Origin of the sequence: Hymenobacter polaris, assembly GCF_012927305.1 — a bacterium.
Lineage (GTDB): Bacteria > Bacteroidota > Bacteroidia > Cytophagales > Hymenobacteraceae > Hymenobacter > Hymenobacter polaris.
Window position 1 is genome coordinate 510,804 of record NZ_JABBGH010000003.1, and the last position, 57,049, is coordinate 567,852.

Genomic DNA, 57,049 nt, shown 5'->3' on the forward strand with positions numbered 1-57,049 from the left:
CTACACCCAGGCCGTGAACGCCGGCCCCATCACCTGGCAGCGCCTGCCCGACCTGGGCCGCACCGGCGGCGCCGTGGAGGCCGTGCCCGTCACGGCTGCGCCCACCGCGGCGCCTGGCGGCAGCAGCCCGCACCTGGAGTACGCCTTCACGCAGGCGCAGGCCGGCCCGCTAGTGGTGCAGGCCTACCTGGCGCCCACCCTCGACTTCACCAACACCACCGGCCTGCGCTACGCCATCTCGGTCGATGACGCCGCCCCGCAACTCGTGAACCTGAACGCCGACCTGGAGCCCGAAAAAGGCAGCCGCCGCTGGGGCCAAGCCGTGGCCGACAACATCGTGCTGAAAACCACCCCCCTAGGCCCAGTGGCCGCCGGCAAGCACACCCTCAAGTTCTGGCGCGTCGACCCCGGCGTGGTGCTCGAGAAGCTGGTGCTGAGCGACGGCACCCTGCCCGCTACCTACCTCGGCCCGCCCGAGAATACCGCCGCTAAGCCTGCCCGCGCCCTAGGCAGCCGCTAGCCGCTTCGGCAGCAACACTAAGCTCCAGCTTGGTTGGTTGTTGCGCGACTCGACCCAGCCGAGTTACTAAGCTGGAGCTTGGTGTTATTCTCCCTCAGCCCTCCGCATGAAAAAGCTGTACTACTGGCTGTTGCTCGGCGCGGTGGCCCTAGGGCACCCGGCCGCTGCCCAGGCCCCCGACGTGACCAAGATGAGCGCCGAGGAGCGCACGGCCTACTTCGCCAAGCTGAATGCGGCAGCCTACGCCGACTGGCAGCAGACCCTGCAGCGCCTGCACCTGACGCCGCCGCCGCTCGGCCCCGAGGCCACCGACCCCCACCGGCCGGCCGGTACCACCCGCAAGGGTACTAGCGGCCCCTGGCTTGACTCGCTGGGCCAGAACTACTTCCGCTCGGCCTGGGGCAACTGGACAAACTACCGCGAGGACCGGGCCGGCGGCCTGCCGCCCACCCCTGACCTGCTGACGCTGGCCAACGGCCAGCCCGTGCGCACCGCCGCCGACTGGATGCGCAAGCGCCGCCCCGAGCTGCTGCGCCTGTACCAGCAGAATATTTACGGCCAACTGCCGGCCCGCCTGCCGGCCGTGCGCTTTGAGGTGGCCGCTACCGAAGTGGGGGCGCTGCAAGGCAAGGCGCTGCGGCGCAACGTGGTGGGCCACATCGACAACAGCCGCTACCCGGCCGCCAACCCGAGGGTGGCATTTTCCATCTTCACGCCACCCGGCGCCACCCAGCCGGTGCCGCTGCTGGTGATTGTGTGGGGCAGCGTGTTTCCGACGCCCACGGCCACCATCGAGCAGGTACTGGCCAAGGGCTGGGGCGTGGCCGTGTTCGACACCGGCGCGGTGCAGCAAGACAGCGGCGCGGGCTTGGGGCAGGGCATCATCGGGCTGGTGGGCCAGGGCCAGCCGCGCCAGCCCACCGACTGGGGCGTGCTGGCGGCCTGGAGCTGGGGCCTGAGCCGGGCGCTCGACTTTCTGGAGAAGGACCCCGCCATCGACGGCAGGCACATCGGCATCGAGGGGCACTCGCGCTGGGGCAAGACCGCCCTGCTGGCCGGCGCCCTCGACCCGCGCTGGGCCATCGTGTGGGCTAGCAGCGCCGGCTGCATGGGCACCTCGCTCGAAAAGCGCAACTTCGCCGAAACCATCGACATCGTGGCCGGCTCGGGCGAGTATCACTGGATGGCGCCCAACTTCCTGCGCTACGGCGGCCACTGGCCGGATATGCCCGTCGATGCCCACGCCCTGCTGGCCCTCGTGGCCCCTAGGCCCCTGTTCGTAACCGGCGGCACCAAGGGCGACACCTGGGTTGACCCGCACGGCGAGTTTCTGGCCTGCGTGGCCGCTAGCCCCGTGTACGAGCTGCTGGGCCGCAAGGGGGTGGGCACTAGCACCATGCCCGCGCCCGACCAGGCCCTCGTCAGCGGCGACCTGGCCTTTCGCCAGCACGTGGGTGGCCACACCGACGCCCCCGACTGGCCCACGTTCCTAGCGTTTGCCAGCCGGTATTTTACTGCAAACTAAGCCTAGGCGGGCGGCCCCTCACGCCCGCCCAGAGCCTACACTCTTTCCCATGAAGCTCACCCGCCCGCTCCTTGCCCTGCTGCTGCTGGCTGCCACCAGCGCCCAGCGTCCGCCCGCCCGGCACCCCCGGCCCGCGCCGGCCCGCCCGGTAGCGGAGTATCCGTTTCAGAACCCCGACCTGCCCACCGACCAGCGGGTAGACGACCTGGTGGGCCGGCTGACGTTGCCCGAGAAGGTGTCGCAAATGCTGAACGCCTCGCCGGCCATCGACCGGCTGGGCATTCCGGCCTATAACTGGTGGAACGAGGCGCTGCATGGCGTGGCCCGCACTAGCTTGAAAACCACCGTGTTTCCGCAGGCCATTGGCATGGCCGCCACCTTTGATGAGCCCGCCATGCTGCGCATGGCCACCATCACCTCCGACGAGGCTAGGGCTGTGCACCAGGAGTTCGTGCGGCGCGGCGAGCGCGGTATTTACCAGGGCCTTACGTTCTGGACGCCCAACATCAACATCTTCCGCGACCCTCGGTGGGGGCGGGGCCAGGAAACCTACGGCGAAGACCCCTACCTGACCGGGCGGCTAGGCTCGGCGCTGGTGCACGGCTTCCAGGGCGACGACCCCAAGTACTTGAAAGTTACGGCCTGCGCCAAGCACTTTGCCGTGCACAGCGGGCCCGAGTCGTCGCGCCACGAATTCAACGCCCAAATCAGCGATTACGACCTGTGGGACACCTACCTGCCGGCCTTCCGCGACCTCATCGTGGATGCCAAGGTGGCCGGCGTGATGTGCGCCTATAACGCCTACGCCGGCCAGCCCTGCTGCGGCTCCGACATCCTGATGACCAACATCTTGTATAAGAAGTGGAACTTCAAGGGCTACGTCACCTCCGACTGCGACGGGCTCAACGACTTCTGGCAGCACCACAAAACCGACCCCGACGCCGCCACCGCCGCCGCCGATGCCGTGCTGCACGGCACCGATATTGAGTGCGCTACCGGCAAGCTGTTCACCTACAACTCCTTGCTGGACGCGGTGCAGAAAAAGCTCATCAGCGAGCAGCAGCTCAACACGTCGGTGAAGCGGCTCTACAAAATTCGCTTCCAGCTGGGCATGTTCGACCCGGTGGAGCGCGTGAAGTACGCCCAAATTCCGCTGAGCGTGGTGGAAAGCGCGCCGCATCAGGCCCACGCCCTGAAGATGGCCCGCGAATCCATCGTGCTGCTGAAAAACGAGCGCAACACGCTGCCGCTGCGCAAAGACCTGAAAAAGATTGTGGTGCTTGGCCCCAACGCCAACAACGAGAGCGTGCAGCTCGGCAACTACAACGGCTTCCCGACCACGCTGGTGACGCCGCTGGCCGGCATCCGGGCCAAGGCGGGGCCGGGCACGGAAGTAGCCTACATCCAGGGGGTTGACTACGCCAGCAACACCGTGTACGAGCCGCTGGACATCAACCCGCGCCTGGCCTGGCAGGGCCAGCCAGGCTGGCACGCCGAATACTTTCGGGGCACTTCCCTGGCGGGCGCGCCCGTGGCCACCCGCCAGGAAGCCGGCCTGGACCGCTACCTGGCCAACGTGAAAATAGAAGTGGTGCCCGGCCTGCTAGCCGAAAACTTCTCGGCCCGCTACCGCGCCACCTTCACGCCCGCCACCACCGAGGAGCTGGCTCTGCAAATCACCGGCGACGATGGCTACCGCCTGTTCGTGAACGACAAGCCGGTGCTCGACCACTGGACCGGCCGGGGCGTCTCGACCGACCAGGCGGTGCTACCCGTGACGGCCGGCCAGCCGCTCGACCTGCGTCTGGAGTACCTGCAAAACGACCGGCGCACCATCCTCAAATTCACGGGTGCCAAGGTGGTACCCATGAACGCGGCCAACATCCTGGCCCAGGTGAAGGACGCTGACGCCCTGGTGTTTGTAGGCGGCATCTCGCCCCGGCTCGAAGGCGAGGAAATGAAGGTGGACGTGCCCGGCTTCAGCGGTGGCGACCGCACCAGCATCGCGCTGCCCGCCGTGCAAACCGAGCTGCTGAAGGTGCTGCACGGTACCGGCAAGCCCGTAGTGCTGGCCTTGATGACGGGCAGCGCCCTAGGCATCCCCTGGGAGGCCGAGCACCTGCCAGCCATCGTCAACGCCTGGTATGGCGGGCAGGCGGCCGGCACCGCCCTAGCCGACGTGCTCTTTGGCGACTACAACCCCGCCGGCCGCCTGCCGGTCACGTTCTACAAGTCGGAAACCCAGCTGCCGGCCTTCGACAACTACAGCATGGCCGGCCGCACCTACCGCTACTTCACCGGCGAGCCGCTATTCCCCTTCGGCCACGGCCTGAGCTATACTACGTTCAAGTACAGCGACTTGCGAGTGCTATCGAAGGCGGCGACCGGCCAGCCCGTTCGGGTGAGCGTGCAGGTGCAGAACACCGGCAACCGGGCTGGCGATGAAGTGGTGCAGCTTTACGTACGCCACCCCGGCGCCCTGGGCCGCGCCCCCCGGCACGCGCTCGAAGGCTTCCGCCGCATCAGCCTGGCGCCGGGCGCCCGGCAAACGGTGTCGTTCACGCTCTCGCCACGCCAGCTCTCGCGCCTCGATGCCCAGGCCCGGCGCGTGGAGGCGGCCGGCCGGGTGCAGGTGTTTGCGGGCGGCGGGCAGCCGCTGGCGGCGGCCGTGGCGGCGGGCCGGGTGCTGAAGGCCGACCTGACTCTTACTGGCGCGCTGGTAGCGCTGCCGTGAGGTCGTCACAAGCTCAGCTTCTTTCCCTTACCCGCTAGCCCTAGCCCCCGCAGATGCGACTACTGCGCAACCGAATACTTATCAGCCTGCTAGCTGCCCTGGCGCTTTGCCGCTTGGCGGCTTCTGCACAAACGCTGGAGCTGGTTAACCCCATCCTCACCGGCTTTTACCCCGACCCGAGCATTGTGAAAGTGGGGCCCGATTACTACCTGGTCAACTCCACGTTTGCCTATTTTCCGGGCATTCCGGTAATGCACAGCCGCGACCTCAAGAACTGGCGGCAGGTGGGCAGCGTCATCAGCCGACCGGCGCAGCTGAACTTCCTGGGCGACCGCATGACGCGAGGCTTGTTTGCGCCCGCTATTGCCTACCACAACGGCACGTACTACGTCACCTGCACGCTGATTGACCGTAAGGGTAACTTCGTGGTGACGGCTAAAAACCCCACCGGGCCCTGGAGCGACCCCGTGTTTCTGCCCGAAGTGCGCGGCATCGACCCCTCGCTGTTTTTTGAGGGCGCCAAGGCCTACGTTATCTACAACAGCGACCCGCCCGACAACAAGCCGCTATACTCGGGCCACCGCTCCATCAAGATGATGGAGCTGAACCCGCAGACGTTGCAAACCGTGGGCGAGGCCAAAATGGTGGTGAATGGGGGCGTGGACCTAAGCAAAAAGCCGGTCTGGATTGAAGGGCCGCACCTGCTAAAGCGCAATGGCTGGTACTACCTCTACGCGGCCGAAGGGGGCACATCGGTCAACCACACGGAGGTAATATTTCGCAGCCGGGAAGCCCTAGGGCCATTTGTGCCCTACGAGCACAACCCCATTCTCTCGCAGCGCGAGCTGCCCCCGGGCCGCCAGCACCCCATCACCTCGGCCGGGCACGCGCAGTTTGTGGAAGGACCCGACGGCAAGACCTACGCCCTGTTTCTGGCCGTGCGGCCGTATGAGGATAACTACTATAATACTGGCCGCGAGACGTTTATCGTGCCCGTGGAGTGGAAAGACGAGTGGCCTGTGATGAACCCCGGCCCCCAGGGCGTGCAGTATTCTTACCAGGCTAGCTACGCGGAAGTAAAGCAGTCCGGCGCCCGGCCCCAAAGCGGCAATTTCGCCTACACCATCACCTTTGATAAGCAACTCGACCCGGCGCTGTTGTTTCTGCGCACGGTGGATAGCAGCAGCTTCTCCTTGAGCAAGGCCAAGGGGCTCGTGCTCAGGCTAAAGCCCCAAACCTGCGCCGAAACCGGCAACCCGGCGTTCATTGGCAAGCGCCAGCAGCATATGCATTGCAGCGCCGAAACCGAGCTGACCTTTGCCGCCAAGGGCGCCACTGAATCGGCCGGCCTGGTGGCTTTTCAGGACGAAAAGCACTTCTACTACCTCTGCCAAACGGTGGCGGGCGGCCAGCCGGTGGTGCAGCTGCTCAAGAGCACCGACGACCCCAAACAGCTAGAACCGCTGGCCCAGGCGCCGCTGAAAGCGGCCGGCCCCCTGCGGCTGCGCGTGAACGCGGAGGGTGCCGCTTACCGCTTCAGCTTTTCGGAAAACGGCAAGGCCTGGACGACACTCAGGGATGGGGTGGACGGCAAATTCCTGAGTACGCAGGTGGCCGGCGGCTTTATCGGCTGCCTGTTTGGCCTCTACGGCACCTCGGCGGGCCAGCCCACCACCAATACGGCCGCCTTCAAGTGGCTGAAGTATGAGGGCCACGACCCCATGTACAAGCGACCCTAGGGCGCCCGCGGCGCGGGCCTGCGCAGGGGCCAGGCCCGCGCCGCGGGCGCCTTGGTCTGCAAAAAGCCTTGCTGCCGGCCCTAGGGTCCTGCCTATCCTTATGCCCCAGACAGCATCCAGTCAATCAGGCAGCCCTGGCGGCCCACCCAAAAGCTACCCTCAGCATCCTACCTCATGAAAAAACTCCTTTTTAGCTTTTGCCTGCTCGGTGCCTCCCTAGGGCTCCGCGCCGAAGATGGCCACCAGCTGTGGCTGCGCCCGCACCCGGCCGCGCCAGTCAAGGTGGTGGCTACGGCCAAAAACTCGGCGCTGCTCGCTACGGCCCGGCAAGAACTGGCGCGTGGCTGGCAGGGCCCGGCCGGGGCCACCGTCACGCTGACGCTGCGCCCGGACAAGGCCCTTAAGCCCGACGGGTTTCGCCTGGGCCCGACCAGCGTGCAGGCCGCCACCGCGGCGGGCCTGCTCTACGGCGCGTTTGAGCTGCTACGCCGCCAGCAAACCGGCCAGCCGGTTACCACTGAAGTCGTTAATCCTTCGTATGAGCGCCGGCTGCTCAACCACTGGGACAACCCCGACGGCTCGGTGGAGCGCGGCTACGCGGGGCACTCCATTTTTTGGCGCAAGGACAGTTCGTTCGTGGTGACCCCTAGGGACAAAGCCTTGTGGCAAGCGTATGCCCGCGCCAACGCCTCGGTGGGCCTCAACGGCAGCGTACTCAACAACGTGAATGCCTCGCCGCTGATACTCTCGGCTGAGTACCTGGGCCGGGCCCGGGCCATTGCCGACGTGCTGCGGCCCTACGGCGTGCGGGTGTATCTGGCGGTAAAGTTTTCGTCGCCGGTGCTGCTGGGCGGCCTCAAAACCGCCGACCCGCTCGACCCGGCCGTGATAAAGTGGTGGCGCGGCAAGGTGCAGGAAGTGTACCGGCAGATTCCGGACTTTGGCGGCTTGCTGGTGAAGGCCAGCAGCGAGGGCCAGCCCGGCCCGCAGGACTACGGCCGCACCCACGCCGACGGCGCCAATATGCTGGCCGACGCCCTGCGGCCCTACGGCGGCCTGGTGATGTGGCGGGCTTTCGTGTACAGCCCCAGCGACAAGGACCGCGCCAAGCAGGCCTACAACGAGTTCAAGCCGCTGGACGGTAAATTCCGCGACAACGTCATCGTGCAGGTAAAGAACGGGCCGATTGACTTTCAGCCCCGCGAGCCGTTCAGCCCGCTCTTCGGGGCGCTGAAAAAGACGTCCGTCATGCCCGAGTTTCAGATTACCCAGGAGTACCTAGGGCAAGCCATCGACCTGGTGTTTCTCTCGACCATGTGGGAAGAGTGCCTGCGCAGCGACACCTACCAGGCCGGCCCCGGCAGCACGGTGGCCCGCTGCACCGACGGCAGCGTGTACCCGCAAAAGCACACGGCCATGGCCGGCGTTTCCAACGTGGGCCTCGACCCCAACTGGACCGGCCAGGACTTTGCCCAGGCCAACTGGTACGCCTTCGGCCGCCTGGCCTGGAACAACCAACTGCCCAGCGCCCAAATTGCCGACGAGTGGCTAAAGCAAACCTTCGCCAACTCGGCGGCCGGCCCGCGCCCGGCCACCGCCGCCGACTGGAACACCAACTTTCTGGCCCCCGTGACGCAGCTGCTGCTGACCAGCCGCGAGGCTGCCGTGAACTACTCCATGCCCCTAGGGCTGCACCACATCATGTCGGCCACGCACGCGCACTACGGCCCCGGCCCCTGGTGGGCGCCGCCCGGTATGCGCCCCGACTGGACGCCGCCCTACTACCACCAGGCCGATGCTAGCGGCGTGGGCTTCGACCGCACCACCACCGGCAGCAACGCCGTGAGCCAGTACCACGAGCCGCTGGCCGCGCAGTTCAACAACCCCGCCACCTGCCCCGACGAGTATCTGCTCTGGTTCCACCACCTGCCTTGGGATTTTAAGATGAAAAGCGGCCGCTCGCTCTGGGACGAGCTGTGCGCCCACTACGACCTGGGCGTACACCAGGTGCGGCAGTTTCAGCAGGTATGGGACCAAGCCCAGCCTTACGTGGATGCCGAGCGATTTGCGGCGGTGCAAGACAAGCTGCGTACCCAAAGCGGCAACGCCGTGGTTTGGAAAGACGCCTGCCTGCTGTACTTCCAGCAGTTCAGCCACCGGCCCATTCCGGCCACCGTCGAGCCGCCCATGCACACGCTTGAAGCGCTCATCACCAATGACGTGCAGCACAAGGATGCTGGCCCGGCCAACTAGCAAACCCAAGTTGCGAAGTATAGTTAGGTCGTCAACTCCCCTCCTTGGCCAAGGAGGGGATGCTTTGGCGAAGCCGAAGCGGGGGTGGTTACGGGCGTTGAACGACCCGCCTGCCAACTCGTTCAACGCCCGCAACCACCCCCGTTGGCGCTTTGCGCCAACATCCCCTCCTTAACTAAGGAGGGGAGTTGACGACCTAACTATACTTCGCAACTTGGGTTTGCTAGTTGGCGCCAGCGCCCCAGGAGTAAGCGGCCGAATTTATAACCCTAAAGCGCCGAGCGCAGTCCTTGCCACGAAGGGAATTGCGTTGTTGCTGGCGGTGCTGAGCGGTGGCTTTAGAACCAACGACAAGTACTGCCGCTTCAACATTGCCTGGCCCTAGGGTGGCCGGCGCTCGGTCATCGTGCACCGGGCCGACCACCTCGCGGGCCCTTGCGAAGGCCGGGTGGCACGGCAAGACCTGGGCGTGGCTCAAGGCGGCCTCATCGACACGCCCGACGGGCGCTGCCTGCCTGTTCCGCGACTACGGCGCGGTAGGCCGCATTCCGTACCTGGTGTCGGCGCAATGGGGGCGGGCGAGCCGGCCGGGTATTTTCCTGCTGCCTCAGGCCAAAGGCATTTCGTTTGCCTAGACAAGTTTTGGGTCGGGTAGGGCCGCCCCGCCGCCTAGGGTTATCACCAGCATAAAGCTGCGCCCGCCGCTGGGCGGCTGCCCACATCGGCGCCAAGAAATGCGCACGGCTAAAGTACGGCGTTTACCGTTAAAGCCACAGCTGCGGGAGCAGCGGCGGGGTGGCCGGGCCGCGCGGCAAGGTATTTACGATAAAAACTAGTCTATGCACATCGGGCGAAACCTACGGCCAGCTTTCATTTGGCAAAAATATGGGTGGCGGCCGCTGCTCATGTTTGCCGTTTACGACGCCCTGATTGGGTTCATGTACGGGCCGCTTAACATTCATTGGCTCGACATTCCGTGGCAGCCGGTGGCTACGCTGGGCACGGCCGTGGCCTTTTACATCGGCTTCAAAAGCAACGCCTCGTACTCGCGCTACTGGGAGGCCCGGCAGCTTTGGGGCGCGGTAGTGAATTCTTCGCGCACCTGGACCGGCCGCGTGCTTGACTTCGTGCGCACGCCCGACGACAACTACGGTTACGACAGCGCCGAAACCACCGCCCACCGCCGGCTGGTGTACCGCCACCTGGCCTGGGTGAATGCCCTGCGCCTGCACCTGCGCCGCCAAACGGCCGAGCTGTGGCAAACTGAGGTGGTGCCCTTTCTGCTCGACCCCGCCGACCACGCCCTGGGCCAGACTAATAACCCGCCCGCCCAGCTGGTGGTGCGCCAGGGCCACGACTTGCGCCAGCTTAGCTTCGACGGGATGCTGACGGAGTTTCGGGAGGTGTCGATGGCCGAAACGCTGCGCGACCTTAACAACCACCAGGGCGCCTGCGAGCGCATCAAGAACACGCCATTTCCGCGCCAATACGCGTTTTTCAGCTACGTCTTCGTCATGATTTTTGCCCTGCTGCTACCCTTGGGCCTCGTCGAGGAATTTGACCACCGGGTGGCCCTAGGGCCCTACCACGTCTGGCTGATGGTGCCCTTCGCCACGCTGGTAAGCTGGGTGTTTCACACCATTGAAAAGGTGGGCCACAACAGCGAAAATCCGTTTGAGAACCAGGAAAATGACGTGTCGATGACCGCCATTTGCCGCAGCATCGAGATTGACCTGCGCCAGATGCTGGGCGAAACCAAGCTGCCCAAGCCCGTGCCGCCCGTGGCGGACGTGCTGTATTAGGGGCCGCCGGCCTAGGCCCTGGGGTGCCAGGCAAAGGCAATTAAAGTAACCAGCTATCTCGTGCGTCTGCCACAAACCAAAGCGTGCGCTACGGCTTATAGACGATGCCCGATTTGTGCAACCAGTTGGCGGCACGGGGGCTCGTACCTTTGTATGAGGATTATGCTAGGTGGAGTAAAGTACCGAGGCCCGCGGCCAATTTCAGCGTTTGGCCGCTTTGTGCTGCTGATGCAAACCATGGTGACCCGCCCCGAGCGGTGGCCCGTCATTTGGAAGCGCACGATGGAAGAGGCGGTTGATATCGGGGTCGATTCCATCTTTATCGTGGGGCTGGTGTCCACCTTCATCGGGGCCGTTACCTGCGTGCAGATTGCCTACAACATGGTCAACCCGCTCATTCCGATGAGCACGGTGGGCTTCATGGTGCGCGAGATGACCATTCTGGAGCTAGCACCCACCATCATCTCGGTGGTGCTGGCGGGCAAGGTGGGCTCGGCCATTGCGGGGGGCCTAGGCACCATGCGCATCACCGAGCAGATTTCGGCCATCGACGCCATGGGCATCAACTCGGCTTCGTACCTGGTGCTGCCGCGGGTGCTGGCGTCTTTGCTGGTGTTTCCGCTGCTCGTTATCCTGGCCATGAACCTGAGCATCCTAGGGGGCTACGTGGCCTCGCAGGTGTCGGGCACGCTCTCGGGCCAGGACTACATCGAGGGCATCCGCTATTTGTTTAAGCCTTACACAGTGGTGTTTGCGGTTATTAAGTCCGTTGTATTCGCCTTTCTGGTGTCGGCCATCTCCTCCTACAAAGGCTACACCCTCTACGGCGGTGCCCTGGAGGTGGGCAAGGCCAGCACGGCCGCCGTTACCAATTCCATCGTAGCCATCTTGCTGGCCGACTACGCCCTGGCCCAAACGCTGCTGTAGGCTCAACCTGGGCCGGGCGGGCGGCGTAAACGCAGCCGCTCGCCATGCCGCTTTCCGCCTATCTGCCGTCGCGCCGCGACCTGTCGTACTTCTTCTTCAGCCAGCAGTTTTCCGACGGGCTGCGCACCACGCTGGCCATTTTGCTGCCGGCGCTGCTGGGGGCGCAGTGGGGGCAGTTCGCGGCGGGCATCACCATCAGCACCGGCGCCGTGTGCCTGAGCGTGACCGACACGCCCGGCCCCTTCCGGCACCGCCGCAACGGGCAGCTGGCAGCCCTAGGGCTGGTATTTGGGGTGGCCTGGCTCACGGCCCTGCTGGCGCCGCACCGCGAGTGGCTGGGCCTGGAAATCACCGCTTTATCGTTTGGGCTGACCATGCTGCTGGTCTGGGGCGCGCGGGCCGGCTCGGTGGGCTCGGCCACGCTACTGGGCATGGTGCTCACGCTGGCTCACCCGCCCGAGGGCTGGCAGGCCAGCCTGGCGCACGCCGGGCTGCTGGCCCTGGGCGGCGGCTGGTACCTGCTGCTGGCGCTGGTGCAGGTGCGGGTGCAGCCCTACCGCGCGGCCCAGCAGGCCCTGGGTGAAAGCCTGCGCGCCCTGGCCGACTTCCTGCGCCTGAAAGCCATCTTCTACGACGACCGCACCGACCTCGACGATGACTACCGCCGCCTGGTGGCCCAGCAGGTGACGGTGAATGAGAAGCAGGAGGCCGTGCGCGACGTCATCTTCCGCACCCGCCAGATTGTGAGCGAAAGCACCAGCACCAGCCGCCGCCTGGTGCTCACCTTCACCGAGTCGGTGGACTTGTACGAGCACATTACGGCCGGCTACTACGACTACGCGGCCCTGCGCGTGGCCTTCGGGCCCACGGGCATCCTGGGCGACATTCGGGCGCTGTTGAGCCGCCTGGCTACCGACCTCGACTACTTAGGCGCAGCCATCGTGGCCAACCGCCCCTATGGCACCCCGCCCCCCGACCGCACCCCCGAGCTAACCCGCCTGCAGGCCCGCATCGCGGCCCTGCCCCCGCCCGAGGCCGCTAGCGGTATCGGCAGCCTGGTGCTGAAAAAAATCCTGGTGAACTTGCGCGACCTGAGCCGCCGCATTGCCAGCATCCGGCGCTACTTCGACGAGGAACAGGCGGCTAACGCCAACTCCGCCGCCGGCCCCGACCGGGCCGCCGTGCACCGGCAGTTTGTGGCCGCGCAGGAGCTAGAGTGGCGCGCCTTTGGCCAGAACCTGACCCTAGAGTCGTCGGTGTTTCGGCACGCCGTGCGCATGGCCGTGGCCTGCACCGGGGCCTACTGGCTGGCCGCCCTGCTCTGGCACGGCCAGCACAACTACTGGATTCTGATGACGGTGACCATCATGCTCAAGCCGGGCTTCAGCCTCACGCGCCAGCGCAATACCGAGCGCATCATGGGCACGCTGGTGGGCGGGCTGCTGGGTGCGGCCCTGCTGTGGCTGGTGCCCAATGGCGACGCCCGCTTCGTGTTGCTGCTGGTATTCATGGTGATAGCCTACTCGTTTCAGCGCACTAAGTACCTGGTTACGGTCATTTTCCTCACCGCCTACCTGCTCATCATGTTCAGCTTCCTGGGCCTAGGGTACCTGGGCGTGATAGAGGAGCGCGTGACCGATACGCTGCTGGGCTGCGCCATTGCGCTAGCCACCGGCTACCTGCTGTTTCCGCGCTGGGAGGGCGAGCAGCTGCCCGACCTGCTGGCTGCCACCCTGCGCGCCAACCAAGCCTACCTGCGCCAATTGGCCGACCGCCTGGCCGGCCGCGAGGTGCCCCTGACCACCTACCGCCTGCTGCGCAAAGACGTGTACGTGGCCTCGGCTAACCTGGCGGCCGCCTTCCAGCGCATGCTATCCGAGCCGCGCCGCACCCGCCGCCAGCCCACTGAGGTGCACCGCTTCGTGGTGCTCAACCACATTCTATCGAGCAATATCTCCTCGCTTACCACCTCGCTTGAAGAGGAAGAAGGCCCCGCGCCCGTGGTGCCGCCCGAAGGCCGCCGCGCCCTCACCAGCGCCCAGGCGGCACTGGGCAAAAGCCTAGCCCGCCTGGCCGCCCCCGCCGAAGCCGACCGCTACCCCGCCGCCCTCACCACCGCCGAGCTGCGCGCCGACGCCCTCACCGCCACCGTCAGCCCCGACCGCTCGCTGACCGAGCAGCTCGCCTTTTTGCAAAAAGTGAGCAGCGACTTGGGCAAAGTGACGGAGGCGCTGGTAGCATAGGATACACCAGCGATAAGTAGTTGATGTCAAGGAGAACGTCATGCTGAGCCTGCCGAAGCATCTCTACCGCGTCACTACTTCTAAACGTTAGGATTACTTGCGCGGTAGAGATGCTTCGGCAGGCTCAGCATGACCACCTCTTTGGCAAAATTCAGTTTTACTCAAGCTAACAAACGTTAGTTAGCTTTGCGTTGTTAAAAGCAACTAGACTGCCCACCCCATGCTTTTCAACCCCGAAATAGAGCAGCTGCCGCGCCCTAGGCTACGGGCGCTGCAAAACGAGCGCCTGCAGGAGCAAGTCGCTTACCTAGCGGCGCGGGTGCCGTTCTACCAGCGCCAGCTGGCCGAGTTGGGTATCAATCCGGCCACGTTTCGGGGGCTGGACGACCTAGCCAAGCTGGGCTTTACCAAGAAGACGGATTTTCGGGATAACTACCCCTTCGGCTTGTTTGCCGTGCCGCAGGCCGAGGTGGCGCGCCTGCACTGCTCAAGCGGTACCACCGGCAAGGCCACGGTGGTAGGCTACACCGCCGGCGACTTGGGCATCTTTGCCGAGGTGGTGGCCCGCTCGCTGGCCGCCGCTGGCTGCCGGCCGGGTATGAAATTGCAGAATGCCTACGGCTACGGCCTGTTTACGGGCGGCCTGGGCATCCACTACGGCGCCGAGCGGCTGGGCCTCACGGTCATCCCCGTGTCGGGCGGCAGCACCGACCGGCAGCTACAGCTGCTGCAGGATTTTCAGCCCGAAATCCTGTGCGCTACGCCCTCCTATGCCCAGGTGCTGGCCGAGGAAATTGCGCGGCGCGGCATTGGCTTGGAGGCGCTTAGCCTGCGCTACGCGGCCCTAGGGGCCGAGCCGTGGAGCGAGGCCGTGCGGGCGCAGGTGCAGGCGGGCCTGGGGGTAGCGGCCACCAATATCTACGGCCTGAGCGAGATAATTGGGCCCGGCGTATCGCAGGAAGCCGTGGAGGAGCGCGGTACCGGCAGCTACGTCTGGGAAGACCACTTCTTGCCCGAGATAGTGGACAAGGACACCGGCGAACCCCTGCCCGAAGGCGAGCTGGGCGTGCTGGTACTCACGACTTTGACCAAGAAAGCTATGCCCGTACTGCGCTACTGGACGGGCGACATCACCGACCTGCACCACGACCCCCACGGCAGCCGCACCCACGTCAAGATGGGCCCCATCCGCGGCCGGGCCGACGACATGCTCATCATCCGGGGTGTCAATTTCTTCCCTACCCAGGTCGAGGACATTATCAGCAGCCTGGCGCACCTCAGCCCCAGCTACCAGGTGGTGGCCACCCGCCGCGGCAGCCTCGACGAGGTGGAAGTGCGCGTGGAGGTAGCTGAGCCCTTGCTGCGCGAATTGGGCCTAGGCGCCCTCACGCCCGCCGCCGTGGCCGCTCACGACTACCTGCAAGCGCTGCAAGGCACTTTTGCCAGAAAAATCAAGGACAACATTGGCCTCAGCATGACCGTGAGTTTACTCGGCCCCGGCCAGCTGCCCCGCAGCGAAGGCGGCAAGCTGAGCCGCGTGCAAGACTTGCGTGGAAGATGAATGTGGCGGGTCTGTCCTTGCGAGCCTGCGAAGCAATCGCAACCCGGACGATACCCCCACGACTTGTTCTGGTGCGATTGCTTCGCAGGCTCGCAAGGACAGACGCCTAACAAGAATTATAAAATGCCCCGCTTCCATAAATTAAAAATCAAGAGCATCACCCGCGAAACGCCCGACTGCGTGTCGCTGGCCCTGGAGGTGCCGGCCGAGCTGCGCGAGGCCTTCCGCTACCAGCCGGGCCAGTACCTGACGCTGCGCCGCCAGCACCAGGGCGAGGAGCTACGCCGCAGCTACTCGCTGTGTAGCAGCCCCCTGGACGACGAGTGGCGCGTGGCCATCAAGAAGGTGCCGAGCGGCCGGTTTTCGACCCTGGCCGTGAACGAGCTGCAACCCGGCGATGAGCTGGACGTGCTGCCGCCGCAGGGCCGCTTCGTGGCCAGTCTGCACCCGGCGCAGGCCCGGCGCTACGCCCTGTTCGGGGCCGGCTCGGGCATCACGCCCTTGCTCAGCATTGCCAAAACGGTGCTGCAAACCGAGCCGGGCAGCCACGTGTACCTGCTGTACGGCAACCGGGGGCGCAACTCCATCATCTTCAAGGAGCAGCTGGAAGCCCTGAAGAACAAGCACATGGGCCGCCTGAGCGTGTACCACGTTCTCAGCCGCGAGCAGGGCGACAGCGACCTGCTGTTTGGCCGCATTGACCAGGCCAAGGCCGCCGAGTTCTTGCAGAAAGTGCTGCCCACCGCTCGCCTCGACGAGTGCTTCCTGTGCGGCCCCGAGGACATGATACGCGGCGTGCGCCAGGCCCTGGCCGAAGCCGGCGTGGCGCCCGAAAAAGTGCACTTCGAGCTGTTTGCCAGCGCGGCCGGCGCGGCCACCAAAGCCGCTCCCAGTCGCCCCCTAGGCCACGACGACCAGCAAAGCCAGGTGACGCTGCGCCTCGACGCCCGCGCCTACCGCCTGGATATGTCGTACTACGGCGACACGGTGCTCGACGCGGCCCTGGCCGCCGGCATCGACGCGCCCTACTCGTGCAAGAACGGTATGTGCAGCACCTGCCGCGCCCGCGTCACGAGCGGCACCGCCACGATGGACGTCAACTTTTCGCTGGATGAAAAGGAGGTAGCCGCCGGCTACGTGCTCACCTGCCAGGCCCGCCCCACCTCGCCCGCCGTCACCGTCGATTTTGACCAGTAATACCTTGATGAGTGAGCAACCAATTGCCTCGCCCGAAGCCGTGTGCGACCTGATGCTGCGCCACGACACCTTCAGCCAGCTGCTGGGCCTGGAGGTGGAGGAGGTGCGCGCCGGCTACTGCCGCCTGCGCCTGGTGGTGCGGCCCGACATGCTCAACGGCTTCGGTAGCCTGCACGGCGGCGTCACCTTCGGCGCGGCCGACTCGGCGTTTGCGCTGGCTTGCAACAGCCACGGCCGCGTGAGCGTGGGTTTAAGCGTAACCATCGACTACCTGGAGGCCGGCCGCCTAGGGGATATGTTGACAGTGGAAGCCCAGGAGCTGAGCCTCAAGCACAAAGCCGGCGTGTACCAGGTGCGCGTCAGCAACCAGGCGGGCGTGCTGCTAGCCCTGTTCAAGGGCACGGCCTACCGCACGAGCCAGTTTATTTCTGCCGGCGCCGGCGAAAACCTTACCCCCTAGCCCATGACTCCTTTTCTCGAAAACTACACCCTAGGCCGCTGGACCCACGAAGGCCAGGCGCCCCAGGAGTTGCTCGACGCCAGCACCGGCGAGCTGGTAGCCCTGGCCAACACCGAGGGCTTCGACTACGCCGCCATCCTCGACTACGGGCGGCGCGTGGGCAACCCGGCCCTGCGCCGCCTGACCTTCCACGAGCGCGGGCGCATGCTTAAGGCGCTAGCCTTTCACTTGCAGGAGAAAAAGGAGATTTTCTACGAGTTGAGCTACCGCAGCGGGGCCACGCGGGCCGACTCGTGGATTGACATTGAGGGCGGCATCGGCAACTTGTTTGCCAACGCCTCGCTGCGGCGCAAGTTTCCCGATAAGCCGTTTTACGTGGAGGGCGAGCCGGTGGGCCTCAGCAAGGGCGGCACCTTCGTAGCCCAGCACCTGCTGGTGCCCCGCGAGGGCGTGGCCGTGCACATCAACGCCTACAACTTTCCTATCTGGGGCATGCTGGAGAAAATAGCGGTGAACCTGCTGGCTGGGATGCCCGCCGTGGTGAAGCCCGCCGTGCCCAGCGCCTACCTCACCGAGGCCGTGGTGCGCGAGATTATCGCCAGCGGCATCTTGCCCGAGGGTGCCTTACAGCTCGTCATCGGCACCGGCCAGGGCTTGCTCGACCACGTGAGCTACCAGGATGTGGTCACCTTCACCGGCTCGGCGGCCACCGGCGCCCGGCTGCGCGCCCATCCGCGCATTATTCAGGAGGCCGTGCCGTTTACCCTGGAGGCCGACTCGCTCAACGCCGCCGTGCTGGGGCTGGATGCGCGGCCAGGTACGCCCGAGTTCGACTTGTTTATCAAGGAGGTGCGCAAGGAAATGACCGCCAAGTGCGGGCAGAAGTGCACCGCCATCCGGCGCGCCATTGTGCCCGCCGAGCTGCTCGAAGACGTGCAGATTGCCCTAGGCCGCGCGCTGGCCCAAACCACCATTGGCCACCCCCAGGCCGAGGGCGTGCGCATGGGCGCGCTGGCCGGCCGCGAGCAGGCCGCGCGCCTGCGCGAGCAAGTGCGTCGCCTGGCCCAAACCACCCCCATCGTGTACGGCGACCTGGATGCCGTGGAAGTGCGCGGCCAAGAGCGCGGCGCCGACGCAGCCAGGGGCGCCTTTATCTCGCCCATCGTGCTGCGCAACGACCATCCCTTCGAGCACCTGGACAGCCACGAGCTGGAAGCCTTTGGCCCGGTGGTGACGCTGATGCCCTACCGCGATACCGCCGAGGCCGTGGCCCTGGCCAACCTGGGCCGTGGCTCGCTGGTGAGCAGCATTGCCACCAACGACCCTAGGGTGGCCCAGGAATTTGTGCTGGGCGCGGCCACTCACCACGGCCGCATTCTGGTGCTGAATGAGGAAATGGCCAAGGAAAGCACCGGCCACGGCTCGCCCATGCCCCAACTCATCCACGGCGGTCCCGGCCGGGCCGGCGGCGGGCAGGAGATGGGCGGCATCCGGGGCGTCGAGCACTTTATGCAGCGCGTGGCCCTGCAAGGCTCGCCCAGCATGCTAACGGCCATTACCGATGTGTACCAGGCGGGCGCCCGGCAAGTGGAGCGCGACAAGCACCCCTTTCAGCACTACTTTGAGGAGCTGGTAATCGGCCAGACCTATACCACGCACAAGCACACCGTGACGGAGGCCGACATCACTAATTTCGCCCAGGTGTCGGGCGATAATTTTTACGCCCATGTCGATGCTACCTCCTTGGCCGGCACGCTATTTACCGGCCGCGTGGCCCACGGCTACTACGTGCTGAGCAAGGCCGCCGGCATGTTTGTGGACCCGCGCAAGGGCCCGGTGCTGCTCAACTACGGCCTCGATGAGTGCCGCTTCACCAAACCCGTGTACCCCGGCACCACCATCGGCGTGACGCTGACGGTGAAAGAAAAAATCGGTCAGGAAAAGCGCGACGAGCAAGACGTGGCCAAAGGCATCGTGCGCTGGCTGGTGACGGTAACCGACGAAACCGGCGATACGGTGGCCGTAGCCACGATACTCACTATGGTGAAGAAGCGCGACCAGAAGTAGCAAAAATTCATTAGACGGTCATGCTTATCTGGCGTCCGCTTGTCGAAGCATCTCTACCACGCCACCTAGGGGTTATTCGGTAGAGATGCTTCGACAAGCGGACGCCAGATAAGCATGACGTTCTGCATAATACTTATTTCATGTCCGATACCCTCGCCCCTGGCACCGTCACCACCGCCACCGATGCCGCTGGCATTGCCACCATCAGCTTCTACCACCCCGCCCACAACTCGCTGCCCAGCGCGCTGCTGGCCGAGCTAGCGCAGGCCATCACCACCTTAGGGCAGGCGCCGACTACCAAAGTCATCGTCCTTAAAAGCGAGGGCGCGCGCACGTTCTGCGCCGGCGCCAGCTTCGACGAACTGCTCAGCATCCAAGACGAGCAAGCGGGCCTAGGGTTCTTCTCGGGCTTTGCCAGCGTCATCAACGCCTGCCGCACCTGCCCGCGCATCATCATCGGGCGGGTGCAGGGCCGGGCCATTGGCGGCGGCGTGGGCGTGGCGGCCGCCACCGACTACTGCCTGGCCAGCACCCAGGCCGCCGTCAAGCTCAGCGAGTTGGTGGTGGGTATCGGCCCCTTCGTGGTGGGCCCGGTGGTGGAGTTGAAGATTGGCCGCGCCGCCTACGCCCAGCTGGCACTGGATGCCAGCGAGTTTCGTCCCGCCGAATGGGCCCTGGCGAAGGGCCTCTACGCCAGCCTGCACGACTCGCCCGAGGCCCTCGACGCGGCCGTGGCGGCCCTGGCCGCCCGGCTGGCCGCCTACAACCCCGAAGCGCTAACCGAGCTGAAAAAAGTGCTTTGGGAAGGCACCGAGCACTGGGATGCGCTACTGCCCGCCCGCGCCGCCATCAGCGGCCGGCTGGTGCTCTCCGAGTTCACCCAGGCGGCCATTGGGGCGTTTAAGCAGGGGCAGCGGTAAGGAAGTGCGCGTTTCGGTGCTAGCTTTGCAGTCCCGGGAGGTTAGCTCAGTTGGTTTAGAGCGCTTGCTTCACACGCAAGAGGTCGAAGGTTCGAATCCTTTACTTCCCACTAAAACCCCATTCACGCGTCGTGAATGGGGTTTTTTTAATATATACCCCTAGTTCTGTCGCCGGCTACTACGTCATGAATTCTTTTTACGACATGCTTGCCAGTGAACCTGCTTAGTTAATGGGTAGTTTATCAGGTATTAAATTATGATGGGCAAAATGAACTAGGATATTAAGTAACGGCTAAGAGCTAAAGAGATAAGGTACTAGCCCCAGTTGGGTAAGCCTACGTTTCTTAGCTGCGTATGCACGCAGCTCGTAACGCCGTCGATTCTAGATGCTTGAGCATCAGCAATGGTAGCTGAGCTGTTTGCGAAAAGGGCTTACGCGGGTAATAACCTGCTACTCCGTCCTGCGTAGGGGCAAGCACGACTAATGCTTTATGAAACATATTCTGTACTTGAGCCGAGCCGTGCGCCCGTTGACGGACCAGGACTTGCACGAGCTACTAGCGCAGTGTCGCCGCGATAATGCCCAGCATGGCATCACGGGCATTTTATTCTACAGTCATGGCCGCATCGCGCAATTGTTTGAAGGAGAAGAGGCAATTGCCGACACCTTGTTTGCTCGTATTTCTGCGGATGCACGGCATACGCACGTAGTTAAGCACATTGACAAGCCAATTGATTATCGCAGCTTCTCCGAGTGGTCCATGGCGTTTCACCCACTGGAGCCGGCCGGGTTTGAGGCGCTCCAAGGCTTTGTGCTGCCTCATCATGTGCCACCGCCGCCTGTCACGCTTACTATTGCCGACGCGCTTCTAGTAGAATTAGTACGACTAGCCGTATTTGGCTCCGACCCTTCGAAGCCGACTCCGCCAATAGCTTCGTCTGCAGGGCAAGAGTGAGCGGGGCGTTGTACCTTTCTGTTGATTTAATACTAGCTTGAATAGTATGGCCTAGCTTGCACGGCCGCTACCAGCCCCTGCCTTCTGTGCCTGCTCTTCCCTTTTCCAACCTGCTTCAACAGCTATCTGCCGGGGTCGCTACGCTGGAAGGCGCGGAGCTGCGCTACAGCTTCGTTAATCAGCGAATGGCGGAACTAGTGGGCGGCGAGGCCCTAGGCCAGCGAGTGGCGGACTTTCCTGGCCAGTTGCCAGGAACTCTATTGGAGTTGCTGCCCCAAGTGTATGCCAGCCGGACGCCCTACGTGGCCAAAGCCTGCGTGTGTCTGCCTCAACCTGGCCAGTCCCCGAACGCGGAACCGCGCTGCTTTGACTTTTCGGTAGACCCCTACTACGGGGAAGATGGCCAGTTGAGCGGAGTTGTGCTGCTGGCCGTGGATGTGAGCGAGCAGCAGCAAACCCGGCAGCAGGCGCACGAATTGCTGCTTAAGACTCGCCAACTCGATGCTCGGCTACGGGTTCTCACGGAAACGGCCCCCCTTGTCAGCTACAGCCTTGATGCGGAAGGCCGCTACACCTACGCTAGCCCCCAGTGGTACCGTTTTACTGGCCAGCCAGCTACGGTAGACTTAGCGGCGGCGTGGCCACTACTCATTCACCCCGACGACCGGCTTCGCGTGCTCTACGAAGTAGAGCGGGCCCGGCGCCAGGGAACGGGCTGGAGCTATGAGTACCGCCTGCGCCGCTACGACGGGCAGTATCGCTGGATGTTGAGCCGCGCGCTGCCTGAGGTGCACCCACCCGAACCCCCTGCCCACTGGCACGGGGCGCTCACCGAAATTCACTTGCAGCGCGAGCTAAGTGAGGCCCGCCGGCGAGGCGAGGCTGAACTGCGTTTCCTGGCCGACAGCATCCCCGAGCTTATCTGGACTGCCTCGGCGGAGGGACTAACGGACTACTACAACCAGTACACTACCGACTATTCTGGCCTAACCAAGGAGGAGTTAGGTCCTACGGGTTGGGTTGGGCTGCTCTACCCCAACGAGCAGATGGCCGCCGCCCGGCGCTGGGTGCAGAGCGTAGCCACGGGCGAACCATTCGAAGGAGAGTACCGCTTACGCCGCCACGATGGGCAGTACCGCTGGCACACCATCCGCGCCCGCCGCCTGGCGGGGGGCAGTGATAGCAGCCCGGAAGAATTGCGTTGGTTTGGCGCGTGCTCAGACGTGGAGGACCAGTATCAGTTGCGCCAGGTATTGCAAACGCAGTACGATGAGCTTTCCCGCGCCCACCACGATTTGGATACGTTTGTGTACGCCGCCAGCCACGATTTACGCCAGCCCGCGCTGAATTTGCGCGGCCTTTTCGATGAGCTGCGGCAGACGGCCAGCTTCGCCGACCCGGAGCAGGAACTGATGCTGAGCATGATAGACCGGGCGCTAAATGAGCTCGACGCCACGCTTACCGACCTGGCGGCCACGGTGCGTACCCAGCGGCCCCAGCAGCAGCCGACCGAGGCCGTAGACTTAGAGCTGCTGCTGGAGGAAATCTTGCTGGGCCTGCGTACGCAGGTGCTTCAGCGTCAAGCACAGGTCACGGTGGAGGTGGCCGCCGCGCCGGCCTTAGTCTATAGCCGGGCTAACCTACGCTCCGTGCTGCACAACTTGCTTACCAATGCCTTAAAGTTTACCAGCCCGGCGCGCCCACCCCAAATAGCAGTGCGAAGTTGGCTTACGCCCGCAGGCCAGCCCGCACTCTCCGTCAGCGATAACGGGCTGGGAATGCAGTTGAATGACCCATTTAACCCCGTATTTCGGCTTTTTGCTCGCCAGCACACCCAGCTGGAAGGTACTGGCGTGGGGCTCTACCTGGTGCAGCGCATCGTGACCAGCCAGGGCGGCCGGGTGGAGGTGGCCAGCGTCATCGGGCAGGGCACTACTTTCACCATTTATTGGACGCAATTAACTGCCTGACAGCGTGATTTTTCGCTTGCTTTACACTGGTCTTACAGCGCGGAAAGAAGATGCCTGTTAGGTCCGTTGCGGTCACTTTTAACAGTAAGTTTCTGCGGGCCTCAGCAAAACGTTAAAACCTTTTCTTCCCACTAGAACAGCCCTTAGCGTAGTGTTAAGGGCCTTTTTGTTTGCCTAGGGCAGTTTCGAGAACGGCAGGCAGCCTACCCTCCGCGCGGGGTTTCGGGCGCTTCACCACTCCGGTAGGCACAGGTAGCGCATATACGCATCGAGGGGCACGGCGCTTGCGAAGCTTCGTAGCACCACAAGCTCATCGCGGGCTTCCTCATACGCCAGCTCCACAAAAATGCCTTTGCCCTCGCCGGCCAGGTGGTAGAGGTGCACCTCCCTGTCTTCTGCCAGGCGGTGTGCCAGGTAGGTGCCTAGGGCCAGGACAAAACGCACTTGCGAAGCCAGGGGCAGGCTTCGGAAGATGGCCAGCTTCATGGCGCCGCTACCGCTGGTGGAGTTCTTCGGCCTGGGTGGGGGCCGGCGCGTCTAGGGCCAGGTACACTTGCAGCCAGCTTAGCTCGCCCGCCAGGTAGCGCTGGTGCAAGGCCTGCACATGGGCCGGCAGGGGCTTGCGCAGGTGCAGGAGGGCGCGGGCCATGCGGGCAAGCACCAGGGCCCGGGCGGCGGGCGTCTGCGCGGCGGGACCAAACTTAGGGGGCGAGGCCATGGCAAAAGCCGGTTAGGAAAGAAATAAACTTTCGCACTTATGCTTTTTGGCAAGTTTGGCTAGCTAGCCTAGCCAGGGCTGCCCACGCCTCTCGCGGGTCTGCGCACACCAGGCACCAGCCTAGGTGGCTGGCGCTGGGGAAGTGCGAAGTATAGAAGCGGTTGGGCGTTTAACCTATTGGCAAAGGTGAGGCCCAGCCCGTTTTGTAGAAATAGTATTATTACTATTTATTTTATTTTTTCAGGGGATGAAATAATACGTAGTTAACGCAGATAAAAATACGTACTTTACGCAATATTCGTAGCTTTTTTGATATAACTACTGGGCCTCCCTCTAGCGTATGATAGCTAGCTACCTCCACCACTATTAGTGCTATGCTACTCAATATCAACGAAGACCCAGTTGACCACAGCCAATGCGTCCTTTCTTATGACGAGGCCGAAGGCTGGCTGCAGGCCCGCTGGAGCGGCTATGTAGACCAGGCGGAAGCTATGCGCGGGGCTCAGGCCTATTTGATGAACGCGGCCAAGGTGCCGAGCGGCTACCTGTTCAACGATAACTCCCGGCTGAAAGGGCCTTGGTTTGAAAGCCTGGACTGGCTAGTGCACGTGTGGGTGCCCAGCGCGAGCCGGCTGGGGCTGCGCTACGTGGCCCACGTGGTGCAGCAAAACCAGCACCACGATATTTTCACTTGCCGCCCCCTCACAGATTTACCCTTCGAGCTGCAGATTTTTCAGGATGCGGACGATGCGCGCCACTGGCTGCGGCAGGTGCGGGACCAGGCAGTGCAGTGAGCGCCGAGGATGAAGGAAGGCGTGTGCCTTCAGCCATGCCAGTCAGCCCATGCTGCCAGCGCTGGCAGCATGGGCAACGGTGGCGGCCCTAGGCCAGCAGCCGCGGCGTGAGGCCGCCAGCGCTGGCCTAGGGCCGCCACAAGCCTAAGCGCGGCTTAAAGGCAGGCGTAGTATTACCTGTGCTATTATTTGCATTAAAATAATGACTATCAATGTGCTGAACAGAAATAAAGCAGTGTTTTTTTCGGCAACGATGCACTAGTCGACGGCGCCAAGTAGCCTCAACGGAACGTGCCAATTCGATTACTATGGAGCAGTTAGCAGAACCACGGCCAGCAGCAGCGGATGCCCCAGCGACCGAGCGCACCGAGGCTCTGCGGCAAAACCGCGACCTGCTGCGCGCCATTGCCGAAACCCAGACGGCTAGCCTAAGCGCGTTTAAGGCCCTGCGCGATGCGCACGGCCGCCTCGTAGACCTGGAGTTTTTGTTTGCCAATTCCGTGGCCATCGCCCTGGCCGGCGGGCGCCCCCTGGTGGGCCAGCGCTACCTGTCGCTCTTTCCAGAAGCCGTTGACCTAGGCCTGTGGGACGACTTCTGCCGCGTTATCGAAACCGGCGAGCTGGCCGAGCGCGAGCTGATTTATCCCGAGGACACTGAAAAAGCCTGCTTTAGCGTCACGGTTATCCGCCTAGGGACCGATGGCCTGCTGGTGCGCAGTGAGGATATTACGAACCGCAAGCTGGCCGAGCAGGAGCACACCAAGGCCCTGCGCCTGCTGGCGCAGTCGGAGGCCGTGGCCAACATGGGCAGCTGGGATTACGAGCCCACCAGCGGACGCGTCACGTGGTCGGCGGGCATGTACCGCTTGTACGAGCAGCCGCCCGACTACCCCACCACGCCGCCCCACTACCTCCACTTTGTGGTGGCCGAAGACCGGCCGCTGGCCGAGCGCCTGGTGAGCGGCCTGCGGGCCGGCGCGCAAGCCCTCGACGAAACGCTGCGTCTGCAAGTGGGCAGCGTGGTAAAGACCGTGCGCGTAAAAGCCGTGCTGCTGCCGGGGGCGCCCGGCCAGCCCGAGCGGATGCTGGGCGTGGACCTGGACATCAGCGACGTGCACCGCCTCGAAGCTGAAAACCAGGCCCTGCGGCTCGACCAGCAGCAGGGCTTGCTGCTGGCCATTCTGCAAGCCCAGGAAGCCGAGCGCAACCGCCTGGCCGAGAGCCTGCACAATGGCCTAGGGCAGCTGCTCTACGCCATTAAGCTGCAAGTAGGCCAGCTCGATGTGCCCGCCCTGCACGCGCTGCCGGCCCTACACGGCGTGCGCGCCCACGTCGACCGCCTGCTCACCGAAGCCATCAAGCAAACCCGCACGCTCTCGCACGAGCTGATGCCCACTTTACTGACCGAGCAGGGCCTAGGGCCGGCCCTGCGCGACCTGTGCCGCAACCTCACCACGCCCCAGTGCCACTTCACCTGCCAGGTGTGGCTGGGCGAGCAGCCGCTGTCGCAGCCCCTGCAAATCGCGGTTTACCGGCTGGCGCAGGAGCTGACCCACAACATTGCCAAGCACGCCCAGGCCAGCCAGGCCGGGCTCGAATGCGAGGTGCTGCCCGGCTGGCTAAGCCTGCGGGCCGAAGACAACGGCCGGGGCTTCGACCCCGCCACTACCCCCAAGGGCCTGGGCCTGCGCCTGCTGTACGATGCGGTCAGCTTGCTGAACGGCTCCCTGCTCCTCGATTCCTCGCCCGAGCACGGCACGCACATTCGCCTGCGGATTCCGCTGACCTTATAAAATAGCTCTTAGCAAGTAGTTGTATGATTCGCGTTTTTTTGGTTGATGACCACGCTATTATGCGCGATGGTCTGCGGGCCGTTTTAAGCGCCGAGCCGCTGCTGCAAGTAGTGGGTGAGGCCGCCAACGGCCAGGAGCTGCTCGGCCAGCTGCCCGCCGTGCCTGTTGATGTGGTGCTGCTGGATATGAACATGCCCGTGCTCGACGGCCTGAGCACCACCCGCGAGCTGCTGGTTAGCTACCCGCGCCTGCGCATCCTGATGCTCTCGATGCTCACCAATGAGCACACCATTGCCGAGGTGCTGGCGGCGGGCGCCCACGGCTACGTGCTCAAAAACGCCGACAAAAGCGAAATCGTGACGGCGATTCAGGCCGTGGCGGCGGGCAAGCGGTTTTTGTGCTCCGACATCGGCCTGGGCCTGCTCGAAAAGCTAGTGGGCCTGCAAGGCGCGGCCCCCACCACGGGCTCCAACGCGCTGACGAGCTTCTCGCACCGCGAGCGCGAAATTCTGCAGCTGGTGGCCTCGGGCCTCACCAACCAGCAGATAGCCGACAAGCTCTTTACCAGCCGGCGCACCGTGGAAGCCCACCGCCAAAGCCTGCTGGAGAAAACGGGCGCCAAAAACACGCCCGCCCTGGTGAAGTACGCCATGGAGCAGGGCCTGCTCAAGAGCTGAGGCCGCCCGCGGCCGGGCTAGGTAGTTCGCGCAGCCCCGCGGGTAAAGCGCGGCAGCTATTTAGGTAGTTACCGAACGCAGAAATGGTATTTTAGCGGTAGGGCGCGGCAAGTTGGTGGCGTTGCTTTGTCAACGCCATTCACCAGTAGCCCCGTGCCCTGCTTTGCCGGTGCCTGCCCAGGAGGGGCCCGGCCGCCAGCTGGCCCGGCGCCGGCCCGCGAGCAGCTGGTCGCGGCCATCCGGCTACCTTTCCTGCCTAGTATGCCTTGCTCGCCCCACTACCCCCTAGGCCCTGATTATCTGGTACCTAAGCTGCCTCTGGCCGCCCTGGAGGCCTGGCCGGGTGGCCACCCCGGCCCGGCCAGCCAAACGCTGCACCTCGATTGCTGCGCTGCCCCCTACCGGCATACCCTAGGCGTGTGCCACCAGGTATCGCAGCTGCTGCTGCTGCGCCGGGCGGGCGTCGCGGTGTGGCTCCACCAGGCAAACCCGGTGCTGCGCCGCTGCCTGCGGGTGCTGCAAGTTGCCCACCTGTTTACCTGGGTTGCCTAGGGCTTGCCGCTCGGCCCCCTCCGGCTGGGCAGCTGCCCACCCGTTCGTTGCGCGGCTATGCCACGCACCAAGCCCTAGGGCCAGCTTCGGCGCCCTCGGGGTCAAACCTCCTTTTCCTACTAGTCATGCTCCTCATTCTGCTGTTCTTCGGGGCGCACTGGTACGCCTCGCTCTTTGCCCAAACCTTTTTTCAACACCGCTACGCGGCCCACGGCATGTTTACGATGAGCCGCGGCTGGGAGCGGGTCTTCTTTGGGCTGACGTTCCTGGCCCAGGGCTCGTCGTTTATGTCGCCGCGCGGCTATGCCTTGCTGCACCGCCTGCACCACGCCTTTTCCGATACCACCCAGGACCCGCACTCGCCCCACCACTCGGCCAACGCGCTGAGCATGATGTGGCAAACGCGCACCGTGTACCAGGAAATGCTGGTGGGCGAGTCGGCAGCCGCCACGCGCTTTGCCGGCCAGCCGTACCCCGAGTGGCGGTGGCTGGAAACGGCCGGCCACCAGTGGTACGTGCGCCTGGGCTGGGGCGCGCTCTACACGCTCTTCTACGTGCAGTTTGCTACCGCCTGGTGGCAGTTTCTGCTGCTGCCCCTGCACTTTTCGATGGGCGCCGTGCACGGGGCCATCGTGAATTGGGGCGGGCATAAGTACGGCTACCAGAACTTCGACAACCACGACCACAGCAAGAATACGCTGGCCCTGGACTTCCTGGCCGGGGGCGAGCTGCTGCAAAACAACCACCACAAGCTGCCCAACCGCGCCAATTTCGGCGTTAAGTGGTGGGAGCTAGACCCCACCTACGCCCTAATTTGGGCGCTGAGCCAGCTGCGCGTTATTCAACTGCCCCGGCCCAAAGCCGAAAGCGTATGACGCGGGAGGAATTTACGCGATTGCCCACTGAGAGGCAACTGGATACGCTGCTGCTCCGGGGCGCCTACCTGGCCCGGCGCTGGGAAGGGGCTACGGAATTTAGCCTCTACTACGTGCCCAACTCAGGGCGGGGGTTCTTTGCGGAGCTAGCCTGCCACCAAGCTCCTCACCGCCTGCAGCTTAGGGCCGCCGGCCACGGCGACGCGGTGCTGGATGCGTACCTGAGCAGCCTAGCCCTGCCGGCGCCCGATGCGCTGCCCTAGGCCCCGCCGCACAACCGAAGCCGGGCAGCGCACTAGGCGCCGGCAAGGCTAGGCCTTAGCGGATGAGTTCGACCCAGCCCTTGTAGACGCGCTGGGTGTTGCCCGAGTCGGCAAACTGCACCTCGGCCAGGTAGTAGTAGATGCCGTCGGCCAGCGGCCCGCTCCCCGTGCTCTCGCCGTTGGTGCCGTCGCCCTGCCACTCGATGTATGGATTCTGGTCGCTCTCGTACACCTTGCGGCCCCAGCGGTTGAAAATCTGCACGTGGGTGCGGCGCACCGGCGAGCTGGTCTTGGGCCGGAACGTGGCGTTGAGGGCGTCGCCGTTAGGGGTGAAGATATTGGGCAGGAGGAAGAACACGCACTCGCTCTGGCACGCCACGTTGCTCAGGGCGCTGCGCTCGCCGGTGGCCGTGACGGCCTGCACCTGGTAGCAGTAGGTCTGCTGGGGCAAGAGGCGGTTGAGGTAGCGGAGCTGGGTGGTCGAGTCGAGCAGGGCAAACGGCCCGCCCGCGCTGGTAGCCCGGAATACGCGGTAGTAGGCGGCGTTGGCCTGGCAGCCGGCGGGGGTCGAGCCCACCGTCCAGCTCAGGCTGTTCTGGTAGCTTTGGTTGGGGGCCGGGTACTGGGGCAGGGCCGCCAGGCTGTCGCAGTTGATGACGCGCAAGCTCAGCACCGGCGTGCAGGGGGTGGGGCGCAAGGTGGCGCACACCTCCTGGCTCTTGTTGAGCAGATTAGTATAAATGCTAGCGCCCGCGCTATTGACCGGCGTGGCGTACTGGCCCACCGTCTGCACGTAGTAGCAGTAGGTCTGGTTGCGCTGCAGGCTGGGGTCAGCGTCCACGTAGCTGCCCGTGGCCGCGCCCGGCGTGACGGTGGCAATCGGGGCGTAGGCGCCCGTGGTGCCCGTGCGGCGGAAGATGCGCGCCGGCTGCTGGCTGTTGTCCCAGGGCACCTGGTAGGCGAAGTTGACGCTGATGGTGTTGGCGTTGCCGTTGGCCACCAGGCTCGTGCGCACGCTGCTGGCCTGGCTGGGCGAGTCGGCTGACTCCACCAGCGTGCCGTTGCTCGTGTCGCTGCGGTAAAACACCAGTTGGTAGATATACTGGTTGGCCTCCGTGTTCAGGCCCGTATCCACAAACGTGGTGTCGGCGATGCTATTCTGCACCTCGCGCACCAGCGTGAAGGCGGTCGGGGCCGAGGCCAGCGCCCGGCTCAGGCGGTAGCCGTAGGGGGCCGTAAAGGTGGTGGTGCCGCTGTTGGTGCGCGGCTGGGTCCACTTCACCGTAATCTGCCCTGTGGTAATGCTCGTCGCGTTCACGTCCACGTTGGTGAGCAGGGCCGAGCGCCCGCCGATGGTCAGGCAGGCCTCGTTCGACACCAGGCTGCTGCCGCCCGCTGGCAGGGGGAAGACGGCGTAGATGCGGTAGCTATACGTCTTGCCCCGCTCCAGGGGGCTGTCGGCAAAGGTGGTGGTGGTGGCCGGCACGGCCCCTACCTGCACGTAGCCCGCCCCGGCGGGCAGGCCCGTGTCGCAGGGGCCCGGCGTGTAGGCGTAGCAGCCCTCGCGGCGGAAGATGAGCAGCTGGCTGGCGTTGGTACAGGTATAGCGGGTCCACTGCAGCAGGGCGCTGTTGCCGGGGCCGGCCTGGGCGGTCAGGTTCTGGGGCGGCGGGCCCACGACGGTAATGCGCACGGGCCGCTCATCGATGAGCACGGGGTTGCCGGTGCCGGGGTTGTCTTGGGCCTTGAAGACGACCAGGTAGGGCTCCTTGGCCACGTTGCTGCAGTCCGTCTGCCAAGTATAGGTGCCGGCCACGGAGGTGCCGGTGCGGGTTTGGGTGAAGGTGGCGGGCGGGATAGTGCCGCTGTAGGCAAAGAGCGTGACGGGCGTGGGCGTCGTGCCGGTACTCTGCCCGTCAATGGCCGTCACGTTGAGCGTGGCCGTCTGCCCGGCCTGCACGCAGATGTCGGCCGGCACCGTGAGCTGCGGCGGCAGGTTCGAGGTGGACGAAACCAGTATTTGAATATCGCGGATAACCTGCCCGATTAGGCGCCGGTAGCCGCCCGGCGAGCGTCGCCACTCTTCCACTACCATCGCCACGTTGTAGTAGCCCACCTTGGCCGGCGCGTTCCACATAATCTGGCCCGTGTATTTATCCTGCGTGTAGGTGGCCTGGGTGCCGGCAATAGCCGTGGGAATGCCGGGGTACGTTACTCGCGTGGCGCCGGGCGTCACGAGCTGGCTATTCGGATACACGTAGTTGGAGCACACAGTGCTATCTGGCTTGTTGCCATTGCGCACGGCCGCGTCGTAGCCACCGGGCACTTGCAGGCTGTGCAGTACCCGGTACGACAAGGAGTCACCATCGGCATCGTAAGCGGCCGGGTTGTGCAAGAACACCTGCCCTAGGCCCGCATTGTCAACGGCCGGCGCCCGCAGCACCGGCGAGTGGTTGCGCCCTAGGGTAGGGTCGATGGTGATAGTCGAGCAGATGTAGAAGGTCTGGCCTACTGCGCCCGGCAGATTCACCACGTTGTCCACCCGGTTCTCGCCTACGAAGCTGACCCGGTAGCTGCCCGACCCCGGAAAGGTGTGGTCGAAGTAAAAGGTATAGATATGTACTCTATCATTTACCGTGATATTGTCCTTCCTCGGAATCTTATCCTGCCGGGTGCCGTCGCCAAAAAAGATACTCGCATCGGTTTGCAGGGTATTTTGGTTGGCCGGGTCGCAGTAGAGCGTCAGCTTGAAGTAGAGGTGGTTCGGGTTGCCCGTTACCGTGTCCACTTTTGACTGAATATCGCCCGCCCGGATGTGGGTGGCGTGGGCCAGCTGGGGCGGCAGGCCCAGCAGCAATAGCAACCCTAGGAACCAGCCGGCCAGCTGACGGCCTGTTGCGCGGAGTAAAGAATCTTGCATTGGAACAACGGAAAAGGAGGGGATTTCTCGATTCTGCTACTCGGAATAATTGTTAAATCAGCCAGCGCCTACGCGGCTACTGTAGTTTCTAAAACAATTTCAGGGTTCGGGTACGATAGGGGCAGGGCTAGCCCCGACCTGCCGCTAGACGAAAGCAGCTGAGCGGCGCGGCCGATGAGCGGGAGCCAGCCCCATCCCTACGATAAACTAACTGCGAAATTGCTGTAAAAGCTTCACTGGCTTATTCCCACCGCGCCGTGCCCAAAGCGGCGGGCGGGGCGGGCCTAGGATAAAAGCAGGCAATTGCCTTATGGCAAGGAAAATTTTAACTCAAGATACAAGGTTAAACGGGGAGAAAAGAAAAATCAAGCAGCTTTAGGTGCCATCCATGCCGGAGCTATTTGACTCAGTAGGCCACCCACGCTTCGTAGTGAGGCTAGGACCGCTAACTACAAAATTTAGGTGCCGCTTGCTAGGTGTAATTGGCGAGTGAATGCGTTGACAATAAGCAATTAGTGAAGGTTGTCAGTTTAGTTTTTGCCCGTTGCCCAGCGGCGCCTGCTATAGGGCGGGCGGTTATATTTGGCTGATACGGTGAGGCCTGCATGCCTGAGTGGCCCAGCTGCCCCTAGGGGTGGCCGGGCGGCTGGGGTGCTGCGTTGCCGAAGCCGCCCGCTTCTTTTTCCACCCACGCTTTGGCCCATCTAGTACTCCGCGACAGCGCCCGGCTGCGCTACTTCACCTTCTTCTACCTGTATGTGATGCAGGGCATCCCAGCGGGCTTCGGGCTCACGGCCACCTACAACTACCTCATCGGGCAGGGCCTGACGGCCAAGGCAGTGGGCTCGTTCGCGGCCATCGTGGGGCTGCCCTGGACGTTCCAGTTCGTGTGGGGGCCGCTCATCGACAAGTACCAGTACAGTGTGATTGGGCACCGCAAGCAGTGGGTGGTGCTCACGCAGCTGGTGGCGGCGCTGGCCTCGCTCTCGCTGCTGCTGGTGCGCGACCCGGTGGCGCAGGTGGGGCTGCTAGGCGGGGTATTTTTCGTGCACAGCGTCTTTGCCAGCATTCAGGATGCCAGCGTCGATGCCATTGCCATCTCGGTGGTGCCGCTGGCCGAGCGCGGGCGGGTCAACGCCTTCATGCGGGGCGGGTTTTTGCTGGGCTCGGCAGTGGGCGGGGCGGTGCTGGCCTACGTGCTGCACCACGGTGGCTTTCGCTGGGCGGCCGTGGCCCAAACCGCGGCCCTACTCGTGTTCACGGTGCTCACGTTCTTCATCAAGCTCGACCGCACCGACCAGCTGCTGCCGCGCCTGGGCCGCGCCCGGCGCCCGGCCGCGCAGCGCACGCCCACCGACGACGCCCTCGCGCACCCCGACGAAAACCCGTCCCTGGGTTGGCTCTTCCGCGAGCTGTGGCGCAGCATGGTGGAGCGCCACAGCCTGCGGGCATTCTTGATAATTTTCCTGGCCTACCTGGCGGGCTACCTGTTCAGCAACGCCTTCAACTTTCACCTCATCCACGCCCTGCGCTGGTCCGACACCGACGTTTCCATTCTGCAGGGCAGCTGGGGCAGCCTGGTGTCGTTTGCGGTGCTGCTGGGCGGCGGGGTGCTCGTCGACCGCATCGGCCCGCCTCGGCTGCAATACTGGGTGATGGTGGGCCTAGGGGTGTTCCTGCTGGTATTCAGCAGCCTGGCAGCATTTTGGGTGAGCCGGCCGGTAGCCTTCAGCGGCCTGGTAGTGCTCAACCTGGCCGACCCGCTGCTGAGCGTGGCGGCCATGCCGCTGCTCATGGCCTTCTGCCGCCCGCGCATCGAGGGCTCGCAGTTTACCACCTACATGGCACTGGTAAATCTGTGCGGCGTCACGGCCAGCTACCTCAACGGCTGGCTGCTGGAAATCACCACGGCGCCCATTATCGGTTTCGGGGCGGGGCTGCTGCTCACTGGCCTGCTGCTGGCGCTGCACCTGCTCAACCCTAATGCCAAAGCCCAAACCCAGGCGCAGTTGGCGGGCGTCAGGGCGTCGTGAGAACGAGGGCGACTCCGTATCCTAAGCCGACTTCTTGCGGCCCGAGCCGCCGGGCTTCTTGCCCGCCACCGTCCTGCTTGTTCACGGTAGCCCAGGCGCGGGCCTCGGCCTCGTCGGCGGGCACGCCTTTTTGCTCGTAGCCTTCTTCAATGTGCTCGGCCTGGCGCTTCTGCTTGTCGGTGTATTTCGACTTATCTCCTTGGGGCATAGTAGTAAGGGATGAAGATGAGAAAAAGCCGGCCGCTGCGGTGAGGCACGGTAATTGAGCTACGATGCCGCGCGGCGCCGGGTTAAGGCCGAGCTAGCCCTAGGGGGCAGCCGATGCGGGCGCGCTAACCGCGGGCGGGCCAGCGGTTACCAGCTACTTGCGCTGGCGGCTATCTTCGCCCTGTTTCCCATCCGCTACTTTATGCGCCACGTTGCCGATATTCCGCACCCGCAGGTTCGAATTACGCTCTTTGCCTGGAACGGCAAGTACCTGCTCAAGCTAGAGCAGGGCCCGCTGGAGCAGACCTACAAGGTGCCCGAGCTGGACATGAGCGGCCAGGTGCCGCCCGACGTTGAAATTCGCCAAATTCTGGATGACGAGTTTTTGGCTGCCGCCATTGCGCGCTTCCGCCCCATGCACGACGACCTGCGCGCCGCCCTGGCCCGCCAGGATGCCCGCTAACCCCTTGCTGCCTATGAACTTACTTTGCAATCTGCGTAGTTTTTGCCTGCTGCTGCTACTGGCCCTAGGGGGGCTGCCCGCGGCCCAGGCCCAGGCCCAGCTATACACCGTGCGCGAGGGCCAGCTGCCCTACGCCGGCCGCACCCAGTACAGCGTGAACACGGTGGTGGACGGCAACCTGAGCCAGACCCGCGAGTTCTTTCAGGACTTTATGAAAGACCAGTACCGCGTATCGTTTCGCGGCGGCCTGGCCTCGCTGGTGAACGTGGGCAAGCTCATTGGCAAGAATACTGGCAGCACCGGCAGCATCGTGCAAGCCAAGCAGCAGGCGGGCACGTTCATTTCGAGCCGGCCCGTCGATTTGTACGCCGCTTTCACCACCCTGGCCGACTCGACGACCGAGGTGGCGCTGTTTGGCGGGTTTGGCGAAAAGACGTTCTTCAGCCCCGACCTCACCAGCGTCGAGTTTAAGCGCCTCACCAGCATCATGGAAAAGTACGCGCCCGCCGCCCGCGTCAATGCCTTCCGCCAGCAGGTGAAGGCCGCCGAAGCCGCCGTAGCGGCCGTGGACAAGGAAAAGACGCGGCTCGATAAAAGCATTCAAACGGCCCAGAGCAACACGGCCGCCAACCTGAAGCGCATCGAGGAGCTGCTGCGCCAAAACAAAGCCAACGCCGCCCAAATGCACCAGGACAGCGCCCAGCTCGTCGTAAATGGCCAAAACCGCGAAACGGCCCAGCAGCAGCTCGAAAAGCGCCGCGAGCGCCTGGCGGGCGTGGCGCCCGCCAAGTAATCCCCCCCGCCGACTACCCCATGAACCCGTTGCCCGACCCCGCCGATAACTCGCCGCTGGCCACGCTGCGCCAGCTGAAGGAGCTGCTTGATGCCGGCGCCATCACGCCGCAGGAATACGACACCCTGAAGCAGCGGCTGCTATTTGGCGCCGCGCCGGCCGAGCCCGCAGCCCCCAGCGCCGAAGCTGCCGCGCCAGCCAATAGTTCCGCCCCTGCTGCCGAGGTCCCGCCCACGCCCTACCTCGACACGCCCGCCGCCCTCACGCCCGAGGCCACGCCGCTGCTCACGCCCGAGCCCGACTGGCTGGCCGCAGCCGCCCCTAGCCTGCTTACGCCCGCGAACGAGGCTGACGAAGAGCCAGGGGAAGTAGCTGAACGCCGCAATCCGCTCAACTTGGTATTCGCCATCGGGGGCCTGCTGCTCTTTTTGGGCGTCGTGGCCTACCTCACCCTGGGCCGCCCCGCCACCCCCGACGAGCACCTGACCAGCACCAGCCAGACCGCCGCCGACACCACCGCCCTAGCCCCCGAGGTAGGCCCCCAAGCCGAGCAGCTGACCCTGCCGCCCCGCACCGGGCCCGATACCGTGCGGATGGTGCCGGCCGCCGCCCCGCCGGCCGCACCAGCTACCACCGCCGCCCCCGATTCAGCGGCCACTGCCCCCGCTGCTGCCCCGGCCGCCCAGGCCCCCGCCGCCGCGACAACGCCCGCGCCAGTCGCCCCGAAAGCGGCGGCGCCCAAGCCCGCGGTGGCGCCCGCCCCCGCTGCCACCCCGGCCGATACTGCCGCTGGCAAGCCCTAGGGCCGCCCGGCTCAAGAAGATGCGCCGCCCCCTAGGGCTACTGCCCTGCCTTAAGGCGGCACGCCTGCGCCGGTGTTTGCCGCCTGGTTTCTACCTTGCTGCTGCCCATGAAGCTACTCAGCGACGACCTGGTTGATACCGACGATTTTTTTGTGGAACAAGTCCACCTCACGGCCATTGTCTTCGACAATACCGATGACGTGACCGTGTGGGCCACCACCTTCCGCGGCGACGACGCCCACTTTTTCCACCTGGCGCTGCCTTTTCACGACCTGGATACCCTGCTGCGCGTGGCCGGGGAGCGCGCCGCCGCCCTGGCCGAAGAAGTAGCCGATGCCCTAGCCACCACCGAAACCTGGCCCTGTCTGCTCGAATACACCACCGAGCAGCGTCCGCCCGTGGCCCTGCCCAGCGTGGCCCTCAAGCTGTCGGTCACCTATCCCGCCGACGCCGAGGACGAGGAAGACCCCCAGCCGCACAACATCTTCTACCTCGAAGGCATCTACGTGCGCCTAGGGCCGTGAGCGGGGGGAAGGTGGTATTTTTGCGGCAGCGTCTGTTTTAGAAGTCTGCCAAACTGCCTATATAAGTACGTCATGCTGAGCTTGTCGAAGCATCTCTCCCACGCCGCCTAGGGTGCCGTTCGGTAGAGATGCTTCGGCAGGCTCAGCATGACGTGCTTTTAAAGCGCTTTACCATCGACCTGCCTCCTAGCCGCCCGGCCATGAAACCACCGTTTACCCGCTTGCTGGCGCGCCTGCGCCGCCGCCCGCGGGTGGCGGCCCTCACGCTGCGCCTCACCAGCGTGCCGGCCAGCACGCCGGCCGGCGCTACTATCTACCTCACGGGCTCGTGCAATGGCTGGACCACCGACGACCCCGCCTACGCCCTCGCCCACCACCCCGCCGATGGCAGTTACTCGCTAACGCTGCCGCCCGGCACCGGCACGCTGGAGTATAAGTTTTGCCGCGGCACCTGGGCCACCATCGAAACCGACGCCGACAACCGCGCCCTGCCCAACCGGCGCTACCTCTACCAGGCGCGGCGCCGCACCCTGCGCCTGCAGGTGCTGAACTGGGAGGATGAGGGCGGCGCCATTCCGCCCCGCCCGCACTCGGCCGCGCCCAACGTGCACATTCTGGCCGAAAGTTTTATTATGCCGCCGCTGCGGCGCCCCCGGCGGGTGTGGCTGTACCTGCCGCCCGACTACCACACCAGTGAGCGCCGCTACCCGGTGCTATACCTGCAAGATGGCCAGAACGTGTTCGACCAGTACACCTCCTTTGCTGGCGAGTGGGGCGTGGACGAAACCCTGAACGCGCTGCACGCCGAAGGCCGCGACCTGGGCGGCTGCCTCGTGGTAGCCGTGGATAACGGGGGCCCGCGCCGCCTCGATGAGTACTCGCCCTGGCGCAACCCGCGCAGCCGCCGCGGCGGCGAGGGCGAGCAGTACGTTGATTTTCTAGTGCATACCCTCAAGCCCTACCTCGACAAGCACTTCCGCACCCGGCCCGAGCCGGCCAGTACCGGTATTATGGGCTCGAGTATGGGCGCCCTCATTAGCGTGTTCGCGGCGGCGCGCCACCCCGAGGTTTTCGGAAGGGTAGGGGTGTTTTCGCCGGCTTTCTGGTTTGCCGGGCAGTCGCTACTGGCCTTTTTGGTGCAGCATCCCCCTAGGGCCGATGCGCGCTTCTACTTCCTCAGTGGCACCCGCGAAGGCCCCACCATGGTGCCCCTGATGGCCGCCGTGCGCGAGGCGCTGCACGAAGCCGGCCTGCCCCTGGGGCAGCTCGCGTTCCAGGTTTTGCCCGATGGGCAGCACGCCGAGTGGTTTTGGAAGCGCGAGTTTGCTGCGGCCTACACCTGGCTTTTTGCCGCCGACTTGCCCGCGGTTTTGCCCGCCGCCAGCCCCTCGGCCATTAGCTTGGGGTAGGCGGCGCAGAAGTCGGTGAGCGGGCACGCGTGGCACTTGGGCGAGCGCGCCACGCAGATGTAGCGCCCGTGCAGAATCAGCCAGTGGTGGGCTTTGGGTATTACTTCCTGCGGAATGTAGTTGACCAGCGCTTTTTCTACCGCCAGGGGCGTGGTGGCCGTTTTGGGCACCAGCCCCAGCCGGTGCGACACCCGAAAGACGTGCGTATCGACGGCCATGGCGGGCTGGTTGTAGATAACCGATACCACCACGTTGGCCGTTTTGCGGCCCACGCCCGGCAGGCGCTGCAGCTCCTCGATGGTGCTGGGCACCTCGCCCCTAAACTCGGTGTGTAGCAGGTGCCCAAGGCCCGCCAGGTGCTTGGCCTTGTTGTTGGGGTACGACACGCTGCGGATAAACGGAAAGATGTCATCGGCCGAGGCGGCCCCTAGGGCCTCGGGCGTCGGAAACTGCGCCAGCAGCGCCGGCATCACCTGGTTCACGCGCTTGTCGGTGCACTGGGCGCTCAGTACTACGGCCACTATCAGCTCGTAGGGATTGCGGTAGGCTAGCTCAGTGCGCGGCTCGGGGTAGTTCTCGGTGAAGTACGCCAAGAAGCGGCGGAACCGTTCAGGACGGGTCATTATCTGAAATGTAAAAATGTGATTGGATGTGGGAAATGTAAAAATGTCTAAAAGGTTATCCCTTCGAGGCAATTATCACATTTCCCACATTCAACCACATTTTTACATTCTTAAAAACGTTCGGCTGTATTGCAGGATGGTGGCCGTGGTGGCGGGCCTAGGGTTGCGGGCCAGGCCATCCAGCGTGCGCTGGGTTAGTAATATATCGGCGCAGGTTTCAGCCAACTCGGGGTCGTGCAGCAGCGCGTCCTCTATCTCCTGCTGCTCATCAGCTGGCAATTCGTTGTAAACGTAGCGAAGCAACGTCGGGTGGGGTAAGGTTTGTATCATACAGGAGCGAATACGCGGCCATTTTCTTCCGCAGGTTGATTAACGCATAGCGCATTCGGCCGAGAGCGGTGTTGATGCTAACGCCGGTTGCGTCGGCAATCTCCTGAAAGCTCATGTCGCCGTAGTGGCGCATCAGCAACACCTCCTTTTGGGCGGCGGGCAGTTCCTGGATGAGTTGGCGCAGCTGCGCGTGGCTCTCCTCCCGGGTCAGCACCTCGTCGGCCGATTCTTCTGAGAGGTGTAACGAGTTCGCAAGCCCGATGTTGTCATCAAGGCTGGTTTGGGGCGCTCTTTTTGCGCGCCGAAACGCGTCGATGGCCAGGTTGTGGGCAATGCGGCACAGCCAGGAGCCGAATTTGCCCTCGTCCTGGTAGCGCCCGCTCTTGAGCGTGCGGATGGCTTTGATAAACGTATCCTGGGTGAGGTCGTTGGCGAGGTCTTCGTCGCGCACCACCAGGTGGATAGTGGTAAACACGCGGGCCTGGTGGCGCTGAAGCAACTGGGCAAAAGCCGATTCGCGGCCCGCCAGGTAGAGGTCGATGAGCGCGGAGTCGCTCGGCTGCAGGGGTTCCATAAAGAGCTACGGTAGAAAAAAGGGAACGTAGAGCTTTTGGTCGATAGCGAGCAGCTGAGAGAGTAAAAAGAAATGCGGCCGATAGGGAATAGCGGAATCTGCTATAATCAAGCCAAATGTAAGTGACGGCCGCGCGCCGCACAAGGGCCAGCCGACCAAGCGCGCAAATATTTATCGATGAATTAGTGGTTTTAATCTGCTATCAACCCCAGTTGGTAGGGTGCGTACTGCGTAAGCGTACTTTTTAGCTCCTCCCTCCGTTCATGCGCACACTTCTCGCTCTGCACTATTGGGCCGGCGCCGGCCACGAGTTCAACCAACTGCTGCCCTGGCTGCCCGCCGGGTTGCGTTTGCTGGCCCCCGACTTGCCCGGCTACGGCCAGCAGCCAGTGCCACCGGGCTTCGACTTCTCAGTGGTCAGCTACGCCGATTGGGTGGCGGCCTATGTAGCAGAACAGCAGCTCGATGACTACTACCTGCTGGGCCACAGCATGGGCGGCAAGTTTGCGCTAGCCCTGGCGGCGCGGCAGCCCCTAGGGCTGCGCGGGCTGCTGCTGCTGTCGCCCTCGCCCCCCACGCCCGAGCCCATCAGCCCCGCCGACCGGCAGGCCAGCCGCGAGGCCTGGGGCAAGCCCGAGGAGGCCGAAAAAACGTTTCGTAAGATAACTAACCGCCCGCTGCCCGAGGGCATTCGGCTGCAAGTGGTGGGCGACAACCTGCGCACCGACCACGCCGCTTGGGAAGCTTGGCTGGACCTGGGCTCGAAGGAGGATATAACGGCGCTAATACCCAGCCTGCGCGTGCCGTGCAGCCTGCTGGTGGGCACCGACGACCGCGCTATTCCGGCCGAGGCCCAGGAAAAACAGACGCGGCCTTTACTGCCGGCTGGCTCGGCCTTTGGGCTGGTGCCGGGCGCGGGCCACCTGCTGCCCTACGAGGCGCCCGAGGAAGTAGTAAACGCCCTGCGCCCGCTGCTCGACCTATGAAAACGCCCCCACCCACCTTCCAGAACCCGGTGCTGGATGCCGACTTTCCTGACCCCAGCGTGCTGCTGGTGCCCGACGGCTACTACTACGCCTACGCCACGAATACCAAGCGCAACGGCCAGATAATCAACCTGCAAATAGCCCGCTCGCTTGATTTGGTGCAGTGGGAGTACCTAGGGGAGGGCCTGCCCGAAAAGCCCGCCTGGGCCGCCCACACCCAGCGCTACTGGGCGCCCGACGTAAGCCAGCGCGCCGATGGGCGCTACCTGCTTTACTACTCCGCCCAGCCCGACGACCCGGCCGCGGGCATGGCCATTGGCGTGGCGCTGGCTGACGGGCCCCTAGGGCCCTTCCGCGACGTGGGGCAGCCGCTGCTGGCGGGTGGCCAAGGCTTTCAGAACATTGACCCTATGCGCTTTGCCGAGGGCAGCCAGCAGTGGCTGTTCTACGGCTCGGGCTTCGGGCCGCTGCGGGTGCGCGAGCTGGCCGCCGATGGGCTGAGCTTTGCGCCGGGCAGTGCCGAGCACCAGTTGGTGCAGGCGGCGGGCGGCAGTTACGGGCAGCTCGTGGAAGGCAGCTGGGTGCACCGGCGGGGCGAGTGGTACTACCTCTTCTACTCGGGCAACAACTGCTGCTTCCCCAGCCCGCACTACGCCGTGCTGGTGGCCCGCGCCCACCACCCCGCCGGCCCCTATCAGACCCTAGGCGACGCCACCGGCACCGAGGGCACCATTCTGGTAGAAAACGACCGCTGGCTGGCCCCCGGCCACAACTCCGTCATCACCGATGCCAGCGGGCAAGACTGGTTGCTGGCGCACGCCATCGACCGCCAGCAGCCCACCTTCGACGCCATCAACGACGAGCAGGGCTACGCCCGCCGCCCCCTGGTTCTGTGCCGCCTCGATTACTCGGCCGATGGCTGGCCGGTGGTAAGCTGGTAAATGAGTAGATGAGTAAAATAGGCGGTCATGCTTATCTGACGTCCGCTTGTCGAAGCATGACCGCCTATTTTACTCATCTACTCATCTACCACTAGTCCAGCGAGCGGGCGCGGAAGAGTATGTAGCCTAGGTGCCCGTAGACGCTGAAGCGGTGGTCGGGCGTGTCGTAGTACTCGGCGTGCACGGCCAGCGGGCCCACCGGCGTGTGAAAAATCAGGCCCGTGACGGCCGTGAGGTAGGGCCGGCTGATGCCGCCGGTGCGGATGGGCACCTGGTTTTCGTCGGCCAAGGGTAGAATATTAATGTGGGCAAATAGCTCCGAGCGCCAGTCGATTTTGCCCAGCACCTGCTGCGAAAAGCGCACCCCCGCCGCTACGAAGCGCGGCGAGCGGTAATTGTACAGAAACAACGTGCGCGAGTCGGCCAGCGGCGCGAAGATGGGCGCCGACGTGAGCGACGAGCGGTAGTTGAAGAAGCGGCCCTGCCCGCTCACGGTAATCTCGCCGTAGTAGCCCCAGCTCGTCTTGTCCTTATTGAGCGGGTAGTAGCGCTCGTACACGCCCCGAAACTGCAGCCACTGGTGATGGCGCGACTGCTCGCCCAGCTCGCGGAAGCGCGAGGTGGTGCCGGGCGTGTACACCTCGGTGCCCGTGACGCCCCGCAGGGTGATAATGGCCCGCCGCCCGCTGGTAGGGTACTGCTTCTCGTTCAAGGAGTTGCGGGCGAAGCGCACGGCGGCCGTGGCACCCTTAAAGGAGGTGCGGTCCAGCAAGTCATTCGATTGAATCTGCTCGGTGTTGGCGTAGTTGTCCACGTTGTAAAACGCCCCTAGGTCGAACACCTCGCGCGAGCGGTAGCGCGGCGACACCCCAAACTGCACGCCCACCTTCAAATCCTGCTGGTTGACCTGGGTGCTGAGCACGTTGCTTTGCAGCAGGCCGCCGGTTTGCTGAAAATCCCACTTGTTGTAGGTGATGCCGGGCGCCACGTAGAACGGCAGCCGCCCCGGCGCGTTCAGTCGGAACGAGGCCTGCGCCCCGTTGTAGAAGCGCCCCACGCTCACGTTGGCCGCCACCGAGTACAGCAGCCGCCGCAGGTAGCGGAATTCTACCCCTAGGTACAAGCTCTCGATGGGTCTGGTACTCAGCGTAAAGCCTACCTCGGCCGCTACGTTGTTGTTGCGCTGGGCATCCACGCTAAACACGTAGCCCTTCTGCTCGGGGCTGTAGCGAATGCGCGGGTAAATGTTGCGGAAGTAGTCGTCGGAGGCCAGGCGGTAATAGCCTTCCTTCAAGTCGTCAAACGAATAAGTGGAGCCGTCGCGCCGGAAAAAGGCGGCCGCGTAGGCGTTCTGGTCGGCGCGCAGGCCCCGCACGCTCACCTGCGTGAAGCGCGGCGCGGGCACGCCCTGCTGAAACGCCAGGCGGCGGCGCTGCAGCTCCAGGGTATCGACGCGGCGCCCGATGCGCCACTTTATCAGCGTCATCTTGCGCATGGCCGCCGTGTCGCCATCGGCAATAAGGGTGCGCACCTGTGCAAAGCTGGCGGCCCCTAGGCTGCCCAGGTCGGGCTGAATATAAATGCCGTTCTTGCCCACCGTAGTGCTGTCCGCTACGCTGTTACCTAAAAACAGCAGCGTGCCCGTCAGCAGGTCGTCGTCCTTCTTATATGGATATTTCTGCAGCGCTACGTCGCCCACGTTTACCCCAATGATGATGTCGGGCTTGAAGTCCTGCTGCATCACGTCGGTAGGGAAGTTGTCGAGCACCGCTCCGTCGAACAGGTAGCGCCCATCGAGACCCCGAATGGGCCGGAAGGCCAGCGGGAAGGCCATCGAGTTGCGCACCGCATCGGCCAGAATGCCCGAGCGCTGCACCACCTTCTTGCGCGTAAAAACCTCCGTTGCCAGGCAGCGGTAGGGCACAAACAGGTTGTCGAAGTCGTAGTTGGCCTTGGCCGCCCCCGGCGCCAGCAGCTGGGCCAGCGCAATGTTGAGGTTCAGGTCGTTCACCAGGTTGGGCACCACCTGGAAGTTGAAGGTTGAGTCGAGCGACACCCCTAGGCGCAGGGCCGACGGGTTGGGCTCGGCCGTGAGAAAGTTGAACGTCTTATCGGGCAGCACCTGCCCGGTAGCCCAATGCTGAAAATCGTCCGACAATACAATCTGCTCAATTTCACGGGGCGAGTAGCCAGCGCAGTACATGGCCCCCACCACGGCCCCCATGCTGTTGCCCACAATGTAGTCAATGGGAATGCCATTGGCTTCAAGCTGCCGCAGCACGCCCACGTGGGCCAAACCTTTGGCCCCGCCGCCGCTCAGCACCAGGCCCACCTTCTGGGCCGCCGCGGGCGGCACCAGCATCGTCATAAACCACCAAGATAAGCTTAACCAGGATAACAGTTTTTTCATAATTCTGAATAATTGGAATAAGGCCGCAAAAATAGGCTTGGGTAGCGGTTTGGCCCTAGGGCACGGGCCGCAAAGGCAGGCATTATTTCTGGTTGGCTATTCGCGTTAGCGCAGCGAATGTATGCTAAGTTATTTTGTTTAACATTTTGATAATGAAAGCTAAACAAAGCAAATGTTTTGCAATTTGCTTGAACTCTGTGGTTTTTTTTCGGTTAGTTTTGTATTGTACCAACCTGGCTCCCTGATGAAGACCCCCGAAGCTGCCGATGCCGCCAGTGCTAGTCCGGCCCGCAAGCGCACCAAAACCCGACCTGCTGCCCGCCGCCGCACTATTGAAAACACCTATTCGGACCCCGCGCTACGCGAGCGCCTAAAAGAAGAGATTCGGGCCGCCGCTAAGGGCGGCGAGCCCGGTACCTGGAGCGCCCGCAAGTCGCAGCTGCTCACGCTGGCCTACCAGAAGCAGGGCGGTGGCTACCTGCAGCGCCACCCCAACTCCAAGCAGCGCGACCTGAGCGAGTGGACCAAGCAAGACTGGCAAACCTCGGACGGCAAGCCCGCCCGCCGCGCCAGCGGCACCACCCGCTACCTCCCCAAAAAGGCCTGGGGTGAGCTGGACGCCGGCGAAAAAAAGGCTACCAACGCCAAGAAGAAAGCTGGCTCCAAGGCCGGCGAGCACACCGTAGCCAACACGGCCGCTGCTAAGCGCGCCCGCAAGCACGCTGAATAAGCAACTGCTATAAAAAAAGCCGCCTGTCGTACCTACGGCAGGCGGCTTTTTCGTAGGCAGTACTTTATAGCTCACGTAGTAGCCACGCGGCCGAAGTGCTAGTTGAATTGTGTCATCTTTTAGGTAGCTTATCTTAATGGAAAAATTCTTTGTAGACCTACTTGGCCTCCACGAAACCGCCCAAACAATTGCCTGGAGCCAAGTGGTGTGGCGCACCATTTCGGTTTTTCTGCTGGCAATAGCGCTGCTGCGCATTTCGGGCCGGCGCACCTTCGCCAGCAACAGCGCCCTCGATATGGTCATCAAGTTTATGACCGGGGCTATGCTCAGCCAATCTATTCTGGCCACGCTGCCCTACTGGGTGCCGGTCCTAGGGTTTACCACCCTGATACTGCTGCACCGCGCGCTGGCCTACATCACGTATTTCTTCCCGACGGTGGGCCGGATAATACGGGGGGCACCCTCCGTGCTGGCCGTCGGCACCGAAATAAACCATGCCGAGCTGCGCCTCTCCAGCCTGTCCGAGGCCGATATGATGGCCGCCATTCGCTCGGGAGCCAACCTCAACACGCTTACCGAAGTAAAAACCGTGCGCCTGGAGCACGACGGGCAGGTAAGCGTGGTGAAGAAGGAGAAAGACTAGCGGCCCTAGGGCTACCGGCGCCGCAGCAGGTACACCAAGCCATCTTGCTTGCCCCACTGAGTCAGTTGCACTACTTCCCAGCCATCGGCCGCGGCCGCGTTGAGCGCATTGGTAAGCGTGTTGCGGGCTAACGTAGCGCGGGCCGCCACCAGATTGAGTTGCCGGTCGAAGCGCGCTTGCTCACGGGCGCGTGCCTGCTGCCGGTCGGCGGCGGTTTCGGGGCGCAGCTTGCCGTTCTGGCCATGCACGTAGGTGATGGGGAGTTGCCCATCGCCAGCGGCGATAGTAGTGGTGGTTGAGGTGGTCGTTATGCTTTCGGCTGGCCCATCAAACAAGAAGGCACCCGGCGAAAGCCGTTTGGTGGAATCTGGCTCTGGCACCAACTCGTCGGTTTTGCCTCGAAAAGCTGGGCTGTAGTGCAACAGGGGCCGGCCACTCAGCCAGCTGCTACCCTCATAAAAAACTTGCATGTACGTGGGTTTTGCCGCCCCCTGGGCCGACGACCGCTGGTAGCCGTTACTCAGCAAGGCCACGCCAATAATCCCAAGCAAGTACTTCTTCATGGCTAGTCAGCAGTATTGTACCGGGTAAAGCTAACAGCCCTAGGGCTATTCCCGCTTGCCTTTCAGCATTTGCTTGAGAGCGCCCAGCTCGTCGCGTAGTTTAGCGGCTTGCAAAAAGTCCAGCTCCTTGGCGGCGGCCTCCATTTGCTTTTCGGTGGTTTTGATGAGCTTCTCCAGTTCGGTGCGGTTCATCATGGCCACTACCGGCTCGGCGGCCATGGCCAGGGTGGCGCCGCCCTCGGCGTAGGCGCCGGCCGGGGCCTGCGCCTCCACAATGCGGTAGTCGGCCAGGTCGGTTTGGCCCATAATCTGGGCGTGGCTCTTGCGCACCGTTTTGGGCGTGATGCCGTGCTCGTCGTTATAGGCCATTTGGGTGGCGCGGCGGCGGTTGGTTTCGTCAATGGCGCGCTGCATCGAGCCCGTCATGCGGTCAGCGTACAGAATAACCTTGCCGCGCTCGTTACGCGCCGCCCGGCCCATCGTCTGAATCAGCGAGCGCTGGTCGCGCAGGAAGCCTTCCTTGTCGGCATCCAGAATGGCCACCAAGCTTACTTCGGGCAGGTCGAGGCCCTCGCGCAGCAGATTCACGCCGATGAGCACGTCTACCTCCCCTAGGCGCAGGCGACGCAAAATCTCCACCCGGTCCAGCGTCTTCACGTCGGAGTGGATGTACTCGACCTTGATGCCCAGGCGCTCCATGTACTTGCTCAGCTCCTCAGCCATGCGCTTAGTCAGGGTCGTCACCAGCACGCGGTCGCCGGCTTTCACGCGGTTGTCCACCTCGTCCAGCAGGTCGTCAATCTGGTTTACGCTTGGGCGCAAGTCAATCTCGGGGTCGAGCAGGCCGGTGGGGCGAATAATCTGCTCCACCACCACGCCGTTGGCCTGGGTCAGCTCGTAGTCGGCAGGCGTGGCGCTCACGAACACCGCCTGCCGGTACATGCCCTCAAACTCGTTGAACGTCAGCGGCCGGTTGTCAAACGCCGAGGGCAGGCGAAAGCCATACTCAATCAGGGCAGTCTTGCGCGAACGGTCGCCGCCCCACATGGCCCGGATTTGCGGAATCGTGGCGTGGCTCTCATCCACCACCAGCAGGTAGTCGTCGGGAAAATAGTCGAGCAGGCAGAAGGGCCGAGAGCCGGGCGTGCGCCGGTCGAAGTAGCGCGAGTAGTTCTCGATACCTGAGCAGTAGCCCAGCTCGCGTATCATCTCCAGGTCGAACTCGGTGCGCTCCTGAATGCGCTTGGCTTCCACATCGCGCCCTTCCTTCTCGAAATAGTTGTGCTGGGCCACCATGTCGTCCTGAATCTCCTTGATGGCGGTATTCAGCGTTTCCTTGCCCGTCACAAACAGGTTGGCCGGGTAGAGCGTCATGTTCTTCTCATCGCTCAGCTTGCGGCCGCTGGCGGGGTCGATTTTCTGAATCGCCTCAATCTCGTCGCCAAAAAAGAAAATGCGGTAGGCGTAGTCGGCGTAGGCCGGAAACACGTCCACCGTGTCGCCCTTCACCCGGAAACTGCCCCTGGTGAACTCCATCTCAGTGCGCGAGTACAGAATTTGTACGAACTGGTAGAGCAGATTATTGCGCGAGTAGCGCAGGCCGGGCGCCAGGAAAATGACGTTTTTGCCAAACTCCTCGGGGTTGCCGATGCCGTAGATGCACGATACCGACGCCACCACCACCACGTCGCGCCGCCCACTCAGCAAGGTGCTGGTGCAGTGCAGCCGCAGCTTCTCAATTTCCTCGTTGATGGCCAAGTCCTTCTCAATGAAGACATCGGAGCTGGCGATGTAGGCCTCGGGCTGGTAGTAATCGTAGTAGCTGATGTAGTACTCGACCGCGTTCTGCGGAAAAAACGCCTTGAACTCACCGTAGAGTTGGGCGGCCAGCGTCTTGTTGTGGCACAGCACCAGGGCCGGCTTGCCGGTTTCGGCAATGACGTTGGCCATCGTGAAGGTCTTGCCGGTGCCGGTGGCCCCTAGGAGCACCTGGGCCGGCTCGCCAGTCTCGACGCCCTGCACGAGCTGCGCAATGGCCTGGGGCTGGTCGCCAGTGGGCTTGAAATCCGAAGTGAGCTGGTAGGTAGATACCGCCATAGAAAAGGAAAAGCCTGCTGGGAAAAGGCCAGCTAACTTAACCCCAAACCCTGGCTAGAGGTTTCTGGGCTTCGTAGAAACTAGCGGCTGCCAGCCGGCCGCACCTCGCTTGCCGGCCCCAGCCAGCGCACCTGGTAAAAGGTGGATAGCGCGCCGGGCCGCATCCTGGCCCTAGGCCGCGCTACGGGCCCCACCTCTACCCACTGCCGGGCGCCCGCCGCTGGTTCATTAATCCAGTCATTAGCAGCCTGCGCCCGCGCCTGGCGCTCGAGCGCCAGGCGGGCCAGCAAAATAGAGGTGCCGGCCAGCGCGGCCAGCAAAAGGCGCGTTACGAGAGGTGTCATAGCGATGGAAAAGGATAGTGGATAGTGCATAAACGAAGAGCCGGCCAGTTGGATGCCGCCCGGCCCACTACGGCGCCGGTATGGCGGGAGCTGGCTTGAGCAGCGAGTTGAACTGCACGCCCGCTTCCAGCCCGACGCTGTACGGCCGCTGCTGGCTCCAAAAGCGCTGGGTGGGGTCGATGTTGAGGCTCGTAATACCTGCTTCAGCTACTGGCCCCAGGCTCAGCGTCCACTGGTGGCCGGCTGGCTCGTAGTGCATGCCCACGCCCCCGCGCACGCTGGCCAGCAGGTGCCGGTAGGGCGAGCCTGCCGACCGGGTTGAGTAGCTGCGGGTAGCTTCGGGGTCGCCGTCCACCTCGCTGTGCACGTTCAGCAGCGACGAAAACAGAGTGCCGGCGCGCCCGTAGAGCGAGAAGCCGTGCCGCATAGGACTAGTGTACGTCAGCTCGACGGGCACGCCCACCGAGCGGTAGCGGTAGGATGTACTCTGCAAGCGGTCGGACTGCACCTGCACGTAGGAAGTAAGCGTGGCCACCTGCTCGCCCACAAAGCCCACCGAGCTGGCCGAACTGGCCGTGTTTTGGGCTACCTCCAGGCCGGTGCGCAGGTTCCAGCGCCCAATGCCCAGGCGGCGCGTGGCCCACACGCTCAGGCGCTGGCCCAGGCCGGGGCGCAGGTGGTTGCGGTATTCGGCCGCCGCTTCGCGGGTGGTGGCTACCGTACCCGGCCCCAGGTTAGCATTGTACTCGCCCGCCGCCTTGCTAAAGTCGATGTTGGGGTCGAACATGCCCGCCGCGTAGGCCATTTGCAGTTGCCAGGCTCGCGAGGCCCTAGGGGCTGCCACCGGGGCCAGGGCCGTAGCGCGCAGTTGCGCCGGCAAGGTGGTGCTGGCGGGTAGCCGCACGTTGGCCAGGCGGCTCCGCAACTGGTCGGCAGCCTGCGCGTCGGTCAGGTCCAGGCTGGCGGCAGGAGTCAGCTCACCGGTTGCCGCGAAGGCAGCGGTAGGCAGCCCGTCCGCGCCACTGGCTGAAAGCGAATGAAAGCCTGCTGCCGACGCGTCGTTGGCCCCTAGGGCGGCGCGCGCTGCCCGGCGGCGTACCAGCCGGGCGGTGGCGTAAGAGTTGGCTGAGCCCGGCGCGAAGGAGTTGCCAGCTAGCGAAAACGAAGCAAGAGTAGGAGTTTGGTCGATAGAAAAGCTGTTGGGTGAAGAAAAAAGCGTGGCCGAGCCCGCCTGCTCAGAAGCAGTGGTGCCGTAGTTGGCTGCTAGACGGCCGGGGAGGCTGGTGGCTACGGCGCCGCGCACGGCGCTGCTGCCGGCCGGGCCAGCGGCCGCTAGGGTAGGGGCCGGCTGGTGGGCCTGGCTGCGCCACCAGCCGCCGCCCGCCAGCGCGGCTAGCAATAAGCTAGCGGCCATGGCCCAGCGGTAGGCGGCCAAGCGGCGGCGGTAGCGCTCGTTCTGGGCCAGCAGCAGGCTGTTGTCGAGCTGCTCCCACACGTGCGGCAGGGGTGGCAGGGCCGCCGCCTCGCTTTCCAGCAAGTGGTGGCGAAACAGCTCTTCGAGGCTGCCCTGGGGTGAAGGATTGGGAGGTGTCATAATAGATAAGAATAAGTAAACGAAAAGTAGCGCAGAATAACGAAGCGTAGTAAGGAGGGTTGGGCGGATGCGGGGGCCTAGGCGCCGGGTGGTTTGGCTTGGGTGTGCAGGTGGGCTAGCCTGGTTTGCAGCACCGCCCGGGCCCGCGAGTACTGCGACTTGCTGGTGCCCTCCGATATCTGGAGCAGCTCGCCGATTTCCTTGTGCGTGTAACCCTCGATGGCGTAGAGGTTGAATACCAAGCGGTAGCGCGGGGCCAGCTCCTGCACCAGTGCCAGCAGTTCGCCATAGGCGTAGTTGCTGAACGTAAACTCGTCGCTGGAGAGCGTTTCGGGGTAGTCGCCGTCGCTTACGGCCACTAGCGGCGCGTTGCGGCGGTGCTGGCGCAGGGCGGCGTTCACCATAATGCGCCGAATCCAGAACTCAAGCGGGCACTCGCGCCGGAAGCTGCCTAGGGTACGAAACACCGTGAGGAAGCCCTCTTGCAGCACGTCTTCGGCCTCGAAGGTGGTTTGGGCATAGCGCTGACACACGGCCATCATGCGGGCGGCGTACTTTTCGTACAGCCGCTTCTGGGCCAGCGGGTGGCCCCGCAGGCAGCCGTCAATCAGGTCGTTCTCGGTGGGGGCCATGCTGCTTGCCGGGCGGCTAACGGTCAGGTGGCTGGCGGCCGCGTCGGCTGCCGGGGCCGACGCCCGCGGGCGGGGTGCAGAAGCACTCATAGGCGAAACCCCGCGGGGCCCGGAATAAAGCGGTTCAACATAGGCGACTTGCTAGCTGATGACCCCACCCGCCGCCGGCCAGGGTACTTCAGCCCTAGGAGCCCGTGCAGAGTCAAAGCGTTGCACGCAGCTAAGTAAAGTTAACTTGTAAAAAATTAACTAACTGATAAATTGAGCTTTACTAGCGAACTATCACTAAATATCCGAACAATGTAGCTACATCGGTTGTAGAAAGAGTACAGTAGCTTAGTGACACTGCTTTGCTTTCTTATTCCCTAACTCGCATGAAGACTCTCGTAGTATTCTATTCCACTTATGGCCACGTCTGGAAACTAGCCGAAGCCATTGCTGAAGGTGCGCGCGAAATAGCCGGCAACGAAGTAGTCGTGAAGCGCGTGCCCGAAACGCTGCCTAAAGAAATCCTGGACCAAACGGGTGCCACCGGCGCGCAGCAAGCCTTTGCCCACGTGCCCATAGCCACGCCCAATGAGCTGGCGGACTACGACGCCATCATTTTTGGCACGCCTACCCGCTACGGCAACTTGTGCGGCCAGATGCAGGCTTTTATGGACAGCACGGGTGGCCTCTGGGGCCGCGGGGCGCTGGTGGGCAAGGTAGGCGGTGCCTTCGTGAGCACGGCCACCCAGCACGGCGGCCAGGAAGAAACCATCCGTAATTTTCATACCGAGCTATTGCACCACGGCTTCGTCATTGTGGGCCTGCCCTACGCCTGGCAGGGCCAGATGGGCCACGCGGAAGTAACCGGCGGCACCCCCTACGGCGCCAGCACCGTGGCCGGCGGCCAGGGCGAACGCCAGCCTAGTGCCAACGAGCTGGAAGGCGCCCGCTTTCAAGGCCGCCACACCGCCGAGATAGCCAGCAAATTGGCTAAGTAAAAAAGCGAAGAAAAAAAACTGTCCTACTTATCTGGCGTCTGCTTGCCGCAGCATCTCTACCGAACAACCCCTAGGGGGCGCGGGAGAGATGCTGCGACAGGCGGACGCCAGATAAGTAGGACAGTTTTTATTTATACTATGCGGTAGTGCCCTAGGCGCCGTTCCAGATGCTCCAGGCAGCCTCGGCTTGCAGCTCCAGCATCTCAAAGCCATTTTTGGTGTGGGCACCGCGCTCCTCGCCCTGCTGCAAAAACAACGTGCTGCTGGGGTTATACACTAGGTCGTAGAGGTAATGGCCAGGCCCTAGCTGCGCGTAGTCGAGGTGAGGGCAGTCATCTATGTTGGGGTAAGTGCCTAGGGGCGTGGTATTAATAATAAGCGGGTGAGCCGCTAGAATGGCCGGCGTCAACTCATTGTAAGTCAAGTGAGCGCTCAGCGGGTTGCGCGATACCAACCAATGCCCGATGCCCAATTCGCGCAGGGCCACCGTCACTGCCTTGGCAGCGCCACCCGTGCCCAGTACCAGCGCGCGCGCGCCGGCATCGTGCCGCGGGTAGAAGCGGCGCAGCGACTCGCGAAAGCCGACATAATCGGTATTGTGCCCTACCAGGCTGCCATCGTCTTGAATTTCAATGACGTTGACGGCGCCCACCTTCGCGGCCGACGAGGCCACTCGCGTCAGGTAAGGCCAAATTTGCTCCTTATAGGGAATCGTGACGTTGAGCCCCGCCAAGTCGGGATAGCGGGCCAGTAGGTGGGGCAGCTCGGCAGGCGAGGCCAGCTCAAATAGCTCGTAGCGGCAATCAGCGAGACCCAATCGGTCGAACTTCTGACTGAAGTAGGTCTGCGAGAACGAGTGCGCGAGCGAACGGCCAACTAATCCGAAAAGACGCATAATTAGGACAGCTATACCGAATAGAAAGGAGGACCCCCGCTTAGCTGGCAGTTGGGGCCGAGCCCCGCAACTTGCTAGTAATGAACTGCCACAGCGGCGGCACCACTGAAAATAAGATGATGGCGTAGATAACCAGCGTAAAATTCTGCTTTACCCACGGAAACGACCCTAGGAAATACCCCGCCAGCGTGAGCGACACTACCCACAGCAACGCCCCGGCAATGCTGAACGACGCAAAGTAGCGATACGTCATGGTGCCCACGCCCGCCACAAACGGCGCAAACGTGCGCACGATAGGGACAAACCGGGCCATAATAATCGTTTTGCCCCCGTGCTTGGCATAGAAGGCCTGCGTCTGCTCCAAGTATTTACGCTTCAAAAAACGAAAATCTTCGCGAAAGACCCTAGGCCCCAGGTAGTCGCCAATAGCGTAGTTAAGGTTGTCGCCGATGAAGGCAGCTACCACCAAAAGCGGGATTAAATAAAAAATATTGAGCAGTGGCTGGCCCGTGGCCGGATTGTACTGCGCCGCCAGCGTGCCCGCCACAAACAAGAGCGAGTCGCCAGGCAGAAAGGGTAGCACCACGACGCCGGTTTCGGTGAAGATTATCAGAAAAAGAATAAGGTAGGTTAGGTTGCCGTAGTCGTGCACTACGTTTACCAGCGTTTTATCCAAGTGCAGGAGCAGGTCCAGAAAGTGCTTAATTAGCTCCATAGCGGGCCAGGGTCAGAATGGTTGAGCCCACAAAGAAAGGCTGCCCATTGTATTGAACCCATTTGGCCGAGCTAGCAGGTCGCAATAGTTGGGCTTTATCTAAGCTAAGGCTGATACTAAGGTTGAGCTTCTAACCTTACCTTTAGGGGAAGATTAAGTGCGTCATTGTGAAGTGCTGCACAGGCGGATAGTAGAAAAAAAGCTCCTGACTATCTCAACCTTTGCGTGTCTACTTCGGTATGAGGCTCAAAATTCTTCCTGCTAAGCTTATAGTCTTTTTTGGGTTACCTATTACCGCTCCTGGATACTAAAGCCGGCTAAGCGGTGGTATGGTTTTTGAACTAAAAAATATAAGCTAAATACCAGGAGATATAGCTATAAAACACTCTTTCCAAACGACTTGCTTTCTGCAACCTCTCTTCTCTCTTAACATGAAACAGAAAAATTTTACTCTTTCACATCACTCAGGCAGCATTTGGTCTGGATATTTAAGTAAGCTAGTGGCGCTAGTGCTATTAGTAGGTGGGTTAGGCGCTACTCAACAGGTGTGGGGACAAACGTATAATTACGATGATATTTATATTACTGCGCAACCAACCGGAACTAGTAATAAGGTATCTACTGTGTACAATGGTACATATTCTACTAATGACCAGAATGCAACCGCGGACTTTCAAGGTGCAGATTTAGGTAATGGGGCAAATTTTGACCAGTCAACAGGTGCTTTGACATTGACTGCAGTAACAGCGAATATAAATTCTAATAAAGCTGTGCAATCATCTAGCTTTTACTATAGAGTTTATTTAGTTGGGACTTCAGAAGCTAATAAGCCTAAGTATACCAGTTTTAATATGGGGCAAACTTCTTCAGCTAATACAGGTATGGAGGTGACGTTCGCTAGTGATAATTTGAGTATTGATTTACTTAATCAACCAACTGTATTAGGTGGTGGTACATATGTAGTTGAGGCTAAGTTTGCTGGAGTGTTTTCCAATGCTAGCCGAAATAATCCTAATGGTACTGGGACAATTATAGACCCTCAAAATACAGATGGGTCAGGATTTAAAGCTACATTTCAAGTTATATCTCCAGCCGTAACTCCTACAGGTGGTACTACTACTTGGCAAAGCACTTCTAGCACCGAGTGGGAATTAGCCTCTAATTGGAGTAACGGTGTGCCCAACTCAACGTCCAATGCCGTTATTCCTGCTCAGACTACACCATCAGCTTCTATCGTTTACCCTATTTTAAATAATCCAAATTACAACTATTCTGTTAACAACCTTACGCTTCAAGGAACTACTAGTTCTACAAGTTCTGCATTGACTATTAATGCTGCTACGCTCACCATATATGGTAACCTATCGCAAGGTTCTGGCGGATTAACGGGTAATACTGTAGGTAGCATGGGAAAAACCGATTCTAAAAATAACTCAACGCTTGTGTTCGCAGGTAAGGACCAAGTTATAACTGGTAACCTTGTAGTTTCGGATATTATAATCGCTGGTTCAGGTACTAAGTCAGTTATTAATCAACTTAATCCATCTAATATTTTAGCTTTTAGACCTACATCAGTCACTGATGGAGTAATAGTGCAATCTGCATCTCAAGATTTAACAAATGGTACTGTGGAAACTAGTTTCAGTACTACGGGTACGTCCTACATTCAACTAGGTGCTTCTGCCATTATCAGCTTAGCTAACAATGAGGCTGAAACTACCACTTCTTATGTGAAAGGTGTACTGCGTGCTGACCGTACATTAACGGCTGGCACCTCTAATTCTTTCGGTAATATTGGTTTAGATGTTACTCCTAATCACTCACCTGGGAGTATTTATATATACCGGGTAGTTGGTGATGCTTTGTCTAGTCCTCAAAATAATTCTCCTGCTAAGCCAATTAAGCGTCAATATCAGATAGTAGGCGATGACGATAGTAACTCGAGTGGTACAGCTGGTTCAACAGTAGATGTAGTATTTCACTACCTTCCTTCGGCTGATGAGTTGAATGGAATTGATGAAAACAATTTAACATTATTCCGTACAACAAATAAGGGTAGAACATATCAGGGGGTTGGCGGCGATTTGAATACAACATTGCATACTGTTTCGCGTAATAATTTACCTACGCTTACTAATTACATTCTCACATTAGGCGACAAAACTAACCCTCTACCCGTTAGCCTAGTAGCTTTCAATGCCGTACGCAGCAACGCCAATACGCTGCTAAGTTGGATAACGGCTTCGGAGGAAAATAACAAGGGCTTTAACGTGCAGGTATCGGCCGATGGCGTGACGTATCGTACGTTGACTTTCGTAGCCAGCAAATCGCCGAATAGCAGCAATGAGCAAAGCTATAAGTACACCGATACGGAAGCCGGCAAAGTTGGTACCCGCTACTACCGCCTAGAGCAGGTAGATGTAGATGGCAAGCTGAATTACTCGCCGGTACGCGCTGTGGGCTTCGATGGAACCGCCGCTACGTCGGTTGCTTTAGTGGCTTATCCTAATCCTTTCAGCAACACCATTGGTCTCACAGTGGAAGGTGCTACCACCACGGAAGGCAGCGCTTATGTGAAACTTGTGGACATGACCGGCCGCACAGTGCTCGACCAGAAAGTGAGCTTGGTTGGAGCTAGTCTCGCCCTAGGTGACCTCAGCAACCTGCGCAGTGGCTTGTACTTGGCCAAAGTGACCCTGCCCGACGGTTCCGTACAAACGGTGCGCGTGCAAAAGCAATAGCCCCTAGGATTTACTGAACCAAAAAGAGCGGCTTTCCCAATGGGAAAGCCGCTCTTTTTTAAGGGCTGTAGCAGTTGCGAAGTTGACTACTTAAAGGCACCCTAGGCCTCTTGGCTAGCGGAAGAGGCTAGCCGCGGGGCATGGAAGTGCCGGGCCGGCCAGACTTTACACTGCTGCGAAACATAGGGTCAACAGCTTCCATATCGAGGAAGTCGGAAAAGGTATCGCCCCGTAAGCCTAGGCGAATGGTTTCGAGGCTGACCACTTCGTTTGGCGAAATATTGCCTAGGTTCACATTGGCCCCTAGAAGCTTAATGAACCATACTTGCTGCGCCTTCTGCGGGGCTTCCCAAATGATGCGCTCCGACGGAATCTTCGTCAGAATTTCCTCTACTAGGCCCGAGCGCACCTCGCCCGTACTGCGAAACAAACCCACATTGCCGCCCTCGCGCGCCTCCCCAATTACCTTGATGGCGCCAGCATCCAGCTCCGACTGCATCTGCGAAATCCACTTGTAGGGCGGAATAATCTTCTCAGCGTCCTTCGAGCCTACTTCGCTCAGCACCTTCACCGACTTGCTTAGCTCTTTGATAAACTCGCACTTGCGGTCGTGGGGCAGGTCGATGCTGCCGTCAGACACCTCGGCATATTCCAGGCCGAACTCATCCAGCAAACGGCGATAGTCGTCAAACTGGTTACGAATAATGAATGCTTCGAACAGTGTGCCCCCCAGGTATACCGGAATGCCCGCCGCTCGGTACGCGTCTACCTTACGCTTCAGGTTGGGCACTACGTAGGAAGTAGCCCAGCCAAGCTTCACAATATCGGTATATGGTGCGCCTACTTCCAGAAAGTCTTCTACTTCCCGCAGGCTGAGGCCTTTATCCATCATCATGGTAAAGCCTTGTTCACGAGGCTTTTGCGTGCGTTCGGGGAGTTGCGAAATCGAATAATTCATTCAGCAGAACAGCGTTAAGAAATGAAAAGCTAGAGTAGCCAGCACAAAAAACCTGCCCGCTCTTGAGAACGGGCAGGTGCAAAGCTACTGATGCAACGGAAACGGCCTGGCGGCGCTACTGCCGAAACTGGTCAATGAGCCGCCGCAGGGCTGGCTGCGTGGCCAACTCTGGAAAGTAGTCGAACAACAGGGCGTGCTGGTCGTAGTTCAGGGTGAGGGCTGTTTCCAACTCGTTGTAGGCCTCGCGCAAGCGGCCAGCCGCCAGCAGATAGGCGCAAATCATGTAGTGGAAATGAGCCTCGTGCGGGTGCAGCTCCACGGCGTGGCGCAGTAGGTCGATGGCTTCGCTGAAATGGCCCTGCTCGTAGAGAATGGCGCTCCAGCTTACCCAACCCGTAGCGTCTTCGGGGGCTACTTCGGTGGCTTTTTCGTAGGCCTCTAGCGCGCTCACAATGTTGCCTACCTGGTTCTCGGCCGCCCCTAGGGCCGCCCAATACTCGCTGCTGTCGCCATACAGCTCCACCGCCTTGCGGAAGTAATGCAGGGCCTCGTAGGGCCGCTCTTGCTCCTGCAGCAGCACGCCCTGACC

General features: G+C 62.4%; 50 protein-coding genes and 1 tRNA gene (2 of these 51 only partly in view). 34 read left to right on the top strand and 17 right to left on the bottom strand.

The genetic code is table 11. From position 1 onward, the window contains the following. The 16 genes from HHL22_RS18590 to HHL22_RS18665 form a co-directional block, all read left to right on the top strand. Window positions 1–520, top strand: partial view of a glycosyl hydrolase 115 family protein gene (locus HHL22_RS18590; RefSeq protein WP_169532899.1) — the final stretch only. The gene continues 2,066 nt to the left of window position 1, outside the view; only the last 520 of its 2,586 coding nucleotides appear in the window; the start codon falls outside the window, past its left edge; its stop codon occupies window positions 518–520. Window positions 521–626: 106 nt separating this feature from the next. Further along, window positions 627–2,045, top strand: coding sequence for a glucuronyl esterase domain-containing protein (locus HHL22_RS18595; protein ID WP_169532900.1), 1,419 nt, complete (start codon window positions 627–629; stop codon window positions 2,043–2,045). Between the two features lie 49 nt (window positions 2,046–2,094). Next, window positions 2,095–4,779 (top strand): glycoside hydrolase family 3 protein, encoded by a 2,685-nt coding sequence (locus tag HHL22_RS18600; protein WP_169532901.1) that lies wholly within the window; start codon window positions 2,095–2,097, stop codon window positions 4,777–4,779. A gap of 53 nt (window positions 4,780–4,832) precedes the next feature. Further along, a complete protein-coding gene (locus HHL22_RS18605) occupies window positions 4,833–6,518 on the top strand; it encodes a glycoside hydrolase family 43 protein (RefSeq protein ID WP_169532902.1) in 1,686 nt (561 codons plus the stop codon). A 174-nt stretch (window positions 6,519–6,692) separates the two neighbouring features. Next, window positions 6,693–8,771, top strand: a complete 2,079-nt coding sequence (locus HHL22_RS18610) for an alpha-glucuronidase (RefSeq protein ID WP_169532903.1) — start codon at window positions 6,693–6,695, stop codon at window positions 8,769–8,771. 905 nt (window positions 8,772–9,676) lie between these two features. Beyond that, window positions 9,677–10,573, top strand: coding sequence for a bestrophin family protein (locus HHL22_RS18615; RefSeq protein ID WP_241738177.1), 897 nt, complete (start codon window positions 9,677–9,679; stop codon window positions 10,571–10,573). A 198-nt stretch (window positions 10,574–10,771) separates the two neighbouring features. Further along, entirely contained in the window at window positions 10,772–11,500 is a 729-nt protein-coding gene (locus HHL22_RS18620) for an MlaE family ABC transporter permease (RefSeq protein WP_169533521.1), read from the top strand. A 44-nt stretch (window positions 11,501–11,544) separates the two neighbouring features. Further along, window positions 11,545–13,743 carry an FUSC family membrane protein gene (locus tag HHL22_RS18625; protein ID WP_169532905.1) on the top strand — a complete coding sequence of 733 codons (2,199 nt, stop codon included), beginning with the start codon at window positions 11,545–11,547 and terminating at the stop codon, window positions 13,741–13,743. Between the two features lie 220 nt (window positions 13,744–13,963). Further along, window positions 13,964–15,304, top strand: a complete 1,341-nt coding sequence (locus HHL22_RS18630) for a phenylacetate--CoA ligase family protein (RefSeq protein WP_169532906.1) — start codon at window positions 13,964–13,966, stop codon at window positions 15,302–15,304. Window positions 15,305–15,427: 123 nt separating this feature from the next. Beyond that, entirely contained in the window at window positions 15,428–16,501 is a 1,074-nt protein-coding gene (gene paaE, locus HHL22_RS18635; protein ID WP_169532907.1) for a 1,2-phenylacetyl-CoA epoxidase subunit PaaE, read from the top strand. Window positions 16,502–16,508: 7 nt separating this feature from the next. Continuing rightward, window positions 16,509–16,961 (top strand): hotdog fold thioesterase, encoded by a 453-nt coding sequence (locus tag HHL22_RS18640; protein ID WP_169532908.1) that lies wholly within the window; start codon window positions 16,509–16,511, stop codon window positions 16,959–16,961. Window positions 16,962–16,964: 3 nt separating this feature from the next. Then, window positions 16,965–19,028 carry a phenylacetic acid degradation bifunctional protein PaaZ gene (paaZ, locus tag HHL22_RS18645; RefSeq protein ID WP_169532909.1) on the top strand — a complete coding sequence of 688 codons (2,064 nt, stop codon included), beginning with the start codon at window positions 16,965–16,967 and terminating at the stop codon, window positions 19,026–19,028. 140 nt (window positions 19,029–19,168) lie between these two features. Then, window positions 19,169–19,948, top strand: a complete 780-nt coding sequence (locus HHL22_RS18650) for an enoyl-CoA hydratase/isomerase family protein (RefSeq protein WP_169532910.1) — start codon at window positions 19,169–19,171, stop codon at window positions 19,946–19,948. 35 nt (window positions 19,949–19,983) lie between these two features. Further along, window positions 19,984–20,058, top strand: a tRNA-Val gene (locus HHL22_RS18655). Window positions 20,059–20,439: 381 nt separating this feature from the next. Then, the gene (locus HHL22_RS18660; RefSeq protein WP_169532911.1) at window positions 20,440–20,904 is read left to right on the top strand and encodes a BLUF domain-containing protein; all 465 of its coding nucleotides are present in this window, start codon (window positions 20,440–20,442) and stop codon (window positions 20,902–20,904) included. An 86-nt stretch (window positions 20,905–20,990) separates the two neighbouring features. Next, complete coding sequence (locus HHL22_RS18665) at window positions 20,991–22,874, top strand: PAS domain-containing protein (RefSeq protein ID WP_169532912.1); 1,884 nt, start codon at window positions 20,991–20,993, stop codon at window positions 22,872–22,874. 231 nt (window positions 22,875–23,105) lie between these two features. On the opposite strand, the gene HHL22_RS18670 is transcribed toward HHL22_RS18665, so the two are convergent. Together HHL22_RS18670 and HHL22_RS18675 are read right to left on the bottom strand one after the other, a co-directional pair. Further along, on the bottom strand, window positions 23,106–23,360 hold the full coding sequence (locus tag HHL22_RS18670; protein WP_169532913.1) for a hypothetical protein: 255 nt from the start codon (window positions 23,358–23,360) through the stop codon (window positions 23,106–23,108). A 7-nt stretch (window positions 23,361–23,367) separates the two neighbouring features. Continuing rightward, entirely contained in the window at window positions 23,368–23,592 is a 225-nt protein-coding gene (locus HHL22_RS18675; protein WP_169532914.1) for a hypothetical protein, read from the bottom strand. 374 nt (window positions 23,593–23,966) lie between these two features. On the opposite strand from HHL22_RS18675, the gene HHL22_RS18680 reads away from it, so the two are divergent. From HHL22_RS18680 to HHL22_RS18705, 6 genes are all read left to right on the top strand, one after another. After that, complete coding sequence (locus tag HHL22_RS18680; protein ID WP_169532915.1) at window positions 23,967–24,386, top strand: hypothetical protein; 420 nt, start codon at window positions 23,967–23,969, stop codon at window positions 24,384–24,386. 308 nt (window positions 24,387–24,694) lie between these two features. Further along, on the top strand, window positions 24,695–26,179 hold the full coding sequence (locus HHL22_RS18685; RefSeq protein ID WP_169532916.1) for a sensor histidine kinase: 1,485 nt from the start codon (window positions 24,695–24,697) through the stop codon (window positions 26,177–26,179). A 23-nt stretch (window positions 26,180–26,202) separates the two neighbouring features. Next, window positions 26,203–26,856, top strand: a complete 654-nt coding sequence (locus tag HHL22_RS18690; protein WP_169532917.1) for a response regulator — start codon at window positions 26,203–26,205, stop codon at window positions 26,854–26,856. Between the two features lie 261 nt (window positions 26,857–27,117). Continuing rightward, window positions 27,118–27,408: a hypothetical protein gene (locus HHL22_RS18695; RefSeq protein ID WP_169532918.1), complete on the top strand. Its 291-nt coding sequence runs from the start codon at window positions 27,118–27,120 to the stop codon at window positions 27,406–27,408. 125 nt (window positions 27,409–27,533) lie between these two features. Next, on the top strand, window positions 27,534–28,283 hold the full coding sequence (locus HHL22_RS18700) for an acyl-CoA desaturase (protein ID WP_169532919.1): 750 nt from the start codon (window positions 27,534–27,536) through the stop codon (window positions 28,281–28,283). A 20-nt stretch (window positions 28,284–28,303) separates the two neighbouring features. After that, window positions 28,304–28,546 carry a hypothetical protein gene (locus HHL22_RS18705; protein ID WP_169532920.1) on the top strand — a complete coding sequence of 81 codons (243 nt, stop codon included), beginning with the start codon at window positions 28,304–28,306 and terminating at the stop codon, window positions 28,544–28,546. A gap of 55 nt (window positions 28,547–28,601) precedes the next feature. On the opposite strand, the gene HHL22_RS18710 is transcribed toward HHL22_RS18705, so the two are convergent. Beyond that, the gene (locus tag HHL22_RS18710; protein WP_169532921.1) at window positions 28,602–31,466 is read right to left on the bottom strand and encodes a T9SS type B sorting domain-containing protein; all 2,865 of its coding nucleotides are present in this window, start codon (window positions 31,464–31,466) and stop codon (window positions 28,602–28,604) included. A 695-nt stretch (window positions 31,467–32,161) separates the two neighbouring features. Here HHL22_RS18710 and HHL22_RS18715 point away from each other — a divergent pair. Continuing rightward, window positions 32,162–33,499 carry an MFS transporter gene (locus tag HHL22_RS18715; protein WP_169532922.1) on the top strand — a complete coding sequence of 446 codons (1,338 nt, stop codon included), beginning with the start codon at window positions 32,162–32,164 and terminating at the stop codon, window positions 33,497–33,499. On the opposite strand, the gene HHL22_RS18720 is transcribed toward HHL22_RS18715, so the two are convergent. Beyond that, a complete protein-coding gene (locus tag HHL22_RS18720) occupies window positions 33,486–33,707 on the bottom strand; it encodes a hypothetical protein (protein WP_206680752.1) in 222 nt (73 codons plus the stop codon). The genes HHL22_RS18715 and HHL22_RS18720 overlap by 14 nt on opposite strands. 201 nt (window positions 33,708–33,908) lie before the next feature. Here HHL22_RS18720 and HHL22_RS18725 point away from each other — a divergent pair, with 201 nt between their 5' ends. From HHL22_RS18725 to HHL22_RS18745, 5 genes are all read left to right on the top strand, one after another. Further along, window positions 33,909–34,169: a hypothetical protein gene (locus tag HHL22_RS18725; RefSeq protein ID WP_169532923.1), complete on the top strand. Its 261-nt coding sequence runs from the start codon at window positions 33,909–33,911 to the stop codon at window positions 34,167–34,169. Window positions 34,170–34,182: 13 nt separating this feature from the next. Continuing rightward, on the top strand, window positions 34,183–34,962 hold the full coding sequence (locus tag HHL22_RS18730; protein WP_169532924.1) for a hypothetical protein: 780 nt from the start codon (window positions 34,183–34,185) through the stop codon (window positions 34,960–34,962). Between the two features lie 20 nt (window positions 34,963–34,982). Then, window positions 34,983–35,765 carry an SHOCT domain-containing protein gene (locus HHL22_RS18735; protein ID WP_169532925.1) on the top strand — a complete coding sequence of 261 codons (783 nt, stop codon included), beginning with the start codon at window positions 34,983–34,985 and terminating at the stop codon, window positions 35,763–35,765. Window positions 35,766–35,872: 107 nt separating this feature from the next. Continuing rightward, window positions 35,873–36,289, top strand: coding sequence for a hypothetical protein (locus tag HHL22_RS18740; RefSeq protein ID WP_169532926.1), 417 nt, complete (start codon window positions 35,873–35,875; stop codon window positions 36,287–36,289). Between the two features lie 200 nt (window positions 36,290–36,489). After that, the gene (locus HHL22_RS18745) at window positions 36,490–37,698 is read left to right on the top strand and encodes an alpha/beta hydrolase (RefSeq protein ID WP_169532927.1); all 1,209 of its coding nucleotides are present in this window, start codon (window positions 36,490–36,492) and stop codon (window positions 37,696–37,698) included. Here HHL22_RS18745 and nth read toward each other — a convergent pair. From nth to HHL22_RS18760, 3 genes are all read right to left on the bottom strand, one after another. Next, window positions 37,623–38,321, bottom strand: a complete 699-nt coding sequence (nth, locus tag HHL22_RS18750; protein ID WP_169532928.1) for an endonuclease III — start codon at window positions 38,319–38,321, stop codon at window positions 37,623–37,625. The two genes, HHL22_RS18745 and nth, sit on opposite strands and share 76 nt — an antisense overlap. 102 nt (window positions 38,322–38,423) lie before the next feature. After that, window positions 38,424–38,624, bottom strand: a complete 201-nt coding sequence (locus HHL22_RS18755) for a hypothetical protein (RefSeq protein ID WP_241738179.1) — start codon at window positions 38,622–38,624, stop codon at window positions 38,424–38,426. Further along, window positions 38,590–39,225: an RNA polymerase sigma factor gene (locus HHL22_RS18760; RefSeq protein WP_169532930.1), complete on the bottom strand. Its 636-nt coding sequence runs from the start codon at window positions 39,223–39,225 to the stop codon at window positions 38,590–38,592. The genes HHL22_RS18755 and HHL22_RS18760 overlap by 35 nt, the downstream gene beginning before the upstream one ends. A 263-nt stretch (window positions 39,226–39,488) precedes the next feature. On the opposite strand from HHL22_RS18760, the gene HHL22_RS18765 reads away from it, so the two are divergent. Both HHL22_RS18765 and HHL22_RS18770 read left to right on the top strand, forming a co-directional pair. Continuing rightward, complete coding sequence (locus HHL22_RS18765; RefSeq protein WP_169532931.1) at window positions 39,489–40,211, top strand: alpha/beta fold hydrolase; 723 nt, start codon at window positions 39,489–39,491, stop codon at window positions 40,209–40,211. Next, window positions 40,208–41,152 (top strand): family 43 glycosylhydrolase, encoded by a 945-nt coding sequence (locus HHL22_RS18770; RefSeq protein ID WP_169532932.1) that lies wholly within the window; start codon window positions 40,208–40,210, stop codon window positions 41,150–41,152. The genes HHL22_RS18765 and HHL22_RS18770 overlap by 4 nt, the downstream gene beginning before the upstream one ends. A 91-nt stretch (window positions 41,153–41,243) precedes the next feature. Here HHL22_RS18770 and HHL22_RS18775 read toward each other — a convergent pair whose 3' ends face one another. Then, window positions 41,244–43,562: a patatin-like phospholipase family protein gene (locus HHL22_RS18775; RefSeq protein WP_169532933.1), complete on the bottom strand. Its 2,319-nt coding sequence runs from the start codon at window positions 43,560–43,562 to the stop codon at window positions 41,244–41,246. A 244-nt stretch (window positions 43,563–43,806) separates the two neighbouring features. On the opposite strand from HHL22_RS18775, the gene HHL22_RS18780 reads away from it, so the two are divergent. Continuing rightward, entirely contained in the window at window positions 43,807–44,292 is a 486-nt protein-coding gene (locus tag HHL22_RS18780; RefSeq protein WP_169532934.1) for a hypothetical protein, read from the top strand. A 136-nt stretch (window positions 44,293–44,428) separates the two neighbouring features. Then, window positions 44,429–44,935: a DUF421 domain-containing protein gene (locus HHL22_RS18785; RefSeq protein WP_169532935.1), complete on the top strand. Its 507-nt coding sequence runs from the start codon at window positions 44,429–44,431 to the stop codon at window positions 44,933–44,935. 11 nt (window positions 44,936–44,946) lie between these two features. Here the strand turns inward: HHL22_RS18785 and HHL22_RS18790 are convergent, their stop codons facing one another. From HHL22_RS18790 to HHL22_RS18810, 5 genes are all read right to left on the bottom strand, one after another. Beyond that, on the bottom strand, window positions 44,947–45,498 hold the full coding sequence (locus HHL22_RS18790; protein WP_169532936.1) for a hypothetical protein: 552 nt from the start codon (window positions 45,496–45,498) through the stop codon (window positions 44,947–44,949). Between the two features lie 45 nt (window positions 45,499–45,543). Next, the gene (uvrB, locus tag HHL22_RS18795; RefSeq protein WP_169532937.1) at window positions 45,544–47,595 is read right to left on the bottom strand and encodes an excinuclease ABC subunit UvrB; all 2,052 of its coding nucleotides are present in this window, start codon (window positions 47,593–47,595) and stop codon (window positions 45,544–45,546) included. Window positions 47,596–47,675: 80 nt separating this feature from the next. Continuing rightward, complete coding sequence (locus HHL22_RS18800) at window positions 47,676–47,939, bottom strand: hypothetical protein (RefSeq protein WP_169532938.1); 264 nt, start codon at window positions 47,937–47,939, stop codon at window positions 47,676–47,678. A gap of 67 nt (window positions 47,940–48,006) precedes the next feature. Next, window positions 48,007–49,533: a hypothetical protein gene (locus HHL22_RS18805; protein WP_169532939.1), complete on the bottom strand. Its 1,527-nt coding sequence runs from the start codon at window positions 49,531–49,533 to the stop codon at window positions 48,007–48,009. Window positions 49,534–49,610: 77 nt separating this feature from the next. Continuing rightward, the gene (locus tag HHL22_RS18810) at window positions 49,611–50,255 is read right to left on the bottom strand and encodes an RNA polymerase sigma factor (RefSeq protein WP_169532940.1); all 645 of its coding nucleotides are present in this window, start codon (window positions 50,253–50,255) and stop codon (window positions 49,611–49,613) included. A 284-nt stretch (window positions 50,256–50,539) separates the two neighbouring features. Between HHL22_RS18810 and wrbA the strand changes: the two genes are divergently transcribed. After that, window positions 50,540–51,151 carry an NAD(P)H:quinone oxidoreductase gene (gene wrbA / locus HHL22_RS18815; RefSeq protein WP_169532941.1) on the top strand — a complete coding sequence of 204 codons (612 nt, stop codon included), beginning with the start codon at window positions 50,540–50,542 and terminating at the stop codon, window positions 51,149–51,151. A 151-nt stretch (window positions 51,152–51,302) separates the two neighbouring features. Here the strand turns inward: wrbA and HHL22_RS18820 are convergent, their stop codons facing one another. Further along, on the bottom strand, window positions 51,303–52,046 hold the full coding sequence (locus tag HHL22_RS18820) for a shikimate dehydrogenase family protein (protein ID WP_169532942.1): 744 nt from the start codon (window positions 52,044–52,046) through the stop codon (window positions 51,303–51,305). Between the two features lie 40 nt (window positions 52,047–52,086). Beyond that, a complete protein-coding gene (locus HHL22_RS18825; RefSeq protein ID WP_169532943.1) occupies window positions 52,087–52,761 on the bottom strand; it encodes a DedA family protein in 675 nt (224 codons plus the stop codon). A gap of 431 nt (window positions 52,762–53,192) precedes the next feature. Here HHL22_RS18825 and HHL22_RS18830 point away from each other — a divergent pair, with 431 nt between their 5' ends. Next, window positions 53,193–55,502, top strand: a complete 2,310-nt coding sequence (locus HHL22_RS18830) for a T9SS type A sorting domain-containing protein (protein WP_169532944.1) — start codon at window positions 53,193–53,195, stop codon at window positions 55,500–55,502. A 127-nt stretch (window positions 55,503–55,629) separates the two neighbouring features. Here HHL22_RS18830 and HHL22_RS18835 read toward each other — a convergent pair whose 3' ends face one another. Both HHL22_RS18835 and HHL22_RS18840 read right to left on the bottom strand, forming a co-directional pair. After that, the gene (locus HHL22_RS18835) at window positions 55,630–56,460 is read right to left on the bottom strand and encodes a phosphosulfolactate synthase (protein WP_169532945.1); all 831 of its coding nucleotides are present in this window, start codon (window positions 56,458–56,460) and stop codon (window positions 55,630–55,632) included. 115 nt (window positions 56,461–56,575) lie between these two features. Further along, window positions 56,576–57,049, bottom strand: partial view of a tetratricopeptide repeat protein gene (locus tag HHL22_RS18840; RefSeq protein ID WP_169532946.1) — the final stretch only. It continues 924 nt past the right edge of the window; the window shows 474 of its 1,398 coding nt (coding positions 925–1,398); its start codon lies off the right edge, out of view; its stop codon occupies window positions 56,576–56,578.

Excerpts from the sequence above, each read along its gene's own strand:
- HHL22_RS18725 (WP_169532923.1), top strand. The coding sequence starts at position 33,909 with ATGCGCCACGTTGCCGATATTCCGCACCCGCAGGTTCGAATTACGCTC.
- HHL22_RS18660 (WP_169532911.1), top strand. The coding sequence starts at position 20,440 with ATGAAACATATTCTGTACTTGAGCCGAGCCGTGCGCCCGTTGACGGAC.
- HHL22_RS18680 (WP_169532915.1), top strand. The coding sequence starts at position 23,967 with ATGCTACTCAATATCAACGAAGACCCAGTTGACCACAGCCAATGCGTC.
- HHL22_RS18805 (WP_169532939.1), bottom strand. The coding sequence starts at position 49,533 with ATGACACCTCCCAATCCTTCACCCCAGGGCAGCCTCGAAGAGCTGTTT.
- uvrB (WP_169532937.1), bottom strand. The coding sequence starts at position 47,595 with ATGGCGGTATCTACCTACCAGCTCACTTCGGATTTCAAGCCCACTGGC.
- HHL22_RS18670 (WP_169532913.1), bottom strand. The coding sequence starts at position 23,360 with ATGAAGCTGGCCATCTTCCGAAGCCTGCCCCTGGCTTCGCAAGTGCGT.
- paaE (WP_169532907.1), top strand. The coding sequence starts at position 15,428 with ATGCCCCGCTTCCATAAATTAAAAATCAAGAGCATCACCCGCGAAACG.
- HHL22_RS18695 (WP_169532918.1), top strand. The coding sequence starts at position 27,118 with ATGCCTTGCTCGCCCCACTACCCCCTAGGCCCTGATTATCTGGTACCT.
- HHL22_RS18745 (WP_169532927.1), top strand. The coding sequence starts at position 36,490 with ATGAAACCACCGTTTACCCGCTTGCTGGCGCGCCTGCGCCGCCGCCCG.
- HHL22_RS18615 (WP_241738177.1), top strand. The coding sequence starts at position 9,677 with ATGTTTGCCGTTTACGACGCCCTGATTGGGTTCATGTACGGGCCGCTT.
- HHL22_RS18610 (WP_169532903.1), top strand. The coding sequence starts at position 6,693 with ATGAAAAAACTCCTTTTTAGCTTTTGCCTGCTCGGTGCCTCCCTAGGG.
- HHL22_RS18630 (WP_169532906.1), top strand. The coding sequence starts at position 13,964 with ATGCTTTTCAACCCCGAAATAGAGCAGCTGCCGCGCCCTAGGCTACGG.
- HHL22_RS18595 (WP_169532900.1), top strand. The coding sequence starts at position 627 with ATGAAAAAGCTGTACTACTGGCTGTTGCTCGGCGCGGTGGCCCTAGGG.
- HHL22_RS18740 (WP_169532926.1), top strand. The coding sequence starts at position 35,873 with ATGAAGCTACTCAGCGACGACCTGGTTGATACCGACGATTTTTTTGTG.
- HHL22_RS18650 (WP_169532910.1), top strand. The coding sequence starts at position 19,169 with ATGTCCGATACCCTCGCCCCTGGCACCGTCACCACCGCCACCGATGCC.
- HHL22_RS18825 (WP_169532943.1), bottom strand. The coding sequence starts at position 52,761 with ATGGAGCTAATTAAGCACTTTCTGGACCTGCTCCTGCACTTGGATAAA.
- HHL22_RS18690 (WP_169532917.1), top strand. The coding sequence starts at position 26,203 with ATGATTCGCGTTTTTTTGGTTGATGACCACGCTATTATGCGCGATGGT.
- HHL22_RS18810 (WP_169532940.1), bottom strand. The coding sequence starts at position 50,255 with ATGAGTGCTTCTGCACCCCGCCCGCGGGCGTCGGCCCCGGCAGCCGAC.
- HHL22_RS18605 (WP_169532902.1), top strand. The coding sequence starts at position 4,833 with ATGCGACTACTGCGCAACCGAATACTTATCAGCCTGCTAGCTGCCCTG.
- HHL22_RS18720 (WP_206680752.1), bottom strand. The coding sequence starts at position 33,707 with ATGCCCCAAGGAGATAAGTCGAAATACACCGACAAGCAGAAGCGCCAG.
- HHL22_RS18820 (WP_169532942.1), bottom strand. The coding sequence starts at position 52,046 with ATGCGTCTTTTCGGATTAGTTGGCCGTTCGCTCGCGCACTCGTTCTCG.
- HHL22_RS18710 (WP_169532921.1), bottom strand. The coding sequence starts at position 31,466 with ATGCAAGATTCTTTACTCCGCGCAACAGGCCGTCAGCTGGCCGGCTGG.
- HHL22_RS18790 (WP_169532936.1), bottom strand. The coding sequence starts at position 45,498 with ATGAAGAAGTACTTGCTTGGGATTATTGGCGTGGCCTTGCTGAGTAAC.
- HHL22_RS18625 (WP_169532905.1), top strand. The coding sequence starts at position 11,545 with ATGCCGCTTTCCGCCTATCTGCCGTCGCGCCGCGACCTGTCGTACTTC.
- paaZ (WP_169532909.1), top strand. The coding sequence starts at position 16,965 with ATGACTCCTTTTCTCGAAAACTACACCCTAGGCCGCTGGACCCACGAA.
- nth (WP_169532928.1), bottom strand. The coding sequence starts at position 38,321 with ATGACCCGTCCTGAACGGTTCCGCCGCTTCTTGGCGTACTTCACCGAG.
- HHL22_RS18785 (WP_169532935.1), top strand. The coding sequence starts at position 44,429 with ATGGAAAAATTCTTTGTAGACCTACTTGGCCTCCACGAAACCGCCCAA.
- HHL22_RS18730 (WP_169532924.1), top strand. The coding sequence starts at position 34,183 with ATGAACTTACTTTGCAATCTGCGTAGTTTTTGCCTGCTGCTGCTACTG.
- HHL22_RS18775 (WP_169532933.1), bottom strand. The coding sequence starts at position 43,562 with ATGAAAAAACTGTTATCCTGGTTAAGCTTATCTTGGTGGTTTATGACG.
- HHL22_RS18830 (WP_169532944.1), top strand. The coding sequence starts at position 53,193 with ATGAAACAGAAAAATTTTACTCTTTCACATCACTCAGGCAGCATTTGG.
- HHL22_RS18735 (WP_169532925.1), top strand. The coding sequence starts at position 34,983 with ATGAACCCGTTGCCCGACCCCGCCGATAACTCGCCGCTGGCCACGCTG.
- HHL22_RS18700 (WP_169532919.1), top strand. The coding sequence starts at position 27,534 with ATGCTCCTCATTCTGCTGTTCTTCGGGGCGCACTGGTACGCCTCGCTC.
- HHL22_RS18835 (WP_169532945.1), bottom strand. The coding sequence starts at position 56,460 with ATGAATTATTCGATTTCGCAACTCCCCGAACGCACGCAAAAGCCTCGT.
- HHL22_RS18765 (WP_169532931.1), top strand. The coding sequence starts at position 39,489 with ATGCGCACACTTCTCGCTCTGCACTATTGGGCCGGCGCCGGCCACGAG.
- HHL22_RS18770 (WP_169532932.1), top strand. The coding sequence starts at position 40,208 with ATGAAAACGCCCCCACCCACCTTCCAGAACCCGGTGCTGGATGCCGAC.
- HHL22_RS18800 (WP_169532938.1), bottom strand. The coding sequence starts at position 47,939 with ATGACACCTCTCGTAACGCGCCTTTTGCTGGCCGCGCTGGCCGGCACC.
- HHL22_RS18760 (WP_169532930.1), bottom strand. The coding sequence starts at position 39,225 with ATGGAACCCCTGCAGCCGAGCGACTCCGCGCTCATCGACCTCTACCTG.
- HHL22_RS18780 (WP_169532934.1), top strand. The coding sequence starts at position 43,807 with ATGAAGACCCCCGAAGCTGCCGATGCCGCCAGTGCTAGTCCGGCCCGC.
- wrbA (WP_169532941.1), top strand. The coding sequence starts at position 50,540 with ATGAAGACTCTCGTAGTATTCTATTCCACTTATGGCCACGTCTGGAAA.
- HHL22_RS18600 (WP_169532901.1), top strand. The coding sequence starts at position 2,095 with ATGAAGCTCACCCGCCCGCTCCTTGCCCTGCTGCTGCTGGCTGCCACC.
- HHL22_RS18685 (WP_169532916.1), top strand. The coding sequence starts at position 24,695 with ATGGAGCAGTTAGCAGAACCACGGCCAGCAGCAGCGGATGCCCCAGCG.
- HHL22_RS18675 (WP_169532914.1), bottom strand. The coding sequence starts at position 23,592 with ATGGCCTCGCCCCCTAAGTTTGGTCCCGCCGCGCAGACGCCCGCCGCC.
- HHL22_RS18640 (WP_169532908.1), top strand. The coding sequence starts at position 16,509 with ATGAGTGAGCAACCAATTGCCTCGCCCGAAGCCGTGTGCGACCTGATG.